Below are 44,439 nucleotides of genomic sequence, written 5' to 3'. Positions count from 1 at the left end.
ACCCCACCCATACCCCAACTACCAAACCCGCCCTCCTCATATATATCTAAAAACAAAAACCCGCCCTACTCACCGATAACGGAAAAACAAAACCCGCCCTCTTCACCAATAACGAAACAACAAAACCCGCCCTCCCCACCGATAACGGAAAAACAAAACCTGTCCTTATTTCTAAGAACAATAAACCCTGAACAATCACCACTTATTGCGCTGTAGCCAATCCTTTATTTAATCGCCGCATATACTTATCTAAATCCCCAGCCACTTGACCCGATAGAAAATAAGCGCCGAGTAAATTTGGAAACGACATAGCGATTAACATACCATCGCTAAAATTAATCACCACACCCGAACTTAAAACCGCCCCCGTAAAAACCGCCAGGATAAACAACACCTTATAGAGTATTAAATTATTCTGCCCAAACAAATAATCCCAACAGCGTTCGCCGTAATAACTCCAGGAAATCATCGTCGAGAAGGCAAAAAAGAAAATCGCGATCGCAAGCATCAGGGGAAACCAGGAAATCGCTGTACCAAAGGCGGCTGAGGTGACTTCCGCGCCACTGAGTTGATTAAATTCGGGATTGCGATAGACGCCTGTAATCACAATCACCAATGCCGTCATATTACAGATCACCACCGTATCAATAAACGGTTCTAAGAGTGCCACAATCCCCTCCCGCACAGGTTCTTGGCTTCTAGCCGCAGAATGTGCGATCGCGGCTGAACCCACCCCGGCTTCATTAGAAAACGCCGAACGCCTTAATCCTTGAATCATCACGCCAAACACTCCCCCTTGCACCGCCTCTGGAGATAATGCGCCGTTAAGAATTGTCAGCATCGCGCCGGGAATATCCATAAAATTCGTCATCAGAATCCACAGCGCCGCCACAAAGTAAATCACGCACATCGCCGGGACAATCGCACCCGCCACTTGACCAATCCGTTTAATTCCGCCAATAATCACCATTCCCACGAAACAAACCAGAATCAAGCCATACAGCCAACTGCGTCCCACAAACCAGGGTACAACGGTGGTTATCGCCGCATAAGATTGGTTCGCCTGAAACATACTTGCGCCGCCAAATGCGCCACCAATACCCAGAATCGAGAAAATAACCGCTAACACCTTTCCCAAATTCTGATGTCCCATTTCCGCCAAACCCGCCGACAAATAGTACATTGGACCCCCAGCCACCGTACCATCGGGTTTAATCACGCGATATTTCTGACCCAGGGTACATTCAACAAACTTACTCGTCATCCCAAACAGTCCCCCCAGCGTCATCCACACCACCGCACCCGGACCCCCTAAACTAATTGCGATCGCGACTCCCGCAATATTACCCAATCCCACCGTAGCCGAAAGCGCCGTTGCCAGGGCTTGAAAATGAGACACCTCCCCAGCTTCGGTAGGATCATCATACTTTCCCCGTAACACCTCAATGGCGTGCCAAAAGCCCCGGATGTTAATAAATTTCATCCGCAGGGTAAAGAAAACTGCACCGCTAATCAGCCAAAGGACACTGATTGAAAAAATGCCTAGGGTTAAAAACTGCACTGTGGTCTGCTCACTCAGGATACAATAGTATGTCTTTATAAGTGTTACAGTGCATCCGGTGCTTCTTCAACTGGGTTGCGGTCTATGGTTGATTATCGCGGGAATCGGGTGCGGGAATATTCCAGAGGTGTCATGGTACATCTGTAAAGGCGGGTTTTACTCTTATCGTTTCTTCGCCTAACCCCGATGTGACTAAACCCGCCCCTACATCATGGCGACTATTCAACTTCCCATTCAAAGCGGGTTAAGCTAGATTCAGTCCTCAATTTGCCCAGGTGTTAGGATTCCGGGAGTCGCTGTATGTCCAGATTGCTGATCACGCAATATCAGGCAGAAGTTGAAAAAATTATTCGCTACGGGGGTTCTCGTAAGGAAACCAGCATTCGCAATGCCTTTGAGCGTCTGCTGAATGACTACACCCAGAGATCCTACCATCCGCGAAAAATTCAATACCTACAAGTTTGCCGATTACAAAGAACAGGTGATTGATTGGCTCCAACGAGTCTGCACTGTCAGCGTTAGAACAATGGAAATTATCCAACAAATGCCAGAAGATTGCATCTGAAACACTCAGCGAATACTGCAATGAAGCAATTATTCCCACTCTAAATCATTCCCCTAACAGTCATCGGCATCCTGATCTTTCTGTAATTCGCGATCGCTCTGACTAAATTCTGTGCTATTCATTCCATCGGGGATTGGATACCGATAGAACATTGATTAAATAATACACCTCCCAGTTAACATCGGTGGGTTAGGTTGGATTGTTCATTAAATGGTTATCGCTTCCGTTTAAATCCCGCCTAACCCACCCTACTAGCGTGGCACACCTTAATTGGTGGATTAGCATTGTAGGGGCGCATGGCGTGCGCCCGGTTTAAACGTCAAATCTATTCCACAATTTTAGCTGTGTCAGTCCACTACGTTACTTGTGTTCTGGTAAACTGTTCGGCATTTAAACCTTAATGTTAACAAGGGTGAAATCCTTGTAATGCGAGCATCTTGCTCACTACTAATACTCAATTTAAATGCATGAGAGCTTATGGTAATCTCTACGCGATCGCATCCCATCCTCCACAGGCTTCCTAACCTTTCCCCAAAGAGCGCTACACTAGAAAACGCTGCCTCCCATTCCCGACTATGCCATCTTCCCACCACCCTCTGACCTACCCTACCACCCGCCAAGCTGATCAAGTAGATGACTATCATGGCACGAACGTCGCTGATCCCTATCGCTGGTTAGAAGATCCCGACTCTGAAGAAACCAAAGCCTGGGTAGACGCGCAAAATAAAGTCACCTTCGGCTATCTGGAAGACATTCCCCAACGAGAATCCCTAAAGCAACGCATCACCCAACTCTGGAATTACGAAAAATATGGCATTCCCGATAAAGAAGGGAACCGCTACTTCTATTTCAAAAATGATGGACTCCAGAACCAAAGCGTTCTCTACACCTTAACCTCTCTCGATGGGGAACCCAGACTCCTGATTGACCCCAACACCCTCTCCGAAGACGGGACTATCGCCCTATCGGGTGCAGCTATTAGTGACGATGGGAACCGTATGGCGTATGGTTTGTCTACCTCCGGTTCCGACTGGCAAGAATGGAAAGTACGGGATGTGGAAACGGGAGACGATTTATCCGATCATCTTAAATGGGTAAAGTTTTCCGGTGCATCCTGGACAACGGATAATCAAGGGTTTTTCTATAGCCGCTATGACGAACCCAATGATGCCACAAAATTAGAAGATATCAATTATTATCACAAACTCTATTATCACAAACTCGGCACAGCCCAATCCGATGATCTGTTAATTTATCATCGCCCTGACCAGAAGGAATGGATGTTTAATGGGGCGGTGACGGAAGATGGGCATTATCTGATTATTTATGTCAGTCAAGGAACTGATCCCAAGAATCTGGTTTTCTACAAAGACTTACAAACTCCCGATTCTCCCATCGTCGAATTGATTTCCGAGTTTGAAGCGAATTTCAGTCTGATTGACAATGACGGGTCAATCTTCTGGTTCCAAACTGACTTAGACGCCCCACGAAGTCGAGTAATTGCCATTGATATTCATAACCCAGGGCGGGAGAACTGGCAAGAACTGATTCCCGAAGCTGAAGAAACATTAGAAGATGTCGGGGTTCTGAATAACCAGTTTGTCGCCGATTACCTCAAAGATGCCCGTTCTTCAATTAAAATTTTTGATCTCAATGGTGCCTTTATCCGGGAGGTGGAATTACCGGGAATTGGGTCAGCCGGAGGATTCAGTGGGAAGCGTTATGATACGGAAACGTTCTATGTATTTACCAGTTTCACCACCCCAGCCACAATTTACCGCTACGATATGGTAACCGGGGACAGTTCCCTATTTCGCCAACCGACGGTAGACTTTGACCCGAGTCAATACGAAACGCGGCAAGTATTTTACCCAAGTAAAGATGGGACACAAGTGCCGATGTTTATTACCCATAAAAAGGGATTGGCGTTAGATGGCAATAATCCCACCTATCTCTATGGTTACGGTGGTTTTAATGTCTCCCTAACTCCCAGCTTTTCAATTAGTAATCTGGTGTGGATGGAGATGGGAGGTGTCTATGCGATTCCGAATCTCCGAGGCGGTGGTGAGTATGGCGAAGATTGGCATCAAGCGGGAACAAAGCTGAATAAGCAAAATGTGTTTGATGATTTTATTGCCGCAGCGGAATGGTTAATTGAACATCAATATACTCGTCCGCAAAAACTGGCAATTGGTGGTGGAAGTAATGGGGGTTTATTAGTCGGGGCTTGCATGACCCAGCGTCCCGATTTATTCCGTGCTGCCCTTCCTTCAGTTGGGGTTCTGGATATGCTGCGCTTCCATAAGTTTACGATTGGTTGGGCATGGTGTTCTGATTTTGGTTCACCGGAAAATCCAGAGGAGTTTAAGGCACTTTATGCCTATTCTCCGTTACATAATCTTAAGCCAGGGACGGCTTATCCAGCAACATTAATTACGACAGCGGATCATGATGACCGCGTGGTTCCAGCCCATAGTTTCAAGTTTGCAGCAGCGTTACAAGCCGCACATTCTGGAGATAATCCGGTCTTAATTCGTATTGAAACGAAGGCAGGTCATGGTGCGGGAAAACCGACCGCTAAGATTATTGAAGAGATTGCCGATAAGTGGGCATTTTTGCAGCGAGTCATGGATTTTGAGTCTCGAATGACGTAACTTGCTTCTCCAGGAAAGCGAGTATGACCAATGATAAAGGACAAAGGACGAATGACTAACAATAAGCACTGATATCCTCCCCACATTGGTCAGCCAAGTAGCACAGGGCGCGAAAGCGGAGGCTAACGAATTCGTCATAGAAAGGATTGAGTTTGCACAAGGGAGGAATGTGAGCAACCCGACGCCCAAAGAGGCAGATATCGCGTTCAAAGGGGCATTGGGCGGGAATCATTTTGCAGAAGAATCTAGCTTTGGCGGGGTTGTGAATTTCGATGGTCTCTAACCATTGCTTGATGGTTTGCAGAGGCTTGATCGGTTGTTGGGGTGAGGTGGGAGGGGTGATGGGGTTTGTCTTGGCTTCAACAGGGGTGGTGTTGATCAGTCCGTTTTGGTAGGTGGTATACATGGTTGGATTTGCTCCGTGTGGTTTGTTTGTTTGTCTCTATTCATAATTTAACCCAATTCAGCAGAAGTTCAAATATAAAAAACTATTATCATTGATTAGCTCTACTTAGGGGCTGCTGAATAAGTGTTGTGGGGGGGTAGGGAGCAGGGGAAGCAGGCTGAGGGGGTGACAAGATGCCAAAGGGATTATAGCAAGGTCTAGGTTGAGGCGATTCCGGCGCTGAGGGTTCAGCCGACTCCACCACGATAATGTCCGCCTCCGGAAGCCGAGGCTGATGATCAACCGCTAATCCATCGGGTGCGATCGCGGGTAATATCAATTCCGTTTAAATGCTCATCCTTGCAGTACGACAGTACAAGGGTTTGAGGCTATTTTTATAATGACTACCTAAACGGAAGTGATATAACTCCCGGTTGATCATGGACAATCGCATCCATCACCCCGGCTAACCGATTAACAAGCGTTGATTTGCCCACATTCGGGCGTCCGATTACAGCAACTACTGGCAAACCCATCGTCTCTATCCCCCTTACAGATATGAAGCGTTACGCTCCAGTCTTCTATTGTAAGGCTTGCTGCATGAGTATGGAAGGTAGACTAGATAGGGGTTTCAAGCCATTTTCTGACCCAACAAGTGCTTTCGTTTTTACACTACCACCCTCTTGCATCCTGGAATTGCAAGCCGACCTAAGCACCAAATTTTCCCTTGACAGAGGGTTGAAACCATTGCAAGAAAGCCTATTCCCTATTGCCTCTCCCCACCACAAGACTCCCTACAGCAGACCCTATTGTAGCGAGGTTAGAGGGAGTGGCTGATTCCTTTATCGGCTGGAATCTTCGGAAATGGCAATCATAGATAGCGTTTGACGAACTGAGGGAGAAGGAGGCGGTTGTACAATCTAGAAGACTAACCATCCAATCCACTATGCCCAAACCCGTTATTCCCCGCATCGAGCAACTGAGAGTCAAAAACTATCGTGCTTTACGCGATCTTGAACTGAAAAATATTACACCACTAACAGTCTTCTTGGGTCCAAATGGCAGTGGTAAATCCACCATTTTTGATATATTCGCATTTCTGTCCGAATGCTTTCAATTGGGTCTACGTCGGGCTTGGGATCGACGGGGACGGTTTCGAGAATTGCGAACTCGGGGGGCGGAAGGTCCAATATCCTTTGAGTTGAAATATCGGGAACAGCCAAAAGCTCCAATCATCACCTACTACCTAGCAATCGACGAAGGCAATCGTGGTCCCTACGTTGCACAAGAATCTCTACAATGGCGGCGAGGACAAAAAGGTGCGCCATTTCAGTTTTTGAACTTTAAGGAGGGGATAGGTGAAGTCATTAGCGGTGAAATGCCCGAAAAAGAAGACGAACGTATTTCTCAACAGCTAGACTCTCCTGATATTCTCGCCGTGAATACCCTGGGACAATTCGCCAGTAATCCTCGGGTAAGCGCTCTGCGTCGATTTATCAGTGGTTGGTATTTGTCTTATCTCACGGCTGATCATACCCGTAGTACCCCCGAAGCAGGTCCTCAAGAAAGGCTCTCCGAAATCGGTGATAACTTACCCAATGTCATTCAATATCTCAAAGAACAGTATCCTGATCGACTCGATCAAATTCTAACCACCTTGACTCGTCGGATTCCCCGCTTAGAAAGCATTGATGCCGAGATGATGCAGGATGGGCGACTGCTATTACAAGTCAAAGATGCCCCATTTCAAAGACCCATTTTGGCTAAATTTGCCTCAGATGGCACCCTGAAAATGTTTGCCTATTTGACTGTTCTCTATGATCCTGATCCACCTAAACTCATCGGCATTGAAGAGCCAGAAAACCATCTTCACCCTCGTTTGCTACCTGAGCTAGCCGAAGAGTGCCGAACTGCATCTGGACAAAGCCAGTTAATGGTGACGACTCACTCACCTTACTTTGTCGATGCTCTGCGCCCAGAAGAACTTTGGGTACTCTATCGTGATGAAGAGGGCTTCACTCAGGCGAAGCGTGCTGCCGATATGCGGGGTATTCCTGAATTTATGGCTGAAGGTGCAACCCTGGGTAATCTCTGGATGGAGGGGTACTTTGAATTTGGTGATCCCCTTAAAAACCAGGGTGCGCCTAAAACTAAACGTTAGTAATCATGAGTAGTTCTGATCGACATGACGGTATTACACTTAGAAGTTTTAGTGGAAGAATATTCAGCAAAAGTTGCCCTTGACAACCTATTGCCGAAAATTCTTCCCTCTGATGTTGAGTTTGAACTTCATTCGTTCCAAGGAAAATCGGATTTGTTGAAGAAACTTCCTCAACGACTCAAAGGTTATCGCTCCTGGCTGCCAGATGATTGGCGGATTGTTGTTCTTTGTGATCGTGACAATGATGATTGCCAAGACCTAAAAAAAAGCCTTGAAGATTATGCCATTCTCAGTGGATTTACAACTAAATCCAGTACTTCAAGCCAACAATTCACCGTACTCAATCGCATTGCGATTGAAGAGCTTGAAGCCTGGTTTTTAGGAGACGCAACCGCTATCTGCCAAGCGTATCCCAAAATAGCAAAAAGTTTTGCTACTCAACAACGTTATCGTTACCCTGATGCAATTAAAGGAGGAACCTGGGAAGCTTTGGAAACCTTACTAAAAGGGAAGGGATACCATCAAGGCGGCTTGAACAAGGTTGAAGCAGCGCGAACAATTTCTGAGTATATGCAACCTCAGAATAATCAATCGCCGAGTTTCCAGTGCTTTAACGCTGGAATACAAGCTTTTTTCAGAGAATAGTTGCACTTAAGCTAAAAAAGGGAATAGGGAACAAGGAACAGGTCAAAGCAGTCCCTCGAACCATGTCCTCGAACGAAGTGAAAGAGAAGTAAACGGTCAATGGATTTAATATCATTTTGACGAATTACGAATAAACCCTTATAATCCAGGAATTTCTGACAATTTACCCTCGACTTCTTCCACCGAAAACCCCGTCATTGCTTGCCACTCTTCCACAGTAAAGTCATAACCTCGTTCTTTCGCCATTTGGATAAAAGCGTCTACGTTGGGGGCGGATCTGAGTTCCTCTTTTAAAGAGGGGTTCGCTTGAGCATCTCGAAACAGCTTTGCCACTTGCTCCTTTGCCATTCCTGGTAACTCCTAATTTGACCAAATAATGCTACACTAGCAGACTTCCGACTCTAGGAAAAGCAAATTTTGTTAAATTTCTCAACGCTTGGGGAAATAATTGATTATCTTAACACCGTAGCTATGGCAGGATAGCAGTACACCGCGAAACAAAGCTTGGCAGGAGTAGCCATTATGGTTAAGGGTAACCCAAAAGGATTTCTGGGACGCTTATTTCAACGATTTCGTAGCGTTGAAGGGAGTCGGATTTTCCATCGCTTCAAGACGATTCCAGGTCGCTTTCGAGCAATCCTACTGCGGTTTGTTCCAGCGCGTTTCCTTTGGTTGATGCCGTTTCTGCAAGAGGAACTCAAACAGCGTGCGCCGAGTTTAGATGAACTCAAAGATCGCATGGCGGGTAAAACGAAACCCGGTGAAGGAGTAGAAGCCGAAGCCGAAGGTGGCGTGGTGACAGAAGTCGTCGTTCCGCCAGGGGTAAAGTCCCTCTATCCAGAATATCGCTGTGTCCGGGGAAATCCCTTTTACTGTGAATGGGTGCAACAAACTCTGCTCGAACAACCCGGTGCCAACTATTGTACTCAATGTGGATTTCCGACGCTGCTACCGCCGGAAACCAAAATTCGCGGGACTCGGGGAACCTATCAAATTGAAGGCTTCCTGAAAAATCGGGGTCGAGGTCGGCTTTATCAAGGACTGCAACTCCCGACTCGTCAACCTGTCGTTATTCGGGAATACCTCCTACCCGATCGCTATTTTAATGTCCCAGAAACTCAGTTACGCAAAGACGCCTTTGTCAATCTCGCGGGTGTCACCTTGGCGGATGGACGGGTGCAAGACTTTCGCCTCGTCTCTCCCTGGGACGCGATCGCAGATCCCCGATTTGAACGTTGCTATTTAGTCAGCCAGGGGATCTTAGATACCTATCCTACCTTAGCCAGTTACGTAGCCCAAACCGGTCCAATGACCAGTTATCAGGTGCGACAAATCTTGGAACAAGTCCTACAAAGTTTGGAATTTCTCCATGGACAAAAGTTTCGTCTCCCTTCAGGTTTAGTCCAACAAGGACTCACCGATGGCAATATCAGTTTAGATAGCTTACTGATTGTTCCCAGTTTCCAAGGCTTTTTTATCTATCTATGTGATCTCCTCTTGTGGGAAGGACGATTTGATCCGCCTTTAGTCGAACGTCCTTTGATATCCCCGAAAAAGGATTTACAAGACTTGGGTTATGTGGCATTTTATCTCTTAAATGGCGGCACTCATGATCCGGAGACGCTGCAACCCTTCAATCCCCGAATTAAACAGCATTGGCAGCCCATTCAACCTGCGTTTAAGGACTATATTTTATCCCTAATTGGCATTGGCACATCATCCTTTGAAACCGCAGAAATTGCCCGTCGCGCTTTATTACAGTTGCCCCCCGAACCGCAAATTATTCCCCCCTTCTCCCAACCCGAAGCCGAAGCCGAGGTCAAGAAAAAGAAACGGCGATGGTGGCGTCCTCGGTTATTCTGGCTCCTTTTGCTACTCCTACTGTTAGGATTATTAATCTGGTGGTTATTGGGTAGAAATCAACCCCAAACTGCCATGGACACTGAACCATTCCCCTGTTGTATTGAACAGGTGTCCGGGATTCCCACAGGAACGTTTACCTATACGGCAGAAGCATACGGAGCGTGGGATTATATTCTAGAGCAACCCAATTTAATTGCCAAAGATACCACCTTGGCAGGTGAATTATACCAGCGTCAACCCAAATTAGAGTTAAACTATCAACCTGTCCCTACTTGGACAGAGGCGATCGCCCAGGTTCGGGAGGAAGACGCGGAGTTTGCGATCGCGACTCCCATTAACCGATTAGGATTTTCCTTAGATGCAGAAGCAGTGGCTCATGATGGCTTAGTTGTTTTTGTCGCCTTCAGTTATGCTCAACGGGAAAACAGTTTACCCGCCGCCTTAAATGGGCAAATTAGCTTTGAGCAATTACGCCTACTCTACACGGGAGAGATTACTAATTGGCAAGAGTTAGGGGGACCAGATCTCCCGGTTCAACTCTATGTTCCCCCCAGTGATCAGGCAATTGAACTGTTTAAGCAGCGGGTTTTGCAACAGGAGACGAATACAAGTAATATTGCCAAATTTGAAGCACTTGTGCAACAACGTAACCAACCGAGTCGCTCATTTGCCAACTTAGGTCGTCCGCCGATTATCCGCACCCAAACCTTTGAGACGCTGCGACAAGTGATTCGGGATTTTGAGCAGCGAAACATTGGCGCGATCGGCTTTGATTCCCTCAGTAAAGTGTTAGGACAATGTTCGGTCTATCCCTTAGCGATTGTTGACGGAGAAAAGGATGCGATTTCACCCTTAGTACAAGATAACCAGCAACCGATTACGCCAGACACTGACTTATGTAATGCTAAAGGCAGTTATGGAGCCAATGTTGAGGCATTTATTCGCCAAACCTATCCCTTAGCGTATCCCTTAGCGGTGATTTATCCCAGAGATAATAGTCGTCCACCCATCGGGACAAAGTTTGCTGAAATTCTCCAAACTGAACAGGCACAGTGTTTACTGTCTCAAACCGGATTAGTGCCACTGCGACCTTATCTGGATTCTACATTCTGTACCCAGGAACTCGGAAACTCGTCAACGCAGTAAATCAGCATCTCCAGGTTGAGGTAATCGGGGTTTAGCTGGGGGAGTAGGAGTGGGGGGTGGCGATGGCTGCTGACTAGGGGTTGTCATTGGGGAATCGGAACGATTGGGATTAAAAATGCTGACCAAAACCTCAATCAACTCCTCTCGCTGCTGGCGAGTCAGGTTTTCTATCACCGTGCGATCGCCTGCCATCGGATTTTCCCTTAATGTGTTACTACCGGGATATTGAGATTCATTGATATACTCATTCGCCCCCAGATAGTCAGCCAGGGTCAACTTCCAATCAAATCGATAATTCGGAGGACGTCGTTTCACGTACAGGTGATAACGAATCAGACGACTTGCCAATGTACTCTCTACATTGACTTCGCCCGTTTCACTCCTGACATATTGGTTCTCTTGGGGAAAATCGGGCAACTGTTCATACACTTGACGCCACCTATCCTGCGATCGAATTAATTGGGCGCTGGCGGGTTGGGAACCTATAATTGGCGCAACAGGGATATTCCCAATCCCTGCTTTGCCCCAGCACAAGCCGACACTCGTCACCAAGGCAAGAGTGAAAAGCACAAAGTAGCGCGTCGCCTTACTCTCCCGTCTTACTTTGATCATGGTGAATCGGGATAATGATTCTCGCGCCGCCTTTAATCCCCAATAATTTCGGGTTGGGTCAATTCATCAGACATTTCAATAATTGCCCGCAGTACTGGCTTCATCATCGGATCGTCCAGATTTTCAAAATCTTCGTAGCGACGGCGCTTTGCCCGATTTGCCACTTGCACCGTAATCCGATAGCGGTTAGAAGCGGCGGTGACTAGCTCCTCAGCCCGGTGCATGATTTGACTCGAATCAAACTGGTAACGCCGATGCAGCATAGATGTTTAGTTCCTAAAATCGCAAGTTATCAGTCTAGCATTTTTGACTCGGGCGAAGCCTAGTGCAGCATGGCGGAAATACTTCAGCTACTCGCTCTCATGGGGGAAAGACGTGCCATGGCACGTCTGGAAGCAGGAACAAGTCAAAGCTTAGTCCTCATGGTCTTCAAATGGATCACTCAATTCAGCCGAAGGCGGACCGAACGCTGTGTAGATGGAGAAGGCAGTGACCGCGATCAGAATCACAGCGACTGAAATGCTAAGAACTATTGCAGGTTCCATTTTAGGTATCAATAGATGAGTCTTCTTCCTCTATAATATTACAGAACATTACAAAACGTGATCGAAATTAATCATAGGTGACCCATGGCACAACGGACGTGGTTAGGAGATATTCTCAAACCCCTGAACTCTGAATATGGTAAAGTGGCTCCCGGTTGGGGAACAACGCCGTTAATGGCGGTGTTCATTCTCTTATTCTTCGTTTTCTTGCTAATTATCTTGCAGCTATACAACTCTTCGCTGTTGCTAGAGAACATCAATGTGGATTGGAGAAGCCTAGGTCAATAGGTCTCTAGGTGTTGATTGTTCATGGTTTATCGTTCATGGTTCATCGCCATCAACGGCTCTCTAGTCAGGCATGAACCATGACGCTTCTCTCCCTGTTGGTTTGTCAGTGGGGAGAGGGTTATCCGTACAGAATTAGACGTTAGATTTGATACACAATAGACAAAGGTTTTGGTAGCTCAGGAGGGTATGAAGTGAACGTTTTTGGTATTGGTTTACCGGAAATGGCGCTAATTTTGATTGTGGCGCTATTGGTATTTGGACCGAAAAAGTTGCCGGAGATTGGTCGGAGTCTGGGGAAAGCCATTCGCGGTTTTCAAGATGCCTCGAGAGAATTTGAAACAGAATTTAAGCGTGAGGCTCAACAGTTAGAGCAAGCGGCGAAAACACCAGCACCGTCTGAAACTCAGCCGCAAGCGACTGCTGAAGCTGATTCCACAGATAGCAATAATCACGCCGCTACTCCGTCTCAAGCCAGCTAAAAATTATTTTGTCAGCGAACGTGAAGACAACGGGTGAGTAGACACTAACTGCTTTCTAGAATGAAGTAATGCTTGATAACCTCAAAAGCTGACACCAAGCCTGACACCAAGCTTACGCCATGGTGTCAGTCGTTCAAGAGGGCAGTTTCCCATTTTGGTCGGTGTTGGGTGCTTCAAACTTGTAGCCAACTCCCCGAATCGTTTGGATTAATTTCGGTTCACTCGCATCGATTTCGATCTTTTTGCGAATTTGTCCAATATGAACGTCAACAACTCGTTGATCTCCGACATAGTCGTATTCCCACACTTCCTGAATTAATTCAGAACGGCGCAGGACTTGACCCGGATGAGATGCTAAGAAATGTAACAAGTCGAACTCTAACGCGGTCAAGGGGACAAGTTGGTCGTGAAGGGTCACCTCCCGACGGGTGGGATCAATCGTCAAGTTATTGTAAACGAGACGTTGCTGATCAGTCGGCGTAATTTCTCGCTTACGTCTTAAAATCGCCGCAACTCGGTTTTCGAGTTCCATTAAATCGAAGGGTTTGGTGAGATAATCGTCACCACCCTGTTTGAACCCTTGGTTTTTGTCATCGGGTTGATCGCGAGACGTGAGGAAGAGGACAAAAACATCATTGATGCTTTGCATTTCCCGGCAAAGGTTGTAGCCAATGGCGTCCGGCAAATTCACATCCAGAATCACTAAGTCTGGGTTGAACTGCTTAAATGCGGCTAGAGCCGTCTTACCATCCTGCGCCGACTCCATTTGATAGTTCTTTGTGCTCAAAAAGCGAATTATTAAATTACGGATTGCCGGATCGTCGTCCACGACAAGAATTTTGGCGGAGACCATGGTCATAAATTTCCACGGAGAACTAATTTCAGGGATTGATACAAGATGCACACCTATTCACCACTAGGATGTATTGAGCATTTTAGTCAATACTCTTCTAGCGTAGCTGGATCAGGAATCAGGGTATAGATTTTTGTGACATCAATAGCGTAGTAAGCCTTTACGTCAATTATCGCCAGAGAACTCAGGGATGCCAATAGCGTCTGGCATCTTTACCCAAGTGGGAAAATAGGGCTGCCGCCCAATAGCATAACCGCTTTTGGCAGATCTGGCATCACTTGGGGAAACTCAACGAATTTTTCGCCTCAAGAGGACTTGTGTGCAAGGAACAAGCTACACTAGCTTGCAAGGGAGTTAGCATGGCACTCGGTACGTCACTAGGCTGTTACCTGTTGGGTGCAGCAGGGTTGAGAACATCGATGTCTATCATAATAACCAGTGTAGAGTCTTACATATACCAGTGAAAAAAGGGATGTCTAGGAGGTTTTGAATGAGCGATCAAAATCCCTACGAAAAACTTGGGGTTACAGAAGACGCTTCCTTTGATGAAATTCAGGATGCTAAAGGACGCTTGCTGCAGCAGCATCGCGGCGAACCTAAGCTGATCGAGTCGGTAGAGGCGGCTTATGATGCGATTATTATGGATCGCCTGAGAATGCGCCAAGAAGGAAAAATCAAGGTTCCAGAACGCATTCGTTTTCCGGAACGAGAAAAAGTGCCACAAAGCCCTTTGGGGTTGAGTTCACCCTCAGCCAATTCCTCTCCGGCTTGGCTACAAGGGCTGTTAGATACGCCGACGAGGAGTGATCTAGTTGCACCTACGGTTGTGTTCTTGGCATTGATGGGTCTGACTCTGTTTTATCCGGAAGCGTCAATTCTGACCTTGGCTGTCGCCTTGGGATTTGGCGGTACGATTTATTTTCTCAATCGCAAAGAACAGCAATTTGGTCGAGCTGTATTGCTCACCCTAGTCGGTTTACTACTAGGTGTGGCATTAGGAACCGTTCTCGGAGGAGCATTGGAGTCACTGCTAGCCGATATGAGTTTGACCATTGAGAAATTTGCCTCTTTGGTCACTTTGGTATTGTTCTGGCTGATTAGCAGCTTCCTGCGATGAAAGGGGGGAAGAGGAGAAGACAAGGTAGAGATTCAGTAACTCCCTTGTCCTCAATTTCCCTATCTATTTTCTGGTTCTTGTTCCCTATTCCCTATTTTCTAGAAATTGCTGATCACCTCTTTTCCATCGGCAAACAACCGCGTTTGACCTGCTCCCGCTCGATCGCCTCAAACAGAGCGCGGAAATTCCCCTCACCAAACCCTTGTGCTCCCCATCGCCGTTCGATGAACTCGAAAAAGAAGGTGGGTTCGGCAAAAATAGGTTGGGTAAAGGTTTGCAGAAGTAACGCTTGCGGAGATTGAGCTTGCCAATCGACTAAAATTTGCTGCTGTGTGATTGCCTCCCATTCGGCTGCCGAGAAATTATAACTCGGATGGCGATCGCCCAGTTGACTGTAATAAGTGGGGGGAATGTTGATGAAGGACATACCCTGGCGACGCCGTTGGGCGATCGCATTCACAATGTTTCTCGTGGCTAGAGCAATATGCTGGATTCCCGGTCCTCGGTTCACATCCAGAAATTCCTGAATTTGAGAATTCGCTGATGTTGGTTCATTAATCGGCAATTGTGTCCCAGTTACCGGATGCACCATCACCTGAGAACATAAGCCAGAGTTCTCAGTGTGGATGGTAAACACCTGCTGCGGTTGGAAGTCCAACACCTGCTGATACCACTGAACCGCTTTGGGCAAATCTCCCGCCGCCACATTCAGGACAATGTGATCGATATGAGTAAATGCCTCAGTTGGGGACGTGTTGACGTTTGACGTTTGACGTTGGACTTGTGACTTGAGCCAGTCTACCTGTACCGGAAAGTCGGGGATCGGAAGAATACCACAACGTTCAACCAAAGTGTGAGTCATATCGCCCCATGCAGCGACTTTAGCCCACTTTAGGCATCCATACTCATAATTGTGGGTTTGAAGGGGTTGTATGACCTTAGCGCCGCGTTGGAGAAGCCGTTCCATCACCCATTCCAGGTCAGTCACCTTAAATGCAATATCAGCAACACCCGGAGGATGCTGGCGCAGAAACTGGGCAACGGGACTGTTAGACGCGATCGCAGAGGACAGGACAAAATAAATCGCACCACTGTTGACTATCGTCGTGCGGGTGTGACAACTTGCCCCCGATGCCACAAATTCAAAACCCATCTGCTGAACAAACCAATCGCGGCAAGTTAGCGCATCTTTAACATAAAAGTGAATGTGATCGATTCTCATCGCTATATCCGATCCGGCAGCTTACTTGACGCCCTGGTTAAAAGAATAGATGGCTTTCTGGCTGGATGTTGATTTCCATTGGTACGGCTTGCGGATCAGCGCTCAGGGCAAACAGAATGGCATTAGCGGCTGTCTCTGGAGTGAGCATCTTTTGGCGATCGACTTTTAAGCTGACATTATCCCAGAAGGGTGAATCGACACCGCCAAAGTAAAAGAGGGTAAATTTAATCCCAAAGCGCTTCAATTCATCTGCCATACATTTGCTAAATCCGACAACGCCAAACTTCGAGGCGCAGTAGGCTGATGCCATCGCCATGGAATGTTTGCCCAAAATGCCGACGATGTTACAAATGTGACCGGATTTTTGACCCTTCATCACCTCGGCGGCGGCTTGACAGGTATAGAAGCTACCTTTGAGATTTAAGTCCAGCATCGCGTCTAAGTCAGTCGATGTAATTTTGTTGTACTGTTTAAGAACTCCTGCTCCTGCTGCATTGATGAGTACGTCAATTTGACCAAACTTGTCAACCGCTTTCTGCATCAGCGTTTCCACCTGGGCTAGATCGGTGATATCTGTGGGTACATTTAAGACTTGCTCTAGGTTAGCCATGGGGAGTTGGGAGGTCAAAGTGGCTAGGCGATCGCTCTGTCGGGCGGCGAGGACTAATTTGGCTCCCTCTTTGGCTAATTGGTGGGTGAGAGTCGATCCAATTCCTCCGGTGGCACCGACGACCACTATAACTTTATCTGGCATATAATTTACATTTCTTTACATCTTTACCTATGATAAAGCGGTTTGTCCGTTGTCATTGGTCATTTGTCCGTTGTCCTTGGTCAAACGTTACCATCAATAGCAACAAGAACGTTCCCTTAGCCGTTCAACCGGGGCGGGCGCGAGTTACATGAGGTCTCAAACAAAGGATAATAGTCAAACCCGCCCCTACATTCAGACAGACGCTGCAAAAGCGCGTCTCTACATTCTCAAAACTAACTATGCATATTGTGGTCATTGGTAGCGGATTTGGTGGACTCTCGGCGGCGATTCGGTTACAGGCTGGGGGTCATCAGGTGACGATTGTGGAAAAGCGCGATCGCGCTGGGGGGCGTGCTTATGTTTATCAACAGCAGGGGTTTACCTTTGATGGGGGTCCCACGATTATCACGGTGCCACATCTGATTGATGAGTTATTTGCCTTAGCGGGGAAAAAGACGAGGGATTATGTCAAACTGGTCCCCCTGGAACCGTTTTATAATGTTCGCTTTCCCGATGGATCAGTTTTTCATTACAACAATTCCACCGACTATTTAATTGAACAAATTCGGGCGTTTAATCCGGCTGATGTTGCTGGATATCAACGCTTTGCTAACGCGGCTAATGCGATTTTTGAGAAAGGATTGCCCTTGATGAATCAGTCGTTTAGTCGCTTCACCGATATGCTAAACGTGGCGCCGGATTTAATTCGCTTACAGACCTATAAATCTGTGGCTGGGTTGGTGAATCAGTACATTCAAGATGAACGATTGCGGCAAGTGTTTAGTTTTCATCCTTTATTAATTGGTGGAAATCCATTTCAGAGTACGGCTATTTACGCGATGATTCATAAGTTGGAACAAGCGTTTGGGATTTGGTTTCCGATGGGAGGAACGGGGGCATTAGTTCAGGCGTTAGTGCAATTGTTTCAGGAACTTGGGGGTCAATTGTTGCTGAATCAATCGGTAACAGAAATTGTCATAGATGAACGGACAAAACAAGCCACAGGTGTGAGGGTAGAGGGGGGAGAAGTGCTGAAAGCGGATGGGGTGGTGAGTAATGCGGATGTGGCGTTTACGTACTTGAATTTAATTCCCCCGAAATTTCGCCGCAAATATAATGACCGTCGGGTTAAACAGATGCGCTATTCCATGTCATTGTTTGTGCTGTATTTTGGTACAGATTGTCAGTATCAAGACATGGCACACCATGAAATCTTGATGGGGACTCGGTATCGGGAATTGATGCGGGATATATTTGTGCGCCAGCAGCTTACAGAGGATTTTGCCTTGTACTTACATCATCCTACCGCTACTGATCCATCCTTAGCCCCGCCCGGATGTGATTGTTGGTATGTGTTATCCCCGGTTCCTAATTTGGGAAGTCAAACCGATTGGCGGGTGATGGCGAAACCGTACCGGGATAAGATTATTGAGTATTTGGAACGGCATTATTTACCGGAGTTATCTCAGCATATTATTGCTGAATATTATATTGATCCGTTGCATTTTCGGGATACGTTAAATAGTTATTTAGGAAGTGCGTTTTCTGTAGAACCAATTCTCACCCAGTCGGCGTGGTTTCGTCCTCATAATCAGAGTGAAGATATTCCGAATCTCTATTTTGTAGGGGCGGGAACCCATCCGGGGGCGGGATTACCAGGGGTGATGAGTTCGGGAAAAATTGCGGCGCGGTTGATTGAAGAAAATCAAAGGGCGCGGGTTTAAATAGGGGCTGCTGAATAAGTCTTGTGGTGGCGATCGGGAATAGGGAATAGGCTTTCTTGCAATGGTTTCAACCCTCTGTCGAGGGAAAATTTGGCGATTAGGTCGGCAAAAAGTCGTAGGGTGCGTTAGCGAAGCGTAACGCACCATTGCTCTGATGCAAGATATCTGAATACTGGATAGTTAACCCCTTAGAGGCTAAAGTCACCCGCCTCACCTTGGTCGAAGGTTGGTATGACCCGACAGAATATAGAGGGAGCGATCGCGTTCACTGTGATCGGTTCCCCAACCTGGTGTTAACGGCTAAACAGGTGCTAAATGGCAATGTCATCTAACAACTTAGTTGAGTAGGGTGGGCAATGCCTACATATAGAGTGTTGAAAACTCGCCCACAATTTTTTAGGGCTAAGGTTCCCTGACTACGAACCCACCTGGGTAAAGCTACAATAGTGCCATATAAATTACCCCAACAATCCCCCATGAAAGTTAAAGGAATTATACGCGGCAAAACCATAGAGCTATTTCAAGAACTTCCCGTTCCTAATGGCGTGGAAATTTTTATTGAGATTCCGGATACTCCTTTATCGAACCCTGACCCCAATTGGCAACAGCTACAAGCCATTATTGGCGCATGGAAGGATGATCAAGAAATCGGAGACATTTTTGCTCAGATTGATAGAGAACGCCATGCTGATTTGGGTGAACCGATAGATTTTGATAATTTCAACTAACTATTCAGATGTACTTACTCGATACAAATATCTGTATAGCGATTATTCAGGGAAACCCATCGGCTATCGCTCATTTTCAGCAAAAATACCAGGACTGTTATCTGGTGACTCTAGTTCTTGGAGAACTCTATAAAGGCGTCTATTGTTCGAGTCGAGTTCAGCAAAATCTGCTGATTGTTGAACAGTTTGCCAACCAACTGCCTAAAATTAACTTCGATGAGAATGCCGCTATCGAATTTGGCAAAATTCAAGGAGAACTCAGACAAATCGGTAGACCAACTGGACAAATTGATGCACTCATTGCCGCCGTTGCTCGTTCTCGGTCTGATTGTTTAGTAACTGATAATATACGTCACTTTGTCAATATCCAAAATTTACACCTTGAGAATTGGTTAGTCCCTTAAACGATCGCAAAAGGCAGAATATCGGGTGAGCAAGCATGATAAACCTGGAAACGCTTCTATTATCGTTGGTGACTCTCAACTCCCCTACGGTAATACCATGGAGGTTTAGGTTCAACTCATCGGTCGTGAAGATTTAGACAATAACCCAATACACTAGAACTATTCCGCAAGCTCCCAACCTGCCATGACGACGACCACCAACCGCCTGACTCTCGATGACTATCTGCACTATGATGATGGCAGCGATACTCGCTACGAACTGGTTAACGGAGAATTAGTCCCGATGAGCCTGGGTACTGGCAAACATGGTGCAATCCTGAAATTCTTAGAACATACCTTTGATACTCAAGCCTCTGAAATGGGACAGCCGTGGATCGCCCTAGCTGGAATCGTGGGTATCCGTTCCCCTCGTTCAGGGCGTTGGGATACCGTTCGCATCCCGGATGTGGTAGTAATTCCCCTAGAACAGTGGCGTGAGTTACAACATCGGGAAGCGATTATCGAATTAAACGAACCCCCACCCCTGCTTGTGGTTGAAGTCGTCAGCGAATCGACCAAACGCACCGACTATCGCGCTAAACGCTCAGAATACAGTGTTCTGGAGATTCCTGAATACTGGATCGTTGACCCCCTAGAAGCTAAAGTCACCCGCCTCACCTTAGTCGAAGGATGGTACGATCCGACAGACTATAGAGAGAGCGATCGCATTCACTGTGATCGGTTCCCCAACCTGGTGTTAACGGCTCAACAGGTGCTAAACGGCAATGTTATCTAATAACTTAGTTGAGTAAGGTGGGCAATGCCCACCCTACTAGCTTGGCAAGCTTAAAACGGTGGTCAAGTATTTTCAAGGAACCCTTATGAGAGTAGCGATCCAGAAAATTTTTACCCACAACTTTAAGCTTGCCAGCCCACTACTTATAAAGTGTTGAAAACTCGCCCACAATTTTTTAGGGCTAAGGTTCCCTGACTACGAACATAAGACGAACAGATAAACAACTGTTTATCCTTCCATCCTTTCCCTCTCAATAGCCGCCAGATTGATTTGTAGATCTGCCCATTGATCAGGAAAATCATCGGGATTGTAAGCATCTAGGGCAGTTTTATAACAGGCTATAGCTTTTGTTCGATTTTGTTCCTTTTCGCCACAAATTCGCTGGCTGTAGGCATTCCCCAAATGATGGTGAGTCTCTGCCCAATTTAGGGGAAACGCCTCAAAGGTATAAACCTCTAGAACCTCTTGATAGATAGCAATGGCACGTTCTATATTCTCCGCCTTCTCTCCCCAAATGCGCTTCAAACAAACAGCCGCTAGATTTGTCTGGGTACTCGCCCAATAGTTGGGAAAATCCTCACGGGTGTAGACTTGTAGGGCAGCTTCATAAGATGCGATCGCCTTTTCTAGATTCTCGGCTACCTCTCCCTTGATCCGGTGACTGTAAGCAGTCGCCAGATTATTGTGTGTCATTGCCCATTGCTGGGGAAAGGTGTCACGGCTGTAAACCTCTAGGGCGGCGTGATAGGATGCGATCGCCTTTTCTAGATTCTCGGCTTCGTCTCCCCGGATTCGATCGCCATAAGCTGTACCCAGATTGTTTTGCGTATCTGCCCAATCGCTAGGATATTCCTGCCGGGTACAGATTTCCAGGGCGGCTTGAAAGCAGGCGATCGCCCGTTCTATATTCTCTGCTGTTTCTCCCTGGATTCGGTATAAATACGCTGTACCCAGATTGTTTTGCGTATCTGCCCAATTGGTGGGAAAGGCGTCACGGGTATAGACTTGTAGGGCAGCTTCAAAACAAGCGATCGCCTGTTCTATATTCTCTGCCTTCTCTTCCTGTATTCGATTAACTAAGGCATTGCCTAGATTGTAGTGAGTTCTTGCCCATTGGCGGGGGAAACCATCACGGCTATAGACTTGTAGGGCAGCTTCAAAGGATGCGATCGCCCATTCAATATTCTCCGCCAATTCTCCCCGAATTCGGCTACTATAGGCAAGACCCAGATTATTTTGCGTACTCGCCCAATCGGTAGGAAATGCCTCACGGGTGGAGATTTCTAGGGCAGCTTGATAGGATGCGATCGCACGTTCGATATTCTCTGCCCTCTCGCCCCGGATGCGGTTCCGGTAGGCAGTACCTAGATTATGGTGCAGAGTTGCCCAGGTTTCTGGATTCTGATCACGGGTTAAAAGTGTCAGCGCCACTTGATACCCTGCTATCGCAATTTCCAAATTATTCGCTTCATTTCCCCCAGAAAACGGCTCAATCAAGTTACTGAATTCACCAATAACTAACGCTAGATTTTGCGCTTGTTCTGCCTTTAACTCAGCCCGCATTAACTGTCCCCAGTCATACAATACCTGAGCAAAATTTTCATCCAACAGATGCAAGTTTTTCTGGAGTAAGGCATCAATAACCTGGGCATTCGCCTGAGTCTCCAAAATAGTCTTTAAAACTTGCTTGAGAAAATCGAGTTGAACGTCGGGATTGGGGCGTGAGGATGTTAATCCCAACATTGTTCCTAGCTGACTCGCTATCTCGGTTAAAAACTGCGCCCCCTGTTCATCGCCTCGTTCTGTTAAAACTAGGACTACCCGTACCATGGTTTCCAACAACCCCGCATCCACCAACTCGGCGTTATCCTGCAAAATCTTCCCTTCCTCGCCACTTGGACAAGCTAATAGAGCATTAATTAGAGTTAGATAGGCGTCGCGGCGTTGTTCATTCATGTTTATGTTTATGGTATTGCAAATCAGAGTTAGTTCTTCGGTAGGGGCGACCCGCTTGCACCAATGAACAACGGTATCCATATAATTTTATCGGGTCGCCCTTGACTTCTGACACTAAAACGATCGCAAATCACTCACCTCCAATCCTGGAGAGGCGATCGCAATCTGCCATTCCTCCAGTTTGTAGTAAGCGCTTTAGCGCTTTTGGCACGCTTCGTGTCTACTACGAACGAACGAAAATTTCCCTTAACCCACTCGTTCTAACAGTAACGCTTGGGTATCTCGTAACTCAAACGATCGCAAATCACTCACCTCCAATCCTGGAGAGGCGATCGCAATCTGCCATTCCTCTAAATCCAGTTGCAGCCAGTCTCCCAGCGTCACCGTAACTGGTTCACCGCCCATGTGAGACACCATCGCCATCTGATACGGCTTGTCACTCGCCCCTTCTTCTGTGGGTTGTGTGCGTAAGCCATAGAATAGGGTATAGTTTTCCTCACTAATTCGATTAAACCGATCCAATCCCGATAAATTATGCCGCAACCAAGGATGATCATGACGGAAACGACGCAAGGTTAAATTAAACGCCGCTAATTCTGGCACCAAATACTCCTCATAATTCCATACATTACAAGCTTGGTGCATATCTTCCATAAACGCCCTAGCAAATACCTTCAGTTTTCCGACATCCAACTCCGTCAACACCTGGGATTTTTCTGGTACATTTAGCTTCTGTAATTGTGCCGCTGATTTCCGCTGGGTTGCTTCCTGTTTAACCTCTTCTTTCTCCGACTCCGCCCCCAAATAACGCTGACATAAACGCGCCACTTCTTCTAAATCATAATTCGTTTCTTCAATGGCATCATAAAGTCCGCGCATAAACTGACGTAATTCATCAATCTTGCGGAATCCCATCTGCTTCAGCCGGGGGAAAATCGTCTCTTGATCGTTATACACATACTTCTCCACCTGCCAATCTAAAAATCCGGCTTCTTCCGCCGCCACTTTCACCCCATAGCGATCATCGGTATTGCGGAAAAAGCCCCAGGCGGCTTCCATGGTGCAGTTAATAAAGTCCATCGGTAAACCGGGACTAAACCCATACACCCATAACGTCACAGCCGGATTATTATACGCTGTATTCAACACTTCCGGTAAGCTTTTTCCCAAATTCCAATTAATCGGTAATCCGGGTTCTACCTGAGTGCCTCGGCGTAACGTGTCATGGTTTCCACAGCCGGTAATCCAGTTTTCGCCAACCTGCATTACATCACAGACGCGACGCCATTTCTTGTCCCAAAACTTCTGCAAACCGGGGGTATTATGGGCAAAGATTAACGGACCCCACTGAAACGCATCGGGCATAAATTCAACAATATCCCGATAGGTGGAAATCTCTTCCCACCCTTCAGCGGGCCACGGGCGTCCATCCTCAAAAATAGCAAAGAGTCGCCGCTGATGTGACCCAATGTCTTGCACTACTTCGCCCATATCTCTGAGATAGGCATCGTCATATTCAACTCGCCCCGATATAGGGTTAAAAAACTTGAAATCCTGGGCACCATCCACGCGAATTCCATCCACGCCAAAATTATTTTTCCGCCGCTGCATTTCCAACAAAATTGCCCGGACAACGGGATTTTGATGGTTCACATCTTGACCGTACATATTCGGTCCTTTGAGGAAGCGCCCATTCAGGACATCTAACGCCTGGTTATCTGCGTGACCATACACAATATCAAAGATGACTTGGATTGGACCCGTGGGGAAAGTATGAAGTGTACTAATAAACTCCACTAATTCATCCGGGCGCAGGGTTTCCAGGACAGAGGGATTGGTCGCTGAAGACCCAAAAATAACGATATCATAACCCCAGTTTTGGATATCCGATTTTTTCAGAGTGATTTTAATGTCCTCAGTTCCGTAATCTACCTGTTCGGTTTCGGGGTCAATTTCGTCTAGGTCATCTTCATTGAAGATAAAAAACCCTTGTCCCAAATCATGTTCCATCCGATATTCTACGGTGGGTTCAATGGGGAGAAGTTGCACCGCATCATAGCCGATGTAGCATTGTTCGGCTGGGGTTAAAGCGTCATTGGCGTTAATTTTTTTGGCAATCCGTTGATAGATTCGGGTTAATCCTGCCAGTGTGCCTTCTTTAGCGGCGGTGGTGATATGAATCTGTAAGATATTACGGGGTGGATGAACGCGAATAATCCCGGATTCATCTTTGTCCCCTTGACCTAAATACTCCAAGTCGCTGCGTTTTTCTTGTAACTGATTTAGGTCATAGAGTTCGGCGGGGGCGTAGACGCCATAGGGTAAGGAATAGGCTAAAACATCGCCAATGGTTTGGATTTCATTCTGGAAATCTAAGTATTTTAGCCAATAGAAGGAACCTATCTGGTCTTTGGTTCCCGGACGCATTCCGGAAACGACGCCCCAGAAATATTCGCCTTGTTTTTCCAGTTGCAGGTGTTCCCGATGAACTTTGACCTTTTGGTTGGGTAAGGTGGGGTCAATGTTGTTCAGGGGGGTGAGAACTTCCAGATAAATGTTCTTCGGTTGGAACATATCTGCGCCTAATTCCGGTGTCCAGAAGCCTATTTCGGTGAGTCCATCGGCACGATAATGGGCACCGAGGCGGGTGGCTAATGTTTTGGCTTTGTGGAATATGGTGTCGTCGGATTGTTGAACGCTATCTGCCCAATCGAGGAGTTTTTGGGTTTGGTCGGATATTAAGGTGATGGGTTGTCTTTTGGTTGCGGTTTTTGTCATGTTTGCTTGGTAATTGATCAACAAAAGATTCGTTTTTGTCCCTTAATGACGGATTTTTTTTAACGCAGAGGGACGCAGAGGTTGGCGCAGAGGGGCGCAGAGGGTTTTGGGGTAAGGCTGCATGGCTGTGCGTTGACTGTCCAGTTAAACTTTTACAAAGGACAAATGACAAATGACTAATGACTCTCTCCGACTACTTATTCCGATCTAATTTCAGAATCAAGACGCCCAAGGGTGGCAAGCACAAATCAATATAATAAGACCAGCGGGGATGAGACCATTCCCCTGTCCAGCGACCGCCCATATTTCCCATGTTGCTACCGCCGTAATTTTCAGCATCGCTGTTCAAGATTTCAGCATAGAAACCGGGTTCGGGGACACCCACCCAATAGTCGGGATGGGGTTGAGGAGTAAAGTTACAAACGGTGACGATAAAGTCATCTGAGTCTTTGGCTTTGCGAATAAATGAGACGACACTATTGTCAGCATCGTTACAGTCAATCCATTCAAAGCCTTGATGAGAAAAGTCTTGAGTATAGAGGGCGGGTTCATTTTTATACAGGTGATTCAAATCCGCCATAAACCGCTTCAGTTGTTGGTGGGGTGCATGTTGCAACACGCCCCAATCTAAGTCTGCCCAAGCGTTCCACTCGCTGCGTTGTCCGAATTCCATGCCCATAAATAGGGTTTTCTTTCCGGGATGGGTGTACATGTAGGCATACAAACAGCGGAGATTGGCAAATTTCTGCCAGTCATCTCCCGGCATTTTACTCAGCAGGTTGCCTTTCCCGTGGACGACTTCATCATGGGATAGCGCCAGCATGAAGTTTTCGCTGAAGGCGTACATGATGCTGAAGGTGACGTTATTTTGATGGTAGGGACGATACAGGGGATCTTTAGCAAAATAATCCAACATATCGTGCATCCAGCCCATATTCCACTTGAAGCTGAAGCCTAAGCCACCCAGGTAAGTGGGACGAGAGACGAGGGGCCAAGCGGTGGATTCTTCAGCAATGGAGAGGATGCCGGGATAATAGCCGAATATCTGATAATTCAGATAGCGCAAAAAGTCTGCCGCTTCCAGGTTTTCGTTACCCCCGTACTGATTCGGTACCCATTCCCCGTCTTTGCGATCGTAGTCCAGGTATAACATGGACGCCACCGCATCCACGCGAATCCCGTCAATATGATAGCGGTCAAACCAGAATAGGGCATTGGCAACCAAAAAGTTGCGAACTTCGTTACGGGAGTAGTTGAAGACTAGGGTACCCCATTCCTTATGTTCCCCTTTGCGGGGATCAGCGTGTTCGTATAAATGCGTGCCATCAAAGAAGGCTAATCCATGCCTGTCTTTGGGAAAATGACCCGGAACCCAATCCACAATCACGCCAATATCATTTTGGTGACATTGGTCGATGAAATACATTAAATCTTGAGGCGTTCCATACCGGGAGGTGCAGGTGTAGTATCCCGCCACCTGATACCCCCAAGACCCATCATAAGGATGTTCGGCAACCGGGAGGAGTTCGACGTGGGTGAAGCCCAGTTCTTTGACATAAGGAATCAGGCGTTCGGCTAATTCCCGATAGGTGAGGAAGCGTCCCTCGGGTTTCTGGGAAACTTTCACCACAGGGCGAGTTTCCCCATCGGGTAATTCGGGCGGAATTTCGGCACTCTCATGCAGCCAGGAACCCAAGTGAACCTCATACACGGAAATGGGTTGTTCTTGGGGGTCAGTATGGCGACGGCGTTCTAGCCAGTCTTCGTCGTGCCAAGTGTAGTCGAGACTATTGACAATTGACGCGGTTTGGGGTCTAATTTCCTGTTCAAAGCCGTAGGGGTCGGATTTGTGATAAATATGTCCGACGTGGTTTTTCACTTCGTACTTATAGTGTTCTCCGATGCCAATTTCCGGGATAAACAGTTGCCAAATCCCGTTTCCCAGTTGGCGCATCTGATGTTCGCGTCCATCCCAGTTATTAAAATCACCAATAACCGAGACATTACGGGCGTTCGGTGCCCATACCGCAAAGTGAACCCCTTGGACGCCATTAAATTCCGTAGGGTGAGCGCCCAATTTCTCATAAATGCGATGATGATTGCCTTCGGCAAATAGGTGAATATCAAAATCCGTCAAACGCGGTGAGCGAAAGGCGTAGGGGTCATAGATGACCCGTTCATGTTCGCCTTCTTTAATCCGCAGTTGATAGTTAGCTAATTCGGGTATCTCAATCTCACATTCAAATAAATGAGGATGACTAACCGCTTGCATCGGGTATTCTTCCCGTTCCGTGGGACGAATCACCCAAGCGGCGTCGGCTTTCGGCAGGTAAGCCCGCACAACCCAGCTTGTTTTACCCTCCCGTTCAACGGGATGAGACCCAAGAATTTCAAAGGGATCATGGTGTCGATTACTCACAATCCGATCGATTTGATCTGGGGAGATGGTTATTGTCATGGCGTTACCTTGTTTAACTTCCCAGACTTAATAGTAATCAAGATTTCTCCACTGGTACAATTTGGTGTTTGTGTAGGGGCGGGTTTCACCACTACCGTTTTAGTTTTACCCAGATGCGACTAAACCCGCCCTGACCTGTGTAGGGGCGGGTTTCACTACTATCGTTTCTTGTTTCATCCAGATGTAACTAAACCCGCCCTCACTTGACCATTTGATAAAATCAGGTACAACACCATTCTCCAGATCACAATTGAAACAACTCGTTGAATTTTTCCTAGACGACAACACCACCTTCTTAGTCGAGGTAGAGGAACCCGAAACGACGGCGGTTGAACGAGTCGCGTTACCCTCGGGGCGATTAGCGCTGAAAGCCCAACGTTCCTTTGATCAGGCACTGGATACAATTAAGCCTGTCGCCTCTAAGATCATTTCTAAACTCAACGATCTCAACACACCTGCTGATGAAGTGGAAGTCAAGTTTGGGCTAAAGTTAACCGCTGATGCAGGCGCTGTCTTTACCTCTGTGGGTGGCGAAGTTAGCTATGAAATCACATTGAAGTGGAATCAGTCTCAGTCAAGGAAACGCGATGGCAGATAACTCAGCTTACCTGAATGCCTTTAAAACTGGGATTATTCGTATATCCCACGCGAATGGAGTCGTAGTTGGAGCGGGGTTTCTCGTTTCTCCTAATTATGTGCTAACTTGCGCTCATTTGGTGGCTCAAGCGCTGACAATTCCCCCCACTACTCCCAATATGCCAACGGGTTTGATTGATCTAGATTTTCCTTTAATTGCACCGGGAAAGAAAATTCAGGCAAGGGTAGAGTTTTGGCAACCCGTGAATCCTTCGGTAGCTGGAGAAGATATTGCTGGATTGAAAATAGAAGGTGAATGTCCGCCTGGAGTGCAACCCGTGCGATTAGTGACAGCCGACGATGTTTGGCAACATCCAGTGCGCGTGTTTGGCTTTCCCAGTGGACATAATGATGGCGTTTGGGCGACGGGGGTACTGCGCGGGGAATTAGGCAATGGTTGGATACAGATGGAAGCCGTTAATGTTCCCGGTTATCGCGTAGAACCGGGGTTTAGTGGTGCGCCCGTGTGGGATGAAACCTTGTCGGGAGTTGTCGGGATGGCGGTGGCGGCGGAACGACAACGAGAGGGGGTGAAGGCGGCGTTTATGATTCCCACAAAGGTACTGAGTCAAACTTGGTCGCTTCTTGGTCAATCCGAGGATTTTGTCCCCCAATCAACGCCACACAAGTCTAGCAAGAAACTGTCGAGAGCTACAAAACTGAAAATTGAAAAGCTTGAGGCTGATCTCAATAAGCTAGAGGCAGATTATAAACAGGTTGCCCAAAAGAAACGACGCGAAAGTAACCCGCAAGAACTGAATAACCTGGAACTACAGCTTGATGAAATCGCGAACCAGATGGAGGAATTTGAGCAAGAGCTTGATACACTAACGAATGAAGATGAGTAAAGCCAAGCGACTTCGTATCGAAAGCCTTGAGGATGATCTGCAAAAGCTAGAGGCAGATTACAAACAGGTTGCTAACAAGAAACGGCGTGAAAGTAATCCACAAGAACAGAATAACCTGGAACTACAGCTTGATGCGATCGCGAACCAAATTGACCACATTGAGCAGGAACTCAACCAGCTAAAACAGGGCGATACGGGGACTCACACCCAGCACCTCATGGCTATTTTAGCCTCCGTTGATCCACCAACAACCCAACGGATCAAGGCAGCTTACCTAGCCTCTCGCCCTTCCAGTTGGAGTGATTTTCGTCCAGTCATTCCAACTACGATAGAACAACTGTTGGCAGATTTAGCTGATATGCCTTCTGGGGATAGTGGATACAAGCGAATTGATCAGTTTGCAGCACATTTAATTGCCGATGATCAAATTCCTCCGCGCTTGCGTCAACAGTTGCAAGATTGGCTAAAGCAAAACGTTGATAATGTTGTTCCATTACTCACTCAAATTCAAGCCAAAACCGACCCAGAACAATTTTATCTCATGGTATGGATTCAGCCCAGCCAGCAAAAAAAGAATTGTTATTTTATTAAAGCCTGGTTAGCGATTCCTCGCCCATCGAATCAGGGAGAAAGCAACTATGACTACGAACCCATTTCTCTAGCCAATACTGAAGCCGAACCCGTTCCCTTAACTCAGATTCCCCAGTTACTCAAAGAAATTCTGATTCAAAGTAGTCACAAATGTGCGATGAGTGACTTAACCCTTGAATTTTTCTTGCCTCGTCAGTTACTGAATCATGATGTTGATCGGTGGGAAATTGAGATCAGTGAGGATTTGTTAATTCCCTTGGGCGTGGAATGTAGCGTTGTCGTGCGTTCTGAAGAAAGACTTTCACCAAATTATTGTCTCAAAAAGAAAGATTGGCAGAAAAAATGGCAGCGACTCAAGCGACTTAACCATTACCCTTCCTCTAAACTTGTTGCTTCAGGAGATTGTGCTTGGAATCAACTCTATGTTGAGTTAAGAAAAGAGGATATTCTTGGCTGTACTCTAGCCAAGGTTCCCCAACCGATGGGAAAAGAAAGTGTTTTTAATGTGATTTTAGGAACAGCGATACCTTTAGCGATCTGGGTGCGGTGTAATTTAGCGCATTTAAATTGTTCCCAAGAATTAAATCAGTTATTAAAGTGTTGTATTTCTGAACTTCCAACTACGATTAAAGGAAAACGAGAAGCGGCTTTTGCGTCTCATCCCCATCTGCGTGGACTGCATATTGGATCTCATCTTTCTCTGATGTGGGAAGATCCCGATCGCGTCCCGCCCACGATTCACTATTCTACACCTTAAAAACAATGGCACTAAGAATTTGCATTTTTGGATCACCGGAATTCTTGATATATCGTAGGGTGGGCATTGCCCACCAACCTTAATTCATACCAAGTTGTAGTCTAAAGTAGAATCTGTCATGCTGAGCAGAATGCAGTGAAACGGAATGACGCGAAGCATCTGTCCAGATTCTAAAGCTCGTTCCTCGCTATAGCTTCGCTTCACGCTTTGCTCAGAATGACATGATAGAACGCAACTTTGTATCAGTACCATTCAGCTTAAAAACCTTGGCGGGGCGTAGGGTACACATTGGGAAAAGGGCGCACATTAGGGAAAAGGGCGCACGTTGGCAAAAGGGCGCACGTCGGTGCGCCCCTACAATTGTAATCGATAAATTAATGTCATCATGTTTTTACCCGTCACAATGAACCATGAACAATGAGCAATCAAAAAATTGGCAAATCTTTCAGGGAACAGGAATCCCTCATAACCAAATAAATCGCCTTCCGCCCCCTCCAAGCTGGCGTCAATTTGATGGACTAGCTGATGGTGCTACCGCCGCCAAAAAGCAGCAACGGGGGGCTACGTTTCAGGCGCGTCCAGAGGAAATTGAACTCGTTAATGCGGCACTTTATTTACGACGCCCTCTATTAGTCACTGGAAAACCGGGAACGGGAAAAACATCATTGGCTTATGCGATCGCCTATGAATTACAATTAGGCGAAGTGTTAAGGTGGTCTATTACCACGCGCACCAATCTCAAAGATGGACTTTACCGCTATGATGCTATTGGTCGCTTACAAGATGCTCAGGGTAAGGGTGAAGATAACTTAGAGGAGATTGGTCAGTATATTCGGTTGGGTCCATTGGGAACCGCTTTGCTTCCCTCCGATAAACCCAGGGTATTACTGATTGATGAAATTGACAAAAGCGACATTGATTTACCCAATGACTTACTGCATATTTTTGAGGAAGGAGAGTTTGAGATTCCAGAGTTGGTTCGGATTGCGGGGCGATTAGAACAGGTTGAAATCCGCACCGCTTATAGCGATGAGACGGAGGCAACGGCGCAGGATTTTACGACAGTTATTAGCAAAGGACGAGTCCGCTGTCAAGCCTTTCCGTTTGTGATTTTAACCAATAATGGAGAGCGAGATTTTCCACCACCGTTTTTACGGCGCTGTCTGCGGCTGAATATGAGGGAACCTAATCAGGATGAACTTACCCGAATTGTTAAAGCGCATTTGGGTGAAAAAGTGGCGGATAAAGCAAAGGGTTTGATTGCCCATTTTTTAAAGAAGCGAGAACAGGGAGATTTAGCCACGGATCAGTTACTCAATGCGATTTATTTATTAACCCGCGAACGGATACCATCGGGTCAAGAAAAAGCGAAGTTAGTTGAGCAATTGCTCAAGTATTTGAGTAGCACAGAGGATTAATATCATGTCCGGTGGAATACTTACACTATCTGTTGAGACAAGGCAGAAGGCAGAAGGCAGAGGGCAGAAGGGAAGGAGGAAGGTTGCAAGGTACAAGGGAATAATGACTGTTTGGACGGACATGATATAATTCCTGTTCTCAGCTAGCCCTAACCCCCCTTTGAAAGGGAATAGAGAGAGGGGAGCAAGAGTATGTAGGGTGGGCAAGAATGATAAATCTGGAAATGCTTATAGTATCGTTAATTGCTCTTGCCCACCTCACGGTAAATGGCTTTGACTATAGAGTTATTCATGGAATATAAATGGTGCGTTACGCTTCGCTAACGCACCCTACGATTCTGAGTTTATTTATCTCATATTGGCAGAGGTTGATGGATGAATAAGTTTTTTTAAGATTCTCAGGACATCACCCAAACCATTTTGGCTATTGCCAATTCCAAACAAATCAGACATGGCATACATAGGAGTAGCGGCTTTGACTAATTTAAGGAATAGAAAACTTCCCCCATTCGTAATCATACCGAAGCTAGGTTGCTCTGAATTGGGGGTTCCTAGCATATAGGCAAGAATTTGGGCTAATCCAGCTTCGACAGAGAAATGAGCTTGTTTGGATTCAATTACCATCACCCAAAGTTGATCTTTGAGAACCAAGGTGTCGAGGTTCCCTTTGACGAGAATTCCTCGTTCTTCATCTTGGGCGGAGATTTTGACACTGCTTTCGGCTCTTAAATTTAAAGGCGCTAAATAAAATTGTCCGATAAATAATAAGGGGGAAACAACTGCCAAGTTGATAGGTTTTTCTAGCAGGGGTGGTTGTTTGAGTAAATTGAAATAGCCAGCGCGGACTTGTTCTAGAAGTTGTTTTTGCCAGTCGGTGAGTTCGGGTAAGTCGGATTGCCACTCCGGGAAAAACTGTTCATCGTCAACTCGCTGAAGCTGAAAGTGGGTTTCTAATTGTTCTAGCGTGACATCTTTGGCTGGAATGGTTTGAACCATACTATAAAAGAATAGGGGATGAAGTTTTGTACTAGGTTGTTGGTTGGCTTGAGAGGAATTGTAGCTTAAGTCAGATGAGGTAGAAGGAAAGAAAGAAGTGTAGAGAAAATCTGCTGTACAATGTGCCTATGATTCAACAGGCGATCGCACTCCTCAATCAGGTTGGCTTAGAACTTACGGCGGAAGAGATTGCCGATATCTTTTGGTTGGCGCTGCAAATGGGGGAAACGGAATCCGCATCTTCCTCCCCGGAAACGCCGCCAATAAATTTAAATCCGCCAACAGCTACGGCTAGCGAACCCTACGCAGAACTCTATTCCTCTCCTCCACCTGCTTCTATCCCCCAGTCTGATTCTCCCCCATCTGCTTCTTCTCCATCCCCTCAGCTAGATTCTCCCCCACCGTCTCAACTCCTTCCCTTTGAAACGCCAGCCGCCCCCGCCTTGCGGAATCCTTTAGCCATCGCCCGGGCAATTCGTCCCCTGATGCGGAAAGTTCCATCCCGTACTGAAACCATTCTGGATGAAGAAGCCACAGCCCGACAAATTGCCGAAAAAAATATCTGGATTCCTGTGCTAGAACCTGCACCCGAACGCTGGTTAGAATTAGCGCTGGTTATTGAGGAATCGAGTTCCCTGCCGATTTGGCAAGAAACGATTACAGAATTGCAAACGCTGCTGGAACGCCAGGGTGCGTTTCGCGATGTCCGCACCTGGCGCTTAAATGCTAATGCTGATGAGTCATTGTACCTCTTGCCGGGACAGGGTTCAGCCACACTCAAACAACGCCCCCGCAACCCCAAGGAATTGATTGATCCCTCAGGGCGGCGGTTAATTCTCCTGGTTAGCGACTGTGTATCTGATATGTGGCGTTTAGGCAAAATCCAGACTCTGTTGCGACGGTGGGCGAATCAGAATCCCGTGTCTGTGCTTCAGTTATTACCTGAATCCTATTGGAAACGCAGTGGTTTAGGTGCAGGAATTTCCGTGCAACTGGGGGCGTTTGCACCAGGGGTTCCCAATTCCCAACTGGTAATTGAAGAGATACCCCCTTGGCTGGAGGTGAATTTAGCCACAGCATTACCGTTACCTGTAGTAACACTGGAACCTGAACCCTTGGCGCAGTGGGCGCAGTTGGTGGCGGGTACAGGGGGAACGCGGATGCCGGGAGTGTTGTTTGATTCGGCGTTAATGGAGGCGATGGCACAGGAGATGGAACAGACAATCTCCTCACGTTCAGCATCAGAATTAGTCCAGCATTTTCGGGCAACCGCGTCTCCCACCGCCCGACGCTTGGCTGGGTTGATGGCGGCGATTCCAGTAACCTTGCCTGTGGTGCGTCTGATTCAGCAAACCATGCTGCCAGAATCGGGGCAAATTCATGTTGCTGAAGTGTTTATGAGTGGGTTATTGACTCCTTCCCTTGCTCTTAAGGGGGATAGCACTGACTTAAGCTGGGTTCGTAGTAGGCACTTGAGTGCCAGCAGCGCTAAAGCGCTTACTACAAATTCTAAAGTCAGTGACATTCCTCTTCAGGTGGCTGGGGGGTTAAGTTTTTCCCATCAATCCGAACCGATTTACTATGACTTTCAACCTGGCGTGCGAGAATTGCTGCTGGATTCTATTCCTATTTCCGATACCGATGAAGTGTTGGAACAAGTCTCTCAGTTTATCGCCCGTAAAGCCGGGGTTTCGATTAAGAGTTTTACCGCGTTCCTATCGCCTTATGCCAAGTGGGATGAAACGGTGCAGCAGCAGATTGCGCCCTTTGCCCAGGTTACCCGTCAGGTGCTGCGGCGGTTGGGAGGAGAGTATGCGGCATTAGCGGAGCAGTTGGAACGGCGTTCTCCGGTTGTTTCTGATGTTTCAGATAATGAGGCTTCTGGGTTTCCTCCCTTACAAACCTTTACGTTTGAAGAGGTAACTATCTTCCTTAAAGCTGAGACAGAAACCGCCCTTGATCTGCAAGCATTTGATTTTAAAGTGGCAAAGATACAGATACAGAATGCTGTTAAAACTGCTGAGGAAGCCGTTTTTGCTATGACAGGACGATCATTTAACGATATTCAAAAAGGTATCCTAAGAGGAGCATTAAAAAATAAAACCTACGAAGAAATAGCGGTTTCAGGATTATACAGCTCAGAGTATGTGAAATCTATAGGCGCTAAGTTATGGAAATTACTGACAGAAGCGTTGAATCAAAAAGTTAGTAAAACTAATCTGAATGCTGTGTTAGGCAAGGGATTAACGATTCACCATTTTCAGCAACAAGCTTGGAGTTTTACGGAGGATTTAGGTAAAGGAATTCAACTATAGCAATCCTAAATAGATTGTGGCAAAATTCCATACTGAAAAATTTTCGGAAAATCGAATATTTGACCATCAGCAAAAAACTTAAATAGCCACTTAACTATTTTAAAAGAGCTGCAAAGATGATAAAATTTTCTGATGAACGTTTTGACTTGTAACCAAATATCTTCTACGGGGTTTTGTTCCGGAGCGTTCGGAGCAAATTTTGTACAATTTATTAACCAATTTTCTTCTGATAAATCTTGATTAATTGTTCTTAAGTATTCTCGAAACTGCTTAGAATCATGGTAAGTTGCACCATCCCAAAATATCGCTATTTTCTTGCCCGGTCGTTGCTTTTTTAAATACTCAATAAAATCGATGGTATTTTCGGTGTTTCCGCTTTTGTACTCTTTGACTATAAATTCTTTGGTTTGATAATCCAACGCTCCATAATAAGTCTGTCTTTCTTTTTCATTTTTTATAGGAACTTCTATCCTTTTATCTGTTCTTCCCCAGACATAACCTAACAGATCGCCCCACAGTAGATGACATTCATCAACCATAAACACTGCCAGGTTTTCAGCCTCTATGTCCGGTTTCCATTTTCCTAATTTATCCTCTATTTCTTTTTTTTTAGCTTTCACTAATTCATCATTTTTAGCCGGATTCCTTTTTTGAGTCTTTTTCCAACTAACTTGAGCCTCTTTAAATAAGCTATAATAACTTTGATTGGACTCAAAAACTACATTGTATTGCTCCTGCAAATAATTCTGTAAGTCTGATAATCTTAGATAATCTTGTTCTCTCAGCCACTGAACTGTTTGGTCTTTTTCTTCAAGTTTTAAGTAACTTTGTCTGCCTTTATATTGAAGCTTTAAACTTTCTACACCCTGAAAAAGTGCCTGATTTTTCCATTGGCTGATAAAACTGTGAGAAACTTTTAATAGTTCTTTGACTTCACGATACGATTTTCCTTCCAAAATCATTTTTACTGCCAAGGCTCTCTTAATTTCTTTGGTCTCTTTTGTCTGGTTGATAAAATCAGCCAATTCATCTATAATATTCATTTTGTGTCTTTTCCCTAGGGGTGTATTATTACTATTATATCTGTTGCGACCTATTTAGGGCTGCTATAGAGATGGTAGCCATTCCCGAAGGTAGCTTTGTCAGGGGGTCACCAGAGGACGAAACTGGACGGGAAAACTCTGAATCTCCTCAGCATACGGTCACAGTTAATTCCTTTTTTATGGGTAAATACACCATAACCCAGGCACAATGGCAAATCGTAGCTGATCTACCGCGAGTTAATCGTGAACTTGAACCTGATCCATCTGAGTTTAAAAGTGCAAACCGCCCTGTAGAGAATGTGTCTTGGTATGATGCTATGGAATTTTGCGATCGCCTTTCTCAGAAAACTGGACGACTCTATCGCCTACCCAGTGAAGCCGAGTGGGAGTATGCCTGTCGTGCTCGAACAACCACCCCATTTCATTTTGGAGAAACAATTACAATCGACTTGGCGAATTACCGAGGTACGGATGACAAAAGAAGGGGTTGGTCAGGTTCCTATGGTCAAAGTCCCAAAGGGATTGATCGTCAAGAAACAACTCCTGTAGGTAGCTTTAAGGTGGCTAATGATTTTGGACTCTACGATATGCATGGGAATGTATGGGAATGGTGTGCTGACCCTTGGCACGAAAACTATGAAGGTGCGCCAACAGATGGCAGGGTGTGGAAGGATGATAATGATCATGATAATGAGCATCGGGTATTGCGGGGCGGTTCCTGGTTTGACTTTCCTGTAAACTGCCGTTGCGCGTGTCGCTTCCATTATTCTTCAAATGACAGGAACGTCCCCGTTATGGGTTTTCGAGTTGTATGCGCCGCCGAGTAGAGTTTGTAATCTTTGCCCTTTTATTGTCCTTCTTACTTATACGTAGCGTTAGCTAAATTTTCTTGCCTCTGTTGTTCAACTATTAAGCATATTGAATCTAAGGTGACAAAACTATGGCAACACCGCAAATCAGTAATCAAGGACAGCAGACTAGGTTTATTGTTAAGCGTCGGCAGCGACAGGCTCAATATTTCAGCGAAGACTTGGGCAATGGTATCTTCCTGGATATGGTGGCGATTCCTGGAGGGACATTCCTCATGGGTTCCCCAGAAACGGAAGAAGGACACAGAGATAGTGAAAGTCCCCAGCATCCGGTAACGGTTCCACCCTTTTTCATGGGGAAATACCCGGTGACTCAAGCGCAATGGCGGGCGGTTGCTCATCTGCCTCAAGTTGATAAAGAACTTGACCCTGATCCATCTAGATTTAAAGGAGCCGATCAACCAGTTGAGGGAGTATCGTGGTATGATTGTGCAGAGTTTTGTGCGCGGTTATCGCAGTACACAGGACGAGACTACCGACTTCCTAATGAAGCGGAGTGGGAATATGCCTGTCGTGCTGGAACAACAACGCCGTTTCATTTTGGCGAAACGATTACTACGGATTTAGCCAATTACAACGGCAACTCTACTTTTGGTGAAGGTCATAAGGGTGAGTATCGTGAACAGACTACCCCAGTTGGGAGTTTTCAGGTAGCGAGCGCCTTTGGCTTATTCGATATGCATGGAAATGTGTGGGAATGGTGTGCTGATCATTGGCATGATAGTTATGAAGGTGCGCCGTCGGATGGTCAAGCTTGGCTATTAGATAACAATAAAAATGAGAATCATTATCGGCTGATGCGCGGTGGTTCGTGGTACGCCTTTCCCAGGAACTGTCGTTGTGCGTATCGCCTCAGGAATACCCCAGACTACGGGAACAACACCGTCGGGTGTCGGGTCGTCTGTGGTGCGGTGTGGACTCCTTTGCCCCCTTGACACTAGGGAAAGGGCGGGTTTTGTTGAAAAGTTATCGGTGATATCGTTTATTGAATCCCTAAACCCGCCCCTACAGAATTTCTAAACTAAACCCTGGCAATACTTCCTCCCCTGACAATACAACAGGTATCGCCACAACGTCCACATCTGTTCCCTCTCGATAAATCTCCACTATTAACATTAAGGTTTAAATGCCAAACAGCTTATCGTTTACCCTCTCCCATAACCGAACTACGGATCTAACTTCGGCAAACTGATAATATAGCGATCGCCTGATTCTGACAAACCCTGTACCGACAGTTTCCCGTGGTGAAGTTCGGCTAAATGACAACTGAGAAATAAGCCCAAACTTTCACGCGAATCGGTTTTCAGTAGCATTTCCTTCCCATTCACCATCAAGGTTTTGGACATGGAGACACTGGAGAGAATGGGCGTTTTCAATGTCGCTGCACCGGGGGACTCAGCCTTACCGTTTTGCTTGTGCTTCTCGCTGTCTCGCCCCATTACGGATACATCAGTTAATTCCTCATACACGGTGGGAACACCTTCTCCTAGCCATGGATGAGACACCCAAACCGCAATATTGAGCGTATCGATTTTACGAGAAACATGAAGACGAATTTCTCCTCCTGCTTCTGCTGAATAAATCACACTGAGGATAACGTAGTACAGCATTTGCTGCACTTTGTCCTTATCCAGTACCCAAAGCCGAGTTCCCGGTTCTATCGTCAAACGAATCTGTTGCTGATTTTGCTCGGCGGTTTCAACCAAAGAATGAATTGCCTTTTGGCAAAGCATTTCGATATCGACTGGACTCACATTCAGATAGGGGGGGTTATTGATTTCATCGAACACATCCAGAGCCATAATTTCCTCAACCAGGGAAACCAGATGCTGACCACTTTGATGAATAATTTCTAAATATTCTTTTTGTTTATCCGTTAGTTCACCATAAATTTGGCGATTGAGAACACTCGCCATGCCCATAATTGAGGTTAATGGTGTGCGGAGTTCTTGGGTTAGATGTGTGAGCAGTTGCAGCTTGATTGAGTGAGTTGAGGAGAACGGAACAGAGGAGTCGCTAACCAAGCCCTGAGTAAAGTTGGACTCATTGGCAGGGTGTATTTCACTCGCGTGAGAAGAAGCCAGAATGGCAGTGGGCGATCGCAACATCTTATTTCGCTCAAATTCACTCAGACACCATCGGGCGGTCATTGCCAAAAACTCAATATCTCTAGGGGTAAAAGAACGCGGAACTAAATCCATAACCGCCAACGTCCCCAAGCACAATCCATCGGCGGTGAATAAAGGCGCTGCCAAATAAGCGCGGATACCGTAGTAACCCACAAGCAAACTTTGGGCAAAAACCGGATTACTAGCCGTATCGTGAATCGCTAAAACCTGCTGACTCTCGACAACATAGGTACAAAAACTTTCCTGACGTGGCAACTGACGCGATTGGGCAAGGGGATTCATCAACCCCACCCTCGATAAACCAACGGCGGATTGAATCAGGAGTTGATCAGTTGTCAGGAAAGCCAACCAACCGATAGGAACCTCTAAAAATCGCACCGCCGTCTGAGTCGCTTCCTGGAAAACGGCTATTCCTTCGGCTTCGAGTAAACCGAGTTCTTGGAGAGTAGCAAGCCGTTTTTGGTCTTGTACGGTTGAGTTCAAACCATTCAGAGGACAACAAATTCTCGTTTCCAGCTCTGCCATAACTCCCCTTTCCCTATAGACTCTAGAAATAGACAAATTCAACGTATCTAAGCCAACCTATAATGTTACGCTTCATACATAAGGTTCCCCTGTGAGGTAGAAAAACCAACATAATTTGTAAAAGCATGTAGAGAGGTGCCATGGCACGTCTGGGAGCAGGGGAAGCTGGGGAAGCGGGGGAAGCTGGGGGAGTAGGGGAAGATAAGGGAGAGGGAGATAGGTAATATGAGGGCGTTAACTCAAAACCAAGAAGCGAAAAGTCAAAACCAGGTTCCCTTGAGCCAAGCGAAGGGTCAAAACTCAAAACTCCTCTAATCCCCTTCAATGGCAAACTGGAAATAATGCAAGTCCAGAACTTTCTCACCCGTTATCGCCAAGGAGACCGTGATTTTGCCCAGGTTGACCTGAGTGGTGTTAACCTGAAGGGGGCAGATTTGCGGACAATTAACTTAAGTGGGGCTAATCTGACCAATGCCAACCTCAGTTGGGCGTCCCTTGACGACGCTAATCTCAGTGGTGCTTGTCTGCATCAGACAGATTTACACAACGCGATCCTAAAACATAGTAATCTTAACCAAGCCATCTTGACCCGTGCAAATCTCAGCAAGGTGGATGGGCAATCCGCTAGTCTTTGCCAAGCCAATTTAAGTTGGGTAGAAGCCCCCTATTGTAACTTGAGTGGTGCAAATCTCCAGGCAGCCCAGTTGAATCATAGTAATCTTACAGAGGCTACCCTGGATAAAACTCAGCTCATTAGCACACAGTTAATGGCGGCTAACCTCTACCAAGCCAGTCTCATTGCTGCTAATCTCACCACAGCCAACCTGCGGGAAGCCTCACTGGAGCGAGCCAATTTACGAGACGCAATATTCGTCGGTGCGACATTAACCGAAGCTAACCTGCGTCAGGCTTGTTTGCGCTGTGCCAACCTGACTCAGGCGGAACTCTATCGAGCTATTTTAACCGATGCGGATCTCAGTGAAGTCACAGGCGATCGCGTAAATTTGAGTCGGGCAAATCTGATGGGGGCGTATTTACTCAGAGCCAGCTTCGTTGGCGCTAATTTGCGACGCACGGTTCTGCAAAATGTCTATTGTTTACAGACGAATTTGACAGCGGCTAATCTGCAAGGGGCAGATTTACGCCATGGGGATTTCAGTGGGGCGTATTTAAACGAAACGATTTTAACTGAGGCAAATTTGACCAATGCCTATTTAATCGGCAGCTATTTAATTCGCCCCCAACTTGAACAAGCCCAACTCACTGGCTGTTGTATCTACAACTGGCATTTAGAAGAAGTGGATTTGACCAATGTAAATTGTCGTTATCTTTTTACTCAGTTTAATTGGGAAACGAAAACGCCCAACAAACGCTATCCGCCTACAGGTGATTTGATACCGGGACAACTGAGTCAAGAGAAAATGACTGATTTGCTCTTAATCGAGGTTCCTTTCTCGGAGATGCCAAATAGAGAGGTATTGGTATTTACCCTCGCCCAAGTGGAACAGGAATATCCTGATCTAAAACTGTCGCTGAAAGCCTTGAGTAAAAAATTTGCTCACTATATCCTTCACCTATCAGCAAAACCAGGAGTCAATCCCCAAACGGTGAGTCAACGCATCCTGCAACTCTATCCGCAAATGTACCAGCGTTTTGCCCATCACCGTCATAGAATTTGGCAATTGCTAGAGATAGACAAGTCTGGAGACTCCCAGGTCAACTCATCGTTAAGTGCTGCAACCTCACCCACTCCAACTCAAGTGTTAGCCAATAATCGCCGCCGGATCTATAAGGAAGTTATTCATCAAATCCAACAAATTATTCTATCCCAACCCCCTGATAAATGTGTAGAAAGTATACAGCGACTATTGAATTTTTTACGTCAACAGAATATTCCCACCCAAGATATTGTCCAAAAAATCATTCGTCAAGCGATGCTCAGGCGAGCGAAACGCGATCTCGTCTTTCAAACCCAGTTATTAGCATGGGAAGAAACGGCAGATCAAGCGGCTCGTATGTCTTTAACCGGGCAAGCCATGCATAGTGCGATCGCGCTGATCCTGTCTCAAGTCCCGCCTTCCTAGAAAACAGTCCCTGACTTAATTACGAATTAGGGCTTGTTGCCAAAGCCGAAAACCCTACAAAAATAAAGCTTTTGTTTAAGAAAAATCTTAACGGACACTTGACAAATAAGCCAATCTTCAGTAAATGAATAATCATTTTTAGGTGAGAGAGCAAGTAAACTTTTCTAACATTCACACAGTTCTGGATGGAGAATGGGGCAAATTCTGTTAAAGTTCTGTGATCAGTGGGCAATTCCCTCTATGCATCGTGTATGATAACAACCTACAACCCTCAGGAACTATCCTAAACCCTTAATTTAGTGTAGCTGCCGTTTTTTAAGGAGATTAGTCCATTGCCTCGTCGCTACCTATTCACGTCCGAATCGGTTACAGAAGGTCATCCCGATAAAATCTGTGATCAGATTTCCGATACAATCCTAGATGCTCTACTCACCCAAGACAACCGTAGTCGTGTTGCCGCAGAAGTGGTGGTTAATACCGGATTAGTATTGATTACGGGTGAAATTACCTCCCAAGCCAATGTAAACTACGTTGATATAGCCCGCAAAAAAATTGCTGAGATTGGCTATACCGACGCCGATAACGGCTTCTCCGCCAATAGCTGTTCTGTCTTAGTCGCCCTGGATGAACAGTCTCCAGATATTTCTCAAGGGGTCACCACCGCTCAGGAAAATCGAGACAAGTTGAGTGACGATGAACTCGATGGGATTGGTGCAGGCGATCAAGGGTTGATGTTTGGTTTTGCCTGCAACGAAACCCCAGAACTTATGCCTATGCCCCTAAGTCTGGCACATCGCTTGTCTAGGCAGTTAACCGCCGTTCGGAAGTCCGGACAGTTGCCTTACCTGCGTCCCGATGGCAAAACCCAAGTGACGGTACTCTACGAAGATGGCAAACCCATCGGCATTGATACCATCTTAATCTCAACCCAACACACCGCCACCATTGACGAGATTTCCAGTGAAGCGGCTGTCCGAGACAAAATTAAACAGGATCTCTGGTCAGCGGTGGTAGAACCCGCGTTTGCAGATATTGAGATTAAGCCAGATGATAGTACCCGTTTCTTAGTCAACCCCACCGGGAAATTTGTGATTGGTGGACCCCAAGGCGATTCAGGTCTCACCGGACGCAAAATCATTATTGATACCTACGGTGGCTATTCCCGTCACGGCGGTGGAGCATTTTCCGGTAAAGATCCCACCAAGGTAGACCGTTCTGCTGCCTATGCTTGTCGCTATGTAGCCAAAAATATTGTGGCAGCAGGTTTAGCCGAAAAGTGCGAAGTTCAGCTCAGTTATGCCATTGGTGTTGCCCGTCCCGTAAGTATTATGGTGGAAACCTTTGGTACGGGTAAGGTTGAAGAAGAGAAATTGCTAGAACTGGTACAACAGCATTTTGAACTGCGTCCAGCCGGGATTATTCAATCCTTTAATCTGCTGGAACTCCCTAAATTACGAGGGGGTCGTTTCTATCAAGATGTCGCGGCTTACGGTCATTTTGGACGTCCTAATTTGGATTTACCTTGGGAACATACCGATAAAGCGGAACTCCTTAAAGAAGCCCTCAAACCATCGTTAGCCAGCGTGTAAGCCGATTAATTTAATAGTTAGATCCCCGACTTCTTGAAGAAGTCGGGGATCTGAAGAAGGCGAGTAGGAATTGATTTTGTCGGCTCTATCAGCGAAGATTTCCATCTATTGATAGATGCGCCTTCGCAACGTTTCAACTAGCTTGAGAGTGAGAATTAAAGAAAAGAAGGACAAGTTAAAGTATGGCAGCTTCAAATCCGCTCAAAGGCACTGATTTAGTTGATTGTGCTAAAGCGAACGCCAAGCAGGGACCCGAAACAGCCGCGAAACTCTGTGGCTACGGAGACGATATCTCAACCTTTACAGCGGAACTCAAGAAAGCCTGTGAGGGTATGGGTATCGAAATTGATCAAGTCAGCGATTTAATGACTGAGCAGCAGGCTCGAATTAAAGGTGACACTGAAGTTATTGCTCCGGAAACACCAACCAACCTTTAAATAGGTGAGGACGTTTCAAGTTAACGGTGGGGATCGTCATACTCGAAGAGCGCGAGAAGCAAGCTATGTCATTGGTCAAGATTTGGAGAATAGACCCAAAAATGATGTAGGGGCGGGTTTTACTATTATCATTTCTTCCCTCACCCAAATGCAACTAAACCCGCCCCCCAGCATCTCCGCACCTCTGCACCCTTATTCCCCTATCTCTCATCCCTAACCCTTAAACCTTCGCCGTTTCTGCAAAGCGAATCTTGAGATAATCGTCCTCAATCTTGGCACCAGCAGGTTTCAGTGCAGCTAAGGCTTGGGGGAGGACGAGATTGCGACGGTGATTGCCAATCCGTACATTTAGCTCATCCCCTGTTTTATTCAATTGGATATGGTCTTTGGGTACACCGGGTAGATACAGTTCTAAACTATACTCGTTTTCATTTTGGACAACCCGAATTGTGTTTTCCTGGTAGTAAACCTGAGTTGGGTCTTCTTCCCCATACAAGGTTTGCTTGAGTCGTTCTAGCGCCTCAAGTCC

The 44,439-nt window shown here is 46.4% G+C and carries 39 protein-coding genes and 2 pseudogenes (1 of these 41 cut by a window edge); 23 read left to right on the top strand and 18 right to left on the bottom strand.

Annotated elements, in window-relative coordinates; genetic code table 11:
• Positions 1–202 precede the first annotated feature (202 nt).
• Positions 203–1,561: an alanine/glycine:cation symporter family protein gene (locus RIE73_RS15165; RefSeq protein WP_446401962.1), complete on the bottom strand. Its 1,359-nt coding sequence runs from the start codon at positions 1,559–1,561 to the stop codon at positions 203–205.
• 300 nt (positions 1,562–1,861) lie between these two features.
• On the opposite strand from RIE73_RS15165, the gene RIE73_RS15160 reads away from it, so the two are divergent.
• From RIE73_RS15160 to RIE73_RS15150, 3 genes and pseudogenes are all read left to right on the top strand, one after another.
• The gene (locus tag RIE73_RS15160; RefSeq protein WP_446401967.1) at positions 1,862–2,050 is read left to right on the top strand and encodes a hypothetical protein; all 189 of its coding nucleotides are present in this window, start codon (positions 1,862–1,864) and stop codon (positions 2,048–2,050) included.
• A pseudogene (locus tag RIE73_RS15155) lies at positions 1,980–2,126 on the top strand (type ISP restriction/modification enzyme); the annotation flags it as partial. The gene RIE73_RS15160 and the pseudogene RIE73_RS15155, both read left to right, overlap by 71 nt.
• A 575-nt stretch (positions 2,127–2,701) precedes the next feature.
• A complete protein-coding gene (locus RIE73_RS15150) occupies positions 2,702–4,780 on the top strand; it encodes a prolyl oligopeptidase family serine peptidase (protein ID WP_446401961.1) in 2,079 nt (692 codons plus the stop codon).
• Positions 4,781–4,835: 55 nt separating this feature from the next.
• Here RIE73_RS15150 and RIE73_RS15145 read toward each other — a convergent pair whose 3' ends face one another.
• The 3 genes and pseudogenes from RIE73_RS15145 to RIE73_RS15135 all read right to left on the bottom strand — a co-directional run.
• The gene (locus tag RIE73_RS15145; protein ID WP_446401960.1) at positions 4,836–5,186 is read right to left on the bottom strand and encodes a Mo-dependent nitrogenase C-terminal domain-containing protein; all 351 of its coding nucleotides are present in this window, start codon (positions 5,184–5,186) and stop codon (positions 4,836–4,838) included.
• A gap of 88 nt (positions 5,187–5,274) precedes the next feature.
• Positions 5,275–5,505: a hypothetical protein gene (locus tag RIE73_RS15140; RefSeq protein ID WP_446401959.1), complete on the bottom strand. Its 231-nt coding sequence runs from the start codon at positions 5,503–5,505 to the stop codon at positions 5,275–5,277.
• 85 nt (positions 5,506–5,590) lie between these two features.
• Positions 5,591–5,701, bottom strand: a pseudogene (locus tag RIE73_RS15135) (GTPase); the annotation flags it as partial.
• A 410-nt stretch (positions 5,702–6,111) separates the two neighbouring features.
• On the opposite strand from RIE73_RS15135, the gene RIE73_RS15130 reads away from it, so the two are divergent.
• Both RIE73_RS15130 and RIE73_RS15125 read left to right on the top strand, forming a co-directional pair.
• Positions 6,112–7,326, top strand: coding sequence for an AAA family ATPase (locus RIE73_RS15130; RefSeq protein WP_446401958.1), 1,215 nt, complete (start codon positions 6,112–6,114; stop codon positions 7,324–7,326).
• A 24-nt stretch (positions 7,327–7,350) separates the two neighbouring features.
• Positions 7,351–7,971: a DUF4276 family protein gene (locus RIE73_RS15125; RefSeq protein ID WP_446401957.1), complete on the top strand. Its 621-nt coding sequence runs from the start codon at positions 7,351–7,353 to the stop codon at positions 7,969–7,971.
• Positions 7,972–8,109: 138 nt separating this feature from the next.
• Here RIE73_RS15125 and RIE73_RS15120 read toward each other — a convergent pair whose 3' ends face one another.
• A complete protein-coding gene (locus tag RIE73_RS15120; RefSeq protein ID WP_446401956.1) occupies positions 8,110–8,319 on the bottom strand; it encodes a Nif11-like leader peptide family natural product precursor in 210 nt (69 codons plus the stop codon).
• Between the two features lie 174 nt (positions 8,320–8,493).
• Here RIE73_RS15120 and RIE73_RS15115 point away from each other — a divergent pair, with 174 nt between their 5' ends.
• On the top strand, positions 8,494–10,980 hold the full coding sequence (locus RIE73_RS15115; protein ID WP_446401955.1) for a substrate-binding domain-containing protein: 2,487 nt from the start codon (positions 8,494–8,496) through the stop codon (positions 10,978–10,980).
• On the opposite strand, the gene RIE73_RS15110 is transcribed toward RIE73_RS15115, so the two are convergent.
• The 3 genes from RIE73_RS15110 to psbN all read right to left on the bottom strand — a co-directional run bounded on the left by RIE73_RS15110 (position 10,969) and on the right by psbN (position 12,137).
• Positions 10,969–11,592, bottom strand: coding sequence for a hypothetical protein (locus tag RIE73_RS15110; protein WP_446401954.1), 624 nt, complete (start codon positions 11,590–11,592; stop codon positions 10,969–10,971). The genes RIE73_RS15115 and RIE73_RS15110 overlap by 12 nt on opposite strands.
• A gap of 32 nt (positions 11,593–11,624) precedes the next feature.
• Positions 11,625–11,855, bottom strand: a complete 231-nt coding sequence (locus tag RIE73_RS15105) for a DNA-directed RNA polymerase subunit omega (RefSeq protein ID WP_006099459.1) — start codon at positions 11,853–11,855, stop codon at positions 11,625–11,627.
• 150 nt (positions 11,856–12,005) lie between these two features.
• Positions 12,006–12,137 (bottom strand): photosystem II reaction center protein PsbN, encoded by a 132-nt coding sequence (gene psbN, locus RIE73_RS15100; RefSeq protein WP_446401953.1) that lies wholly within the window; start codon positions 12,135–12,137, stop codon positions 12,006–12,008.
• An 84-nt stretch (positions 12,138–12,221) separates the two neighbouring features.
• Here psbN and psbH point away from each other — a divergent pair, with 84 nt between their 5' ends.
• Entirely contained in the window at positions 12,222–12,425 is a 204-nt protein-coding gene (gene psbH / locus RIE73_RS15095) for a photosystem II reaction center phosphoprotein PsbH (protein ID WP_446401952.1), read from the top strand.
• 191 nt (positions 12,426–12,616) lie between these two features.
• Positions 12,617–12,904 carry a TatA/E family twin arginine-targeting protein translocase gene (locus RIE73_RS15090; protein WP_446401951.1) on the top strand — a complete coding sequence of 96 codons (288 nt, stop codon included), beginning with the start codon at positions 12,617–12,619 and terminating at the stop codon, positions 12,902–12,904.
• 133 nt (positions 12,905–13,037) lie between these two features.
• Here the strand turns inward: RIE73_RS15090 and RIE73_RS15085 are convergent, their stop codons facing one another.
• Positions 13,038–13,757, bottom strand: a complete 720-nt coding sequence (locus RIE73_RS15085; RefSeq protein ID WP_446401966.1) for a response regulator transcription factor — start codon at positions 13,755–13,757, stop codon at positions 13,038–13,040.
• A 490-nt stretch (positions 13,758–14,247) separates the two neighbouring features.
• Between RIE73_RS15085 and RIE73_RS15080 the strand changes: the two genes are divergently transcribed.
• Positions 14,248–14,874 carry a CPP1-like family protein gene (locus tag RIE73_RS15080; RefSeq protein ID WP_446401950.1) on the top strand — a complete coding sequence of 209 codons (627 nt, stop codon included), beginning with the start codon at positions 14,248–14,250 and terminating at the stop codon, positions 14,872–14,874.
• Between the two features lie 112 nt (positions 14,875–14,986).
• Here RIE73_RS15080 and hppD read toward each other — a convergent pair whose 3' ends face one another.
• Both hppD and RIE73_RS15070 read right to left on the bottom strand, forming a co-directional pair.
• The gene (hppD, locus tag RIE73_RS15075) at positions 14,987–16,096 is read right to left on the bottom strand and encodes a 4-hydroxyphenylpyruvate dioxygenase (protein ID WP_446401949.1); all 1,110 of its coding nucleotides are present in this window, start codon (positions 16,094–16,096) and stop codon (positions 14,987–14,989) included.
• Between the two features lie 37 nt (positions 16,097–16,133).
• Positions 16,134–16,850: an SDR family oxidoreductase gene (locus RIE73_RS15070; protein ID WP_446401948.1), complete on the bottom strand. Its 717-nt coding sequence runs from the start codon at positions 16,848–16,850 to the stop codon at positions 16,134–16,136.
• Positions 16,851–17,089: 239 nt separating this feature from the next.
• On the opposite strand from RIE73_RS15070, the gene RIE73_RS15065 reads away from it, so the two are divergent.
• The 4 genes from RIE73_RS15065 (at position 17,090) to RIE73_RS15050 (ending at position 20,481) form a co-directional block, all read left to right on the top strand.
• On the top strand, positions 17,090–18,574 hold the full coding sequence (locus RIE73_RS15065) for a phytoene desaturase (protein ID WP_446401947.1): 1,485 nt from the start codon (positions 17,090–17,092) through the stop codon (positions 18,572–18,574).
• Positions 18,575–19,050: 476 nt separating this feature from the next.
• Positions 19,051–19,302 (top strand): hypothetical protein, encoded by a 252-nt coding sequence (locus tag RIE73_RS15060; protein WP_446401946.1) that lies wholly within the window; start codon positions 19,051–19,053, stop codon positions 19,300–19,302.
• 8 nt (positions 19,303–19,310) lie between these two features.
• Complete coding sequence (locus tag RIE73_RS15055) at positions 19,311–19,706, top strand: type II toxin-antitoxin system VapC family toxin (protein ID WP_446401945.1); 396 nt, start codon at positions 19,311–19,313, stop codon at positions 19,704–19,706.
• A gap of 184 nt (positions 19,707–19,890) precedes the next feature.
• Entirely contained in the window at positions 19,891–20,481 is a 591-nt protein-coding gene (locus RIE73_RS15050; RefSeq protein ID WP_446401944.1) for a Uma2 family endonuclease, read from the top strand.
• 228 nt (positions 20,482–20,709) lie between these two features.
• On the opposite strand, the gene RIE73_RS15045 is transcribed toward RIE73_RS15050, so the two are convergent.
• From RIE73_RS15045 to glgB, 3 genes are all read right to left on the bottom strand, one after another.
• Positions 20,710–22,437, bottom strand: a complete 1,728-nt coding sequence (locus tag RIE73_RS15045) for a tetratricopeptide repeat protein (RefSeq protein ID WP_446401943.1) — start codon at positions 22,435–22,437, stop codon at positions 20,710–20,712.
• Between the two features lie 246 nt (positions 22,438–22,683).
• On the bottom strand, positions 22,684–25,215 hold the full coding sequence (gene gghA, locus RIE73_RS15040; protein WP_446401942.1) for a glucosylglycerol hydrolase: 2,532 nt from the start codon (positions 25,213–25,215) through the stop codon (positions 22,684–22,686).
• A gap of 193 nt (positions 25,216–25,408) precedes the next feature.
• Positions 25,409–27,673 carry a 1,4-alpha-glucan branching protein GlgB gene (gene glgB / locus RIE73_RS15035; protein WP_446401941.1) on the bottom strand — a complete coding sequence of 755 codons (2,265 nt, stop codon included), beginning with the start codon at positions 27,671–27,673 and terminating at the stop codon, positions 25,409–25,411.
• Between the two features lie 250 nt (positions 27,674–27,923).
• Between glgB and RIE73_RS15030 the strand changes: the two genes are divergently transcribed.
• The 4 genes from RIE73_RS15030 (at position 27,924) to RIE73_RS15015 (ending at position 31,923) form a co-directional block, all read left to right on the top strand.
• Entirely contained in the window at positions 27,924–28,271 is a 348-nt protein-coding gene (locus RIE73_RS15030; protein ID WP_446401940.1) for a CU044_2847 family protein, read from the top strand.
• Positions 28,261–29,157 carry a trypsin-like peptidase domain-containing protein gene (locus RIE73_RS15025; RefSeq protein ID WP_446401939.1) on the top strand — a complete coding sequence of 299 codons (897 nt, stop codon included), beginning with the start codon at positions 28,261–28,263 and terminating at the stop codon, positions 29,155–29,157. Before RIE73_RS15030 ends, RIE73_RS15025 begins: the two co-directional genes overlap by 11 nt.
• A complete protein-coding gene (locus RIE73_RS15020; RefSeq protein WP_446401938.1) occupies positions 29,150–30,505 on the top strand; it encodes a VMAP-C domain-containing protein in 1,356 nt (451 codons plus the stop codon). Before RIE73_RS15025 ends, RIE73_RS15020 begins: the two co-directional genes overlap by 8 nt.
• Before the next feature lie 410 nt (positions 30,506–30,915).
• Positions 30,916–31,923 carry an AAA family ATPase gene (locus tag RIE73_RS15015; RefSeq protein WP_446401937.1) on the top strand — a complete coding sequence of 336 codons (1,008 nt, stop codon included), beginning with the start codon at positions 30,916–30,918 and terminating at the stop codon, positions 31,921–31,923.
• Positions 31,924–32,271: 348 nt separating this feature from the next.
• Here RIE73_RS15015 and RIE73_RS15010 read toward each other — a convergent pair whose 3' ends face one another.
• A complete protein-coding gene (locus RIE73_RS15010) occupies positions 32,272–32,919 on the bottom strand; it encodes a restriction endonuclease subunit R (protein WP_446401936.1) in 648 nt (215 codons plus the stop codon).
• 128 nt (positions 32,920–33,047) lie between these two features.
• Here RIE73_RS15010 and RIE73_RS15005 point away from each other — a divergent pair, with 128 nt between their 5' ends.
• Positions 33,048–35,234 carry an SAV_2336 N-terminal domain-related protein gene (locus tag RIE73_RS15005; RefSeq protein WP_446401965.1) on the top strand — a complete coding sequence of 729 codons (2,187 nt, stop codon included), beginning with the start codon at positions 33,048–33,050 and terminating at the stop codon, positions 35,232–35,234.
• Between the two features lie 5 nt (positions 35,235–35,239).
• Here the strand turns inward: RIE73_RS15005 and RIE73_RS15000 are convergent, their stop codons facing one another.
• Positions 35,240–36,277, bottom strand: a complete 1,038-nt coding sequence (locus RIE73_RS15000; protein ID WP_446401935.1) for an IS630 family transposase — start codon at positions 36,275–36,277, stop codon at positions 35,240–35,242.
• A 71-nt stretch (positions 36,278–36,348) separates the two neighbouring features.
• On the opposite strand from RIE73_RS15000, the gene RIE73_RS14995 reads away from it, so the two are divergent.
• Together RIE73_RS14995 and RIE73_RS14990 are read left to right on the top strand one after the other, a co-directional pair.
• Positions 36,349–37,104: a formylglycine-generating enzyme family protein gene (locus tag RIE73_RS14995; RefSeq protein WP_446401934.1), complete on the top strand. Its 756-nt coding sequence runs from the start codon at positions 36,349–36,351 to the stop codon at positions 37,102–37,104.
• 113 nt (positions 37,105–37,217) lie between these two features.
• Entirely contained in the window at positions 37,218–38,081 is an 864-nt protein-coding gene (locus RIE73_RS14990; RefSeq protein WP_446401933.1) for a formylglycine-generating enzyme family protein, read from the top strand.
• A gap of 231 nt (positions 38,082–38,312) precedes the next feature.
• Here RIE73_RS14990 and RIE73_RS14985 read toward each other — a convergent pair whose 3' ends face one another.
• Positions 38,313–39,800 (bottom strand): GAF domain-containing sensor histidine kinase, encoded by a 1,488-nt coding sequence (locus RIE73_RS14985; RefSeq protein ID WP_446401932.1) that lies wholly within the window; start codon positions 39,798–39,800, stop codon positions 38,313–38,315.
• Positions 39,801–40,141: 341 nt separating this feature from the next.
• Here RIE73_RS14985 and RIE73_RS14980 point away from each other — a divergent pair, with 341 nt between their 5' ends.
• The 3 genes from RIE73_RS14980 (at position 40,142) to RIE73_RS14970 (ending at position 43,910) form a co-directional block, all read left to right on the top strand.
• Positions 40,142–41,884, top strand: coding sequence for a pentapeptide repeat-containing protein (locus RIE73_RS14980; RefSeq protein WP_446401931.1), 1,743 nt, complete (start codon positions 40,142–40,144; stop codon positions 41,882–41,884).
• A gap of 332 nt (positions 41,885–42,216) precedes the next feature.
• Positions 42,217–43,473, top strand: coding sequence for a methionine adenosyltransferase (gene metK / locus RIE73_RS14975; RefSeq protein WP_446401930.1), 1,257 nt, complete (start codon positions 42,217–42,219; stop codon positions 43,471–43,473).
• Between the two features lie 182 nt (positions 43,474–43,655).
• Positions 43,656–43,910, top strand: coding sequence for a hypothetical protein (locus RIE73_RS14970; RefSeq protein WP_006101696.1), 255 nt, complete (start codon positions 43,656–43,658; stop codon positions 43,908–43,910).
• A 220-nt stretch (positions 43,911–44,130) separates the two neighbouring features.
• On the opposite strand, the gene RIE73_RS14965 is transcribed toward RIE73_RS14970, so the two are convergent.
• Positions 44,131–44,439, bottom strand: partial view of a TRC40/GET3/ArsA family transport-energizing ATPase gene (locus RIE73_RS14965; protein ID WP_446401929.1) — the end only. The gene runs 879 nt beyond the window's last position; 309 of the gene's 1,188 nt are visible here — the last part of the coding sequence; the start codon falls outside the window, past its right edge — the gene reads right to left on this strand; the stop codon is at positions 44,131–44,133.

This window comes from Coleofasciculus sp. C1-SOL-03 (assembly GCF_040220555.1).
GTDB lineage: Bacteria > Cyanobacteriota > Cyanobacteriia > Cyanobacteriales > Coleofasciculaceae > Coleofasciculus.
This window is presented reverse-complemented; position numbering and strand designations above follow the sequence as displayed.

What these genes read in the sequence shown, in the direction of transcription:
- RIE73_RS14990 (WP_446401933.1), top strand. Translation starts at nt 37,218, where the DNA reads ATGGCAACACCGCAAATCAGTAATCAAGGACAGCAGACTAGGTTTATT.
- hppD (WP_446401949.1), bottom strand. Translation starts at nt 16,096, where the DNA reads ATGAGAATCGATCACATTCACTTTTATGTTAAAGATGCGCTAACTTGC.
- RIE73_RS15005 (WP_446401965.1), top strand. Translation starts at nt 33,048, where the DNA reads ATGATTCAACAGGCGATCGCACTCCTCAATCAGGTTGGCTTAGAACTT.
- RIE73_RS15015 (WP_446401937.1), top strand. Translation starts at nt 30,916, where the DNA reads ATGAACAATGAGCAATCAAAAAATTGGCAAATCTTTCAGGGAACAGGA.
- RIE73_RS15085 (WP_446401966.1), bottom strand. Translation starts at nt 13,757, where the DNA reads ATGGTCTCCGCCAAAATTCTTGTCGTGGACGACGATCCGGCAATCCGT.
- RIE73_RS15000 (WP_446401935.1), bottom strand. Translation starts at nt 36,277, where the DNA reads ATGAATATTATAGATGAATTGGCTGATTTTATCAACCAGACAAAAGAG.
- RIE73_RS15145 (WP_446401960.1), bottom strand. Translation starts at nt 5,186, where the DNA reads ATGTATACCACCTACCAAAACGGACTGATCAACACCACCCCTGTTGAA.
- RIE73_RS15160 (WP_446401967.1), top strand. Translation starts at nt 1,862, where the DNA reads ATGTCCAGATTGCTGATCACGCAATATCAGGCAGAAGTTGAAAAAATT.
- RIE73_RS15065 (WP_446401947.1), top strand. Translation starts at nt 17,090, where the DNA reads ATGCATATTGTGGTCATTGGTAGCGGATTTGGTGGACTCTCGGCGGCG.
- RIE73_RS14970 (WP_006101696.1), top strand. Translation starts at nt 43,656, where the DNA reads ATGGCAGCTTCAAATCCGCTCAAAGGCACTGATTTAGTTGATTGTGCT.
- RIE73_RS15080 (WP_446401950.1), top strand. Translation starts at nt 14,248, where the DNA reads ATGAGCGATCAAAATCCCTACGAAAAACTTGGGGTTACAGAAGACGCT.
- psbH (WP_446401952.1), top strand. Translation starts at nt 12,222, where the DNA reads ATGGCACAACGGACGTGGTTAGGAGATATTCTCAAACCCCTGAACTCT.
- RIE73_RS15070 (WP_446401948.1), bottom strand. Translation starts at nt 16,850, where the DNA reads ATGCCAGATAAAGTTATAGTGGTCGTCGGTGCCACCGGAGGAATTGGA.
- glgB (WP_446401941.1), bottom strand. Translation starts at nt 27,673, where the DNA reads ATGACAATAACCATCTCCCCAGATCAAATCGATCGGATTGTGAGTAAT.
- RIE73_RS14995 (WP_446401934.1), top strand. Translation starts at nt 36,349, where the DNA reads ATGGTAGCCATTCCCGAAGGTAGCTTTGTCAGGGGGTCACCAGAGGAC.
- RIE73_RS15130 (WP_446401958.1), top strand. Translation starts at nt 6,112, where the DNA reads ATGCCCAAACCCGTTATTCCCCGCATCGAGCAACTGAGAGTCAAAAAC.
- RIE73_RS15105 (WP_006099459.1), bottom strand. Translation starts at nt 11,855, where the DNA reads ATGCTGCATCGGCGTTACCAGTTTGATTCGAGTCAAATCATGCACCGG.
- RIE73_RS15045 (WP_446401943.1), bottom strand. Translation starts at nt 22,437, where the DNA reads ATGAATGAACAACGCCGCGACGCCTATCTAACTCTAATTAATGCTCTA.
- RIE73_RS15055 (WP_446401945.1), top strand. Translation starts at nt 19,311, where the DNA reads ATGTACTTACTCGATACAAATATCTGTATAGCGATTATTCAGGGAAAC.
- RIE73_RS15060 (WP_446401946.1), top strand. Translation starts at nt 19,051, where the DNA reads ATGAAAGTTAAAGGAATTATACGCGGCAAAACCATAGAGCTATTTCAA.
- RIE73_RS15020 (WP_446401938.1), top strand. Translation starts at nt 29,150, where the DNA reads ATGAGTAAAGCCAAGCGACTTCGTATCGAAAGCCTTGAGGATGATCTG.
- RIE73_RS15025 (WP_446401939.1), top strand. Translation starts at nt 28,261, where the DNA reads ATGGCAGATAACTCAGCTTACCTGAATGCCTTTAAAACTGGGATTATT.
- RIE73_RS14980 (WP_446401931.1), top strand. Translation starts at nt 40,142, where the DNA reads ATGCAAGTCCAGAACTTTCTCACCCGTTATCGCCAAGGAGACCGTGAT.
- RIE73_RS15120 (WP_446401956.1), bottom strand. Translation starts at nt 8,319, where the DNA reads ATGGCAAAGGAGCAAGTGGCAAAGCTGTTTCGAGATGCTCAAGCGAAC.
- RIE73_RS15110 (WP_446401954.1), bottom strand. Translation starts at nt 11,592, where the DNA reads ATGATCAAAGTAAGACGGGAGAGTAAGGCGACGCGCTACTTTGTGCTT.
- RIE73_RS15115 (WP_446401955.1), top strand. Translation starts at nt 8,494, where the DNA reads ATGGTTAAGGGTAACCCAAAAGGATTTCTGGGACGCTTATTTCAACGA.
- RIE73_RS15150 (WP_446401961.1), top strand. Translation starts at nt 2,702, where the DNA reads ATGCCATCTTCCCACCACCCTCTGACCTACCCTACCACCCGCCAAGCT.
- gghA (WP_446401942.1), bottom strand. Translation starts at nt 25,215, where the DNA reads ATGACAAAAACCGCAACCAAAAGACAACCCATCACCTTAATATCCGAC.
- RIE73_RS14985 (WP_446401932.1), bottom strand. Translation starts at nt 39,800, where the DNA reads ATGGCAGAGCTGGAAACGAGAATTTGTTGTCCTCTGAATGGTTTGAAC.
- RIE73_RS15125 (WP_446401957.1), top strand. Translation starts at nt 7,351, where the DNA reads ATGACGGTATTACACTTAGAAGTTTTAGTGGAAGAATATTCAGCAAAA.
- psbN (WP_446401953.1), bottom strand. Translation starts at nt 12,137, where the DNA reads ATGGAACCTGCAATAGTTCTTAGCATTTCAGTCGCTGTGATTCTGATC.
- RIE73_RS15010 (WP_446401936.1), bottom strand. Translation starts at nt 32,919, where the DNA reads ATGGTTCAAACCATTCCAGCCAAAGATGTCACGCTAGAACAATTAGAA.
- RIE73_RS15050 (WP_446401944.1), top strand. Translation starts at nt 19,891, where the DNA reads ATGACGACGACCACCAACCGCCTGACTCTCGATGACTATCTGCACTAT.